Below are 48,582 nucleotides of genomic sequence, written 5' to 3' on the forward strand. Positions count from 1 at the left end.
CGGCCGCCGCGCGTGGCGGCGTCGCCGATCGGGTGACCTTCGCCGACGGTGACGCGACCGCCTGGGCGCTGGCGTCGTCGTCGGGGGCCCCGGACCTCGTGGTGGTCAACCCGCCGCGGCGCGGGCTCTCCGAGGAGCTCGCCGGACGGCTCGAGGGCTCGGGCGCGGGTCACGTCCTGTACTCCTCGTGCAACGCGACGACGCTCGCGCGGGACCTGGGGCGGATGCCGTCGCTGGCGCCCGTCGCGGCGCGACTGTTCGACATGTTCCCGCACACCGCCCACGACGAGGTCATGGTGCTGCTCGAGCGGTCCTGACGGCGTCCAGCTCGGGGCCGGTCACCCGCAGCTTCTCGGCGCCCCCGCCCCGCCCATCTCGCCGAGGCAATCGGCAACGTGCCCAGTCAACCGCCCTCGTCGACCGACTCGATGGATAGCTGACTGACTCGGCGACATGGGGGTCAGGAGAGCCAAGGGAGCCAGGGCATCTCGCCGGCCGCTCAGTCCCGGCCGAGGGCGGGGGCGACGTGCCGCACGATGCTCTCCAGAAGGGCCGCGTTGTAGTCCACGCCAAGCATGTTGGGCACGGTGACGAGCAGGGTGTCGGCCGCCTGGACCGCGGCGTCGGCGGCGAGCTCCGCGGCGACGACGTCGGGTTCGCCGGCATACGTGCGGCCGAACCGGGAGCGCACGCCCTCGAGGACGCCGACCTGGTCCTCGCTGTCCTCGCTGCGCGAGCCGAAGTAGCGGCGGTCGAGGTCGGAGACGATCGGGAACACCGAGCGGGAGACGGAGAGGCGGGGCTCCCAGTCGCGGCCCTCCTCGGCCCAGGCGTCGCGAAACACCTGGATCTGCTCGGCCTGGAGCTCGTCGAACGGCACGCCCGTGTCCTCGGTGAGCAGCGTGGAGGACATGAGGTTGTACCCCTCCTCGGCGGCCCAACGCGCGGTGGCCCGGCTGCCGGCGCCCCACCACAGGCGCCGGTCGAGGCCGTCGGACAGGGGCTGGACCGCGAGCGGCACGCTCTGCCCGGTCTGGCCGGGGTCGGACATGACGACGCCGGCGCCGCGGATCGCCTGACGCGCGATGTCGGCCTTGGTGCGGGCGACGTCGGCCATGGTCTGCCCCTCCGGCGCCCGGTAGCCGAAGGCCGCGGCGCCGTCCTGCGCGGGCTCCGGGGAGCCCCGCGAGATGCCGAGCTGGAGACGGCCGCCGGCGATGAGGTCCGTGGCCGCGGCCTCCTCCGCGAGGTAGAGCGGGTTCTCGTAGCGCATGTCGATCACGCCGGTGCCCATCTCGATGCGGGACGTGCGCGCCGCAATCGCCGCGAGCAGCGGGAACGGGGACGCGAGCTGCGGCGCGAAGTGGTGCACGCGCAGGTAGGCGCCGTCGATGCCGATCTCCTCGGCGGCCTCCGCGAGCTCGATGGTCTGCAGATGGGCGTCGGCGGCCGTGGCCACGGCGCTGCCGCCCACGTCCCGCCAGTTCCCGAAGGAGAGGAATCCGATGCGCTTCACTGCTGGGTCAACTCCGTGGCGGCGTGGTTGTTCCCGCGCTCGCGCGGCCTCCCCTGTGTCTCGTCGAGCGGGACAGGCACTGGACCTCCGACCGAACCGTTGACGACCCGGCGCACCATCCGCAACCTCCTTAGACAGTTACCGGAGGTGATGGTCATGGCGGAACGCATCCGCACGTGGGACGGGCAGTCGTGGACGTTCGACTCGGGCGCGCTGTTCCTCGACTACGTCTACACCGGCGAGTTCGGGGTCGGACAGTGGCGGGACGGCATCATCTCCACCGCCGACGAGCTCGACGGCTGGCTCGGCGAACACCTCGGGCGGCCGCTGCTGCCGCTGACCGACGAGGAGCTCGCCGCGGCCCTCGACCTGCGCGACCGCCTCACCCGGCTCGTCCGTTCGGCCGCCGGGGTCAGCAACGGCAGTGGCACGGCCTCCCCCGACGACGACCTCCCCCACCTCGCCGAGCTGGCCGCCCGGCCCGACCTGCCGCCGGTGTTCCCAGGCCACGAACCGCCCACCGACCCGGCCGCCTGCCAGGCGCTCGCGACCATCGCCCGGGACGCGCTCGTCCACCTCCGTGACGACACGGATCGCCTCCGGAACTGCGACGGCCACGGTTGCCCGATGGTCTTCCTCGACCTCTCGCGCGGCGGCCGGCGCACCTGGTGCTCGATGGCCCGCTGCGGAAACCGCGCCAAGGTCCGCGCCTTCCGAGATCGCCAGGCCATGCAGGAGATGCCCGTTCAGTGAACGTCCATGCAGGGACCGACAAGGGAGCAGGCGACATGACACGCAGAATCGTCATCACGGAGAACATCACCCTGGACGGGGTCGTCGAGAACGACGGGTCGTGGTTCGACCCGACGGACGACTCGACCCAGGGCCGGCAGCTCGCGGAGATCACGCGTGAGCACGCGGCCGCCTCGGACGGCTTCCTCGTCGGGCGCATCACGTTCGAGGAGATGCGCGGCTTCTGGCCGCAGCGGGTGGACGATACGACCGGCGTGACGAACCACCTCGACCGTGTGGAGAAGTACGTCGTCTCCGCGAGCCTCGAGAACCCGGGCTGGGACGGCACGACCGTCCTGCGCGGCGGTGACGACCTCGACTCCCAGATCAGCGAGCTGACCTCCCGCGAGGGCGCCGACATCGTGCTGACAGGCAGCATCTCGCTCGCCCAGCAGCTGCTCGCCCGCGGCACGGTCGACGAGCTGCGGCTGTTCGTCCACCCGGTCGTCGTCGGCACCGGTCGTCGCCTGTTCACCGACGCGCACGAGCTGCGTGACTTGGAGCTCGCCGAGACCCGCTCGTTCGACGCGGGCGTCGTCCTGCTCCGCTACACGCGTCGCAGCTGACCCACGGTCGCGTAGCCCTGACGACCGGAGAAGCCCGACGAGCGAGGGGCCCGAGCACGAGTGCAGGGATCCAGTCCCCTCACTCGTCGGTCGACCCCCGCACCGGTGGGGATACGTCACCCGTCCGCCCGGTCAGGCAGGGGCGAGCATCCCCGTCTCGATCAGCTCGCGCAGCTGGGGGACCAGCTCGGTCCGCAGACCGGTCGCGTCGACGTCCAGGAGCCCGGCCACGGCGTCGACGAGGACTCCGAGCGGCAGCTCCCCGTCGCACGCCCCGACGACGGCGGACAGACCGGTCGAGGCGCGCACCGTCCGCGCGTATCCCCCGCCCTGGACGAGCTCGATGACCTCGGGCTGGCCCGCGCCGGGCCGATGATGACGGACCTCGGTGACGTCTGCGGCGACGACGACTGTGGCCGCGAGCAGGGCCTCGTCGTCGGTGAGTGCGGGGCGCAGGTGGGCGACCGCGTCGAGCACGGCGGCGACGTGGTCGCCGAGCCGCCCGCTGCCCAGACCGGCGGCGTCCTCGAGGCGCCGCCACGGCGCACCGGCCGGCTCGTCCACGCCCGGGCGGCGCACGGTGACGTGCCCCATGCCGATGGCGCTCACGCCGCGGTCCTCAAGGTCACCGAGCCAGCGCGCGGCTGCCACCTCGAACTCCTCCCGGCCGGCGGCGGGGTGGGTGCCGCCGTCGCGGAGCCAGGTGTCGACGTAGGTTGCTGGGTCCGCGACGTCACGCTGGACGACCCACAGGTCGAGGTCGGTATCGACCCAGCCGCCCACCCGCTCGCGCCAGTCCTCGCCGCCCAGGTGCTCCCAGTTCGCGAGCAGCTGGGCGGTACCGCCGGGCGCGAGGTGCTCGCCGACGCCGCGGAGGAGCTCGGCGACCAGGGCGTCGCCCGCGGCCCCGCCGTCGCGGTAGGTGGTGCGCTCCACGCCGGTACGGCCGGAGACGACGAACGGCGGGTTGGAAACGATCCGGTCGAACGAGCCGCGGACGGGCTCGAACAGGGAACCCCGCCACAGGTCGACGCTCACACCACTGAGGTCGGCGCCGAGTCCGGTGAGGGCGAGCGCGCGCGGGTTGACGTCGGTGGCGACGACCCGGGCCCCTGCGGCGGCGGCCCGCAGCGCGAGATAGCCGCCGCCGGTGCCGAGGTCGAGCAGCCGGTCCCCCGGCCGGGGGCGCACCGTGAGCGCGTCGAGGGTGCGGGTGGCGGCGCCGACGCCGACGACGTGCTCCGGCCCGGGTGCGATGCCGGGGACCAGGCGGTCGGACACGGCCCAACCGGTCCGGTCCCCGAGGTCGACCGGCGCCACGGTGACGAGCGGCATCACCGATGCCCCGTCGGACTCGGCCAGGCCGAGGGCCACGAGAAGGACGACGACATCCGGTTCCCCCGTCGTCCCTGGAGCACGCGCGTCCTGCTTCCCGGCCTCGCCCGACGTCAGGTCGGTCGAGTCGACGCGCTCGCCGAGGACGAGGAGCCGCACCCAGGCGGCGAGCTCCCGGTCCGCGTCGCCGGCCGCGTCGAGCACCGCGCGCGCCGGCACGCGGTTCCCGGAGGCGAGCAGCGCCTCGGCTACCGGACCGAGAAGCCGGGCGACGCCGTCGGGGGTGAATCCGGCGTGCCGCCACGCGGCGGCGAGCGTCTCCTCGGGAAGCGACTGCACCCCTCGAGCGTAGGGCGAGCCGCTTCCCCCGGCTGCCACGTGGCGCAGGCGGGCACGAGCCGCAGGCAGTCACCAGGCGCGGGCGGTCAGGAGGCACAGGCGGTCAGGAGGCGCCGACGGCGTCGTGGCGCCGGCGGTCAGGAGATCCCGGCCTCGGCCAGCTCGCGCTCCTCGGCGCGGACCGCCCGCCTCCGGGACACGAGCACGGCACCGACGGCGACGAGCCCGGCCACGGTCGCGAGCCCGATCCGCAGCGCGTGGTTGGCGTCGGCGGGGACGGACCACTCGACGACCAACGGCGCGATGAGCAGGGCGACGAGGTTCATCACCTTGATGAGCGGGTTGATCGCGGGGCCGGCGGTGTCCTTGAACGGGTCGCCCACGGTGTCGCCGATGACCACGGCCTCGTGCTGCGCACTGCCCTTGCCGCCGTGGTGACCGTCCTCGACGATCTTCTTCGCGTTGTCCCAGCTGCCGCCGGAGTTCGCGAGGAAGACGGCCATGAGGACGCCGGTGGCGATGGTGCCGGCGAGGAAGCCCGCGAGCGGCCCGACCCCGAGACCGAAACCCACGGCGATCGGGGCGAGCGCGGCGAGCAGACCCGGGGTGGCGAGCTCACGCAGCGAGTCGCGGGTGCAGATGTCGACGACCTTGCCGTACTCGGGGCGCTGCTCCCCGGTCATGATGCCGGGCAGGTCGCGGAACTGGCGGCGCACCTCGCGCACGATCGCCCCGGCGGAGCGGGTCACGGCGTCGATCGTCAGCCCGGAGAAGAGGAAGACCGTGGCGGCACCGAGGATGACGCCGACCAGCGTGACCGGGCTGATGAGCTCGTAGCTCATCATCGCGCCGACGATGCCGCCCGCCTCGGCGCGGCCCTCCTCGGCGAGGCCGGCCACGGCGGTGGACACCACGTCGGCGTAGGAGCCGAACAGGGCGGTGGCCGCGAGGACCGCGGTGGCGATCGCGATGCCCTTGGTGATGGCCTTCGTCGTGTTCCCCACGGCGTCGAGGTCGGTGAGGATCTGGGCACCCTCCTCGTCGACCTCGCCGGACATCTCGGCGATGCCCTGAGCGTTGTCCGAGACCGGGCCGAAGGTGTCCATCGCCACGATGACACCCACCGTGGTGAGCAGGCCGCAGCCCGCGAGCGCCACGAGGAACAGGGCCAGCCACACCGATCCGCCCGCGAGGAGGAAGCACCCGCAGATCGCGGCGGCGATGACGCCGGCGGTGTAGACGGCGGACTCGAAGCCCACCCCGATGCCGGCGAGGACGACCGTGGCCGCGCCGGTGCGGGAGGTGGCGGCGACCCGCTTCGTGGGGCTCGTGCCGGTACCGGTGTAGAAGCCGGTGAGCCAGAGGATGACCCCGGCGAGCGCCACGCCGATGAGCACGGCGAGCGAGGCGACCACGCGGGGGTCGTCGATCGGGACGTCCGTGATGGTCCCGGTGGTGCCGACGGTGTCGGCGAAGGAGGCGGGCAGGTAGGCGAACGCGGCGATCGCGGCGAGGACGACGCCGGCCACGGCCGCCGTGTAGAAGCCGCGGTAGATCGCCTTGAGGCCCGACTCCGTGCCGCGCACCCGGGTGGTGAGGACGCCGAGGACGGCGACGACGGCGCCCACCGCGGTGACGAGCAGCGGCAGGATCATGCCGTGCTCGCCGAGGGCGGCGCGACCCAGGATGAGGGAGGCGACGAGCGTGACCGCGTAGGACTCGAAGAGGTCGGCCGCCATGCCGGCGCAGTCGCCCACGTTGTCGCCCACGTTGTCCGCGATCGTGGCGGCGTTGCGGGGGTCGTCCTCGGGGATGCCCTGCTCGACCTTGCCGACGAGGTCGGCGCCGACGTCCGCGGCCTTGGTGAAGATCCCGCCGCCGACCCGCATGAACATCGCGAGCAGGGCGGCGCCGAAGCCGAAGCCCTCGAGCACGACCGGTGCGTCGGTGCCGTAGACGACGACGGTGAGCGCGGCCCCGAGCAGCCCGAGGCCGACGACGCTCATGCCGACGGCGCCGCCGGTGCGGAACGCGATCCGCGCCCCCTCGGCGCGGCCGTCGGCGCGGGTCGCCGCCGCGGCCACCCGGACGTTGGCCCGCACGGCGAGCCACATGCCGAGGTACCCGATCGCCGCGGAGAACGCGGCGCCCACGAGGAACGCGACCGACCGACCGATGCGGACGTCCATGTCGCCGGGCAGCAGGAGGAGCAGCCCCGTGATGACGACGACGAACGCACCCAGGGTGCGGAACTGCCGGGCCAGGTAGGCGGAGGCGCCCTCCTGGACCGCCCGGGCGATGGAGACCATGTTCTCGCTGCCGGACCGTTCGGCGAGCACCTGCCGCCGCAGCACGACGGCGAACGCGAGCGCCCCGATCGCGAGGACGCCGACGCACACGGCGATGACGAGGGACGAGGTCGAGAGATCCTGCACGGGTCCTCCACGGTGAGGAGCGCCGCGGACGGCGCTGACGAGGGCCGGTACCGGAGGGCCGTCGGCGTCGACGTCACGGCCGCCCCCGGGGCCGGCTGATCTTCTCAGGAGGGTAACTGACGCGGCGCCGTGCGTCCTCCCAGGTGGGCGCGGCACGCCGCGGAGCCCGGGCAGCGCTCCCCCGGTGAGCGCTCCCCTCCGTCGGCGTGGTGGCCGCGCCCGCGCTGGGGCATCCTCCCGGCATGAGCACCGCTTTCGTCCCCGACGACGTCGTACCAGCGCCCCTGCCTCGCGTCACCGTCAAGCGCCGCCGGACGCTGCTCGTCGCCGCTCTCGGCGTCGGCCTGCTCGCGGGGTGCGCGGGGACCGACACCGAGCCGGGGACCGAGGGCCCGGGCACCGGAGGCGCGGAGGGCACGGGGACCGAGGGCACGGGCACGCAGGGGCCGGGCACGGGAGGCTCGAGCTTGACCGAGGATCTCCCGGCCCCCTACGGCGACGCGCTGATCTTCTCGAGCAGCGCCGAGAGCCTCTGCCACGTCCCGACGAACCAGGTCGAGGACATCTACGTGAACGGCCCCGACCCGACCGACCTCTGGCACGACCACGGCGGCGTGCGCGCGAGCGGTCCGGCCCACGCGGCGTCGGCTCATGCGGCAACTGCCCAGGCACCGACGGCCCATGCTGCGACAGCGCCCGCCCCGCGCACTCTGATCCTGCCGGACGAGGGCGTCGTCGAGGAGGTGAGCGTCGAGGTCGTCTCCGCCCCGGACGACCCGATCCTCGAGCTCGAGATCACCCTCACCGGCCCCGAGCACGAGCAGCCGTACCTGACGGACGCGGTCAGCGTCTCGTTCCTCACGCCCGGTGACGACCGTCGCTGGGTCGGCTTCTCCGCGCACGACGGGGAGCTGACCCGCACCATCCAGCTGGACGAGCCGATCGCGCCGTCCCCCGGCGGGACGAGCACGCGGGTCCAGGTGGTGCCGGTGGCATGCCCCACGGACGTCGAGGAGGACGCCGAGTTCACGGCGCAGCCCCTGGCGGACGGGACGTACACGATGACGGTCTTCGGCAGCGCACAGCTCGCCGAGGGCCCCGAGGACGACGAGCGCACCGGGCATGCGATGTGGGGACAGGAGCAGACCACCGTGACCGTCACGGACGCCGTCGTCGAGGGCATCGGCTACTCCGGCGAGAACGCCTACAGCGACTAGCACAGGAGCTCCCGATGACCGCAGCAGCACGGCACGGCCGCGCGCGAGGGCGCGTCGCCCCCACCGACCCGGCCGTTGCACCCCCCGTTCGATCTCGGTCCGTCGTCCGTGCGCTCGCGCTCGGATCGATGCTCGTGCTGGGCGCCTGCGACACGGGCCCACCGGCGGGCTCCTACCCGCCGGACCGGTCCGACCACCCGGACGGGTCCGACCACCCGGACGGGTCCGACCCGCCGTCTGCCCCCGGTGAGGTCGCGTACTCGGAACGAGCGCAGGAGGTGTGCGGGACGCTGATCGACGACGTCTACCGACCCCGGGGCGACACCAGCGCCGTCGACCACGTGGCGGTCCGCCTGCTCGACGGCTCGACGCCGGCCCGTCTCGGCCTGGAGGTCGAGCTCGGCGGACCGGGCTACACCTCCACCGACCTGTTCGCGCACACCGTCTTCGTCGTTCTCGTCGACCCCGTCAGCGACGAGGTCGTCGCCGTTCTCGCCGGGGACGACGAGACGGTCACGTACGCCGGCCTCGAGGAGCCGATCGAGATCGGCGCACCGGCCACCTCCACCACGACCGTGTTCCCCATGCCCTGCGGGGACCACGAGACGGGGGAGACGGTCGCCGTCACGCCTCTGCCCGACGGGGAGTACGAGCTGGTCATCGAGGGGCATCTCACCTCGCCGAACACGGCGTTCGAGCGGCCGATCAGCTGGGCGGCCGAGCCGATCCGCGTCGAGGTGGCGGACGGGGTGATCGCCGCGGACTGATCACGCTCCCGCCACCGCCGCCTGGGCACCACCGGTCGGTCGCCGCGCGGGGCCGGCACGCCTGCGGGCACCCTGCCCGCTACCGTGCTGGTGTGACGCTGCTCGCGGAAGACCTCACCCTGCTCCTGCTCGACGACGACTCCGGGCGCTTCACCCACCACTCCTACCTCGTCGCCGGGCTCGGCGGCGCACTGCTGGCCGAGCTCGCCCTCGGCGGCTGGGTCCAGATCGGGGAGCCGTCCGGGCTGTTCCGGCGCGCGACGGTGGAACCGACGGACGCGCCGGCCCCCGAGCACCCCGTCCTCGCCGATGCCCTGGAGGAGGTCTCGGCGAAGGACCGCACCGCGAACGAGCTCGTCACGCGGCTCGGCCGCGCCGGCAAGGAGCCGCTGCTCGAGACGCTCGCGGAGCGTGGCATCCTGCGCCGGGAGGAGGGTCGCGTGCTCGGCCTGTTCTCGAGCACCACGTGGCCGACGGACGACGCCACGCACGAGCGCGAGATGCGCGCCGCCCTGACGGCCGCGATCGCCGAGGGTCGCGGGCACGCGCGCGCCGTCGCGCTGCTCTCCGTCCTCTCGGCGATGGACATCGCCCACAGGGTCCCGCCCGTCGAGGGGCTCGGCGCTCGGGAGGTCCGCCGCCGCGTGAAGGAGATGGCCGAGGGAGACTGGGCCGCCAAGGCGGTCAGGGACTCGGTCGCGGCCGTGGACGCCGCCGTGATGTCCGCCGTCGTCACCACCACGGTCACGGGCTCGAGCTGAGGCCGGTGCGGCGCAGAATGTCCCGGTGACCTCACTCGTCGACCTCCTGCGCCGCGTGGGCGCCGAGGACGACCGGCTGGTCCACCTCGAGCACCTGCCGGCCCGTCCCGCCCGCACGGCCGACTGGCCGGCATGGGCCGACCCCGATCTCGTGGCCGGGTACCGCCGGCTGGGTGTCGCGCTGCCGTGGACCCACCAGGTCACCGCCGCGCAGGCCGTCCACGAGGGACGGCACACGGCGGTGGCGACCGGCACCGGCTCCGGCAAGTCGATGGCCGTGTGGCTGCCCGTGCTGTCCGCGGTGCGCGCGGGCGCGCTCGCCGCCGTGGGCCCCGACGCGGGGTCGATCGCGCGGCACACGCGTCGCCCGACGGCCCTGTACCTGGCGCCGACCAAGGCCCTCGCGCACGACCAGGCCACCGCGCTCGAGGGCCTGCTCGCGGCGAGCGCGCTGACCTCGGTGCGGGTGGCCACGTGCGACGGCGACACCCCGGACGCCGAGCGGGACTGGGCGCGCGAGCACGCCGACGTCGTGCTCACCAACCCGGACTTCGTCCACTACTCCGTGCTCCCGTCGCGGCGCCGGTGGGAGCGGGTCCTGCGCGGGCTGTCGGTCGTGGTGGTCGACGAGGCGCACGCGTACCGGGGCGTCCTCGGCGCCCACGTGGCGCTCGTCGTGCGGCGGCTGCTGCGGGTCGCGCGGCACCTCGGCGCCGACCCGGCGGTCGTCTGCCTGTCCGCGACCAGCGCGGAGCCCGGCGTCGCCGCCGCCCGGATCATCGGCACGTCGACCGACGAGGTCGTCGTGGTCGACGACGACGCCTCGCCGGCGGGCGACCGCTACCTCGCGCTGTGGCAGCCGGCCCCGGCCGACCGGTGGGGGGCCGGAATCGCCTCGTCCGGGTCCGCGTCCTCGGAGCCCTCGCGCGTCGGCGCCGCGCCCGCGGCGGCGGCCGCGTCCCCGGGCGGGCCGCCGGTCCCCCTCGTCGACGACGCGCCGCGCGGCGGCAGCGACGACGACCCGTGGGCACTCCCCGCGGACGCGGTGGCGGCCGAGGAGGAGGTGCTCGACCGCGCCGAGGTCGACGAGGTCGAGCGCAGGTCGGCGCTCGCGGAGTGCGCCGAGCTCGTCGCCGACCTCGTGCCCGCCGGTGCCCGGACGCTGGCGTTCGTCCGGTCCCGTCGCGGCGCGGAGGCCCTGGCCGAGTCGGCTCGCCGACACCTCGCGCTCGTCTCGCCCGCCCTCGTGGACACGGTCCGTGCCTACCGCGGGGGCTACCTCCCCGAGGAGCGTCGTGCGCTGGAGGCCCGGCTACGCTCGGGCGAGGTGCTCGCGATGGCGACGACCAACGCGCTCGAGCTGGGCATCGACGTCTCGGGGCTCGACGCCGTCCTGCTGTGCGGGTGGCCCGGATCGCGGGCCTCGATGTGGCAGCAGGCCGGACGCGCCGGGCGCGCGGGGGCGGACGGGGTGGCCGTCCTCGTGGCCTCGGCCGACCCGCTGGACTCCTTCCTCGTCCACCACCCCGAGGCCGTGCTCGGTGAGCCGGTCGAGGCCACGGTGTTCGACCCGACGAACCCGCACGTCCTCGCGCCCCACCTGTGCGCCGCGGCCGCCGAGCTGCCGCTGACGACCGAGGACCTCGCGCTGTTCGGCATCGAGGACGAGCGCGGCCGCGCCCTCCTCGACCACCTCGTCGACACGCTCGGGCTGCTCCGGCGCCGTCCGACCGGCTGGTACTGGGACGTGGCGAACACCGTGCGCGCCCAGGACCTCACCTCGCTGCGCGGCAGCACCGAGCGGCAGGTCCAGATCGTCGAATCCGCCACGGGCACGGTGCTGGGGACGGTCGACGCCGGCAACGCCGACACCACGGTCCACCCGGGCGCGGTGTACGTCCACCAGGGTCGGGTCCTGCTGGTGGAGACCCGGGTCGACGACGTCGCGATGGTCACCGACGGCGCCCACCTGCCGTACCGGACGCGCGCCCGGAGCAGCTCGAGCGTCCGGTTCCTGTCCGAGGAGGCCGTGGTCGAGCGCGGCGGCGTGCGCTGGTCGACCGGCGAGGTGGAGATCACCGGTCAGGTCGACTCGTTCGTACGCTACCGGGTGCCCGACCAGCGGCAGATCGGGGTCGAGCAGCTCGGTCTGGAGGCGCGCACGTTCCGCACGGTCGGCACGTGGTGGACCCTCGACGAGGCCGCCCTCGAGGAGGCGGGCGTCGACCCGGGCCGGCTCGGCGGGGCGCTGCACGCGGCCGAGCACGCCTCGATCGGCATGCTCCCGCTGCTCGCGACGTGCGACCGGTGGGACATCGGGGGCCTGTCGACCGAGGCCCACGACCAGACCGGCCGGCCCACCGTGGTCGTCCACGACGGCTTCCCGGGCGGCGCGGGGTTCGCACGCCGCGGCTTCGACGCGTCGGTGGAGTGGGTCCGCGCCACCCTGGAGACGGTGCGGACGTGCCCGTGCGTCGCGGGGTGCCCCCGCTGCGTGCAGTCGCCCAAGTGCGGCAACGGGAACTCGCCGCTGGACAAGCCGGGGGCGATCGCGCTGCTCACCGTCCTCGCCGAGGCCGCCGAGCGGCACCCGGACGCGGAGCCGTTCACGCCGCCGACCGGCGACCTCTGACGGGAGCCGCCGACGCCCGGTCACCGCGCGCTCACCGCTCGGGGCCGGCCCACCCATCGCCCGGTCACCGCGCACTCACCGCCCGATCACCGCACTCACCGCACGGGTCCGGCGCGGGCGTGCGCCACCGCGTCGTAGGTCCCGAACACACCGAGCTCGACGAGCACCGTCGCCGACACGACGACCTCCTCGCCCTCCACCTCGCACGACACCGTGGCGGCCTCGTTGAGGCCCACCACCCCGGTCGAGCGCGCGCACGCCTCGGCCGGTGCGGTGCCGTGCTGGAGCGCACCGGCGGCGGCCAGGGAACCGAGGTCCGCAGCGCCCTGGGCCTCCTGCCGGGCGACCTGGACGCGGGCCAGCGCGAGCACGCCGACCAGGAGGAGCAGCATGGACGCGACGACGCCGGCGACGAGGACCGTCGCCGCACCGTGCTCGCGGTCCCGGCCCACGACCCGGGCGACCTCGCGCCCCTGGTCCCTCCTCGCACGCGGCCCGGAACCCGGGGCACTCATGGTGAGCCCCCTCCGACAAGCGCCTCCTCCGGGACCGCGCTCGCGCTGGCGATGACCCGACCGCCGACGAGCGAGAGCGGACCCGGGTACGGCGCCACGACCGTGACGACGACGAGGCCGTCGTCCTGCGCGACCGAGACGTTCGCGTCCTCGGGCGCGAGGCGCTCGGCGTGGTCGACGACCACCTGGGAGCTCTCCCCGGCGGCAGCTGCCCGAGCACCGGCCTGGGCCGCGTCGGTGGCGCGGATGTGCGCGGCCCCAGTGGCGATCGCCGAGAGGACGAGCAGGAGGACGAGGGCGACGGCGGGCAGGACGGTCGCGAGCTCGGCCGTGACCATGCCGCGCTCGTCCGGTCCGGGCCGGTGGGACGCGGCGCCGGCCGACCGGTGATGCGTGGCCCTGCCCGTCCGAGGGGGCACGGCCTCGTCCGACCGAGGGAACGCGACCTCGCCCGTCCGACGTGGCGCGACCTCGCCAGTCCGACGTGGCGCGGCCGGGGGCCGGGCGTGGTGCCCGGCCCCCGGCTGTGCGTGCGTGGTCATCAGACCCCGAGCGCCCGCGTGATGAGCCCGGTCACCATCGAGATGACGGCATCGCCGTTGAGGATCCCGATGAGCGCCGCGGCGAGGCCGGCCGCGGCGACCGTGCCGATGGCGTACTCGGCGGTCGCCATCCCCGCCTCGGGATCCTCCGCCGCGCGTCCGTGCCGTGCACGAAGAGTGGTGGTGAGGCGGTGAGCCGCCTGGCTGATCGTGTGCATGTCGTCGTCCTTCCCCGGTTCGTCCCGGTGTGCGCCCGACCCGGTGCCGGGCTCGCGTGACCAGGCTGCCGAGGCGGTGCTCCGGCCCGTTCCGGGACGGTCCGGACCTGTGCATCGCGGTGCACGACGGCTGCCTGTGGAACCCGCGTCGCGTGCGGGACGCGGCACCGCTCGGTAGGCCGCATCCGGCCCTCGGCACGCCACACGTGGCGGTCGGCACCGCGCGGCACGGGGCCCTCACCGTCCGAGCAGGTCGAGCCCCGCGCCGAGGACCACGGGCAGGATCCCGAGGAGGATGAAGGCGGGCAGGAAGCACAGGCCGAGCGGGAGGACGAGGCGGACGCCGAGCCGCGCCGCGGCCTCCTCGGCGGACCGGGCCCGGTCCGCCCGCAGCGTCTCGGCCCGCATGGCCAGCAGCGGTCCGGGGTCGGCGCCGTCGTTCCAGGCGGGCTCGAGGCAGTCGGCCAGCGCCCGCGCGTGGGCGGGCGCGCCGGCCCACGCCTCCTCCCACGGCGCACCGAGCAGGAGGAGGTCTCCGGCCGCGCGCAGCGCCCGGGTGGTGCTCCCGTCGCCGATCTCGGTCAGGGCACCGCCCAGGGCGCGCAGCGCACCGGGCACGGAGCTGCCGGCCGCGAGGGCCGCCCCGCACAGGTCGAGCAGCACGGCGGGGTCGAGGGCGAGTCCGGGCAGGCTCGGCCCGCGTGGCCGTGCGGGAACGGCGACCTGGCGGACCAGCAGCCACGGGGCGACGGCCGCGACGGCGAGCAGGAGCAGGTGGACACTCATGCGTCGGCCGTCTCGGCCCGGCGCTCGTCCCGGAGCACCCAGCACCAGCCGACGACGAGGAACGCCGAGCCGACCACGAGGCACACGGTGCCGAGCCCGCCGTCGAGCAGGACCGCGACGGGGTCGGCCCCGACCGCGGCACCGAGCAGCAGCCCCAGGAGGGGGAGCCAGCCGAGCAACCTGCCGGTCGCTCGCGGCCCGGCGAGCGCGACGGTCCGCGCCCCTGCTGCGCGCGCCGACTCGGCGATGCCTGCGGCGCTGCGGTCGAGGATCTCCGCGAGCGGCGCGCCGGTGGCACGCGTGACGCGGCAGGCTGCGACGACACCCGCAAGCGCGCCGCGGGCGGAGGCCCGCTCCGCCCGGTTGCCGAGCCGGGGCCCGGCCCGGCGGCCCGCGCCCGGCCGCCGGGCGGATCGCGGACCTCCGCCGAGCCGGGCGGCCAGGTCGAGGAGCGCGACGGGGACGCCGCTCTCGTCGAGCTCGGCGCCGGCCACGACGGGTCCCGCATCACCCTGGCCCTCGGCGGTTCCGCCCTGGTGCGGCAGTCCGGACCGGCGCAGCGCGGCGGTCCAGGCCCGGCCCGGGTCCGACCCGGCGCGCAGCCGCATGGCGACCTCCGACACCAGCAGGCCGGGGTCGAGCTGCACCGGCCGGCCCCGCCGCCCGCGCCGCGCCAACGGGGCCGCGGGACCGACGGCGCGACGAGCCGGCCGCCGCACGCGCCTGGGCGGCGGTGCGAGGAGCGCGACGGCGAGCAGCACGAGCAGGCCGGCGAGCAGGACACCGGGCGTCATGCCCCGGCCCTCGTCCGTGCGCGGACGGCGCGCCGACCGGGCTCCGCGCGCGCACCGTCGGCGCCGGCCGGGTGCCGGTCAGGGCCGCCGTCCTGCACCGGGGCGGCAGCGAGGGCGGTGGCCACGACGTCGTCGCCGACCCGGTGCGCCAGCCGGTCGACCCCGGGGCCGCCCGTCACCCATCCGTCCGGCGCGACGGTCAGCGCGTCGACGCAGTCCAGCTGCGCGCCGGACCGGACGAGCACGCCGATCTGGGCGACGTGCCGGCGACCGTCGGTCCGCCGCAGGTGCACCACGGCGTCGATCCCGGACGCGGCCTGTGCGGCGAGCGTGGACTCGGTCATCCCGGCGAGCGCCGCGAGGGCGACGAGGCGGCTGGGCACGTCCTGCGCCGTGTTCGCGTGCACCGTCGCCCACCCGCCCTCGTGGCCCGTGTTGAGCGCGCCGAGGACGTCGCGGACCTCTGCGCCACGACACTCGCCGAGCACGATGCGGTCCGGCCGCATCCGCATCGCGGCGCGCACGAGGTCGGCCAGCGTGACCTCGCCGGCCATCTGGACGTTGGGCCGCCGGACCTGGAGATGGACGACGTGCGGGTGCGTGGGGCGCAGCTCGATCGAGTCCTCGAGGCAGACGATGCGCTCGCGGTGGTCGACGAGTCCGAGGAGCGCGGCGAGCATCGTGGTCTTGCCCGTGCCGGTGGCGCCGGAGAGCACGACGTTGGCCCGGCTGCGCACCAGGGCGCGCAGCACGGGTGCGACGTGCGCCGGCACCGCGCCCAGGCCGACGAGGTCCACCAGCGACAGGGTCCGGTCCCGGAAGGTGCGCAGGGAGATCGTCGTCCCGTCCGCGGCGAGCGGCGGGAGGACGGCGTGCAGCCGGGTCCCGTCCGGCAGGGTGCCGTCGACGACGGGTGCGGCGTCGTCCAGCCGCCGGCCGCACGCGGCCGCGAGCCGGGTCGCGAGCCCCCGCACGGCGCTCTCGTCGCCGAGCACCCGACGCGGGTCGGGCACCCGGACGAGCCCCTCGCCGCGGTCCGCCCACACTCCCGAGGGGCCGTTGACGAGGACGTCGGTGACGTCGGGGGCGGCCAGCAGGGGGGCGAGCAGGGTGCCCGCGCCGAGAAGCTCGGCACGCAGGTCGTGCTCGAGGCGCAGGAGCGTGCCGGACCCGAGGGCATCGACCGTGCCGGCGCCGAGCGCCTCGGTGACGTCCCGCCCGGCGGCGACCTCGGCGCGCACCCAGGAGGCACCGCCGACCGGCGCGGGCCGACCCCTCACGGGAGGAGCCCCAGCGCGCCCGCGACCTCCTCCGCGGCGGAGCGCAACGGCCCGCGCCGTGTCCCGGGGACGACCCCGTGCTCGACGCCTGCGTCGAGCGTGCGCACGTGTCGTACCACGCCACGTAGCGGCAGCCCGCAGGCCTCCGCCACGTCGGACGCGAGGACGTCCTCCCCGCTGCGTCGGCGCACGACCAGCGAGATCTCCGGTCCGCCCGCGGGCCTCGCGAGCGCTCGCGCCGCGGCTGCCGCGGCGGCGCCGCCGCGCAGCCCGGCGCTCGCCGTCAGCACGAGGTGGTCGAGGTCGTCGATCAGCGACGGGCGGGAGTCCTGAGCGCGGACGAGGACGGTGCGCGGCAGGTCGAGCACGACGACCTCGGAGGCCTGGGCGACGGCGCGCACGGCCCGGGCCACGACGGGCTCGTCGACGTCGGCTCCCCCGCGCAGATCTCCCCCGAGGAGGCGGACGTGCTCGAACGCGGGCAGGGAGGTGGCGAGCCGCTCGGGCAGAAGCGTGCCCTCCTGACGCCGGAGGTCCGCCCACCGCGTCCCCGGGTCGCGCTCGAGGCCCGTAAGGAGCTCGACGACGCCTCCGGCCGGGTCGAGGTCGACGAGCGAGACGGGGATCCCGGCGCGTACCGGCACGCTCGCGAGCGCCACCGCGAGCATCGTGGTCCCCGAGCCCCCGTGGGCACCCACGACCCCCACCCGGGTCGCCCGTGCGGGCACCGCGCCGAGCAGCAGGTCCAGCAGCCGTTCCTCGTCCCTGGGGACCTGCAGGCGGGCCCCTACCTCCGGGCCCGCGACCACCACCAGCTCGCCCGAGCCGACGTCGTCGAGGACGATCGCCGCGCAGCGCCAGTCGTCGCTCACGCGCACGCCACCCAGCTCGCCGAGCCGCCGCACCGCGTCCCGGCCGGCCGAGTCCGGCGCCCCTCCCCGCACGGCCACGACCGCCGTCGTCCCACCCATGGTCACCCTCCGTCCGCGGCACGGGATGCGCCGTCGGAACCGACGCTGCCGCACCCGACCGGGCGCTCGCCCTGGACCTGTGGACCACGACTCGTCGTCATGCCCTGTGGACCGGCGACGGGGCCCGCGGGGAACGGCGACGGCCTCCGTGGCGACCGGGGGTGGGCGCCCGCGGGGACCGCGGCGGCCCGACTACCCTGGTGCCGACTCGTCCGACCCGCGGGCGCCCGACCGGAGGCCAGAGCTCGATGTCGTCGCCGTCCGGACCCGCCCCCACGCCGGTGTCCGCGGAGACTCCCGAGGACGCCGGGGACACGGACGGTTCCGTGCCCCGCGCGAGGGCCGGGGGCACGTCGGCGGGTCGTGCCCGGCGGCGTCGGCCCTACCGGCGTCGCACGCGGCTGCCCCAGCACGCGTGGGCCGTCGTGTTCGCCGTCCTTCTCGTCCCCGGCACGCTCGGCGTCCTCGCCGTGCTGCCGTGGGCCTCGGCCCGGGTGGTGGCGACCTCCGGCACCGACGGTGCCCTCGGACCCATGGCCGCGCTGTTGGCTCTCACGCTGGCCGCCCTCGTGCTCAGCTGGCTCGTCGGCTGGGCGACCGCCGTGTTCTCGTCCCTGACGGCCTGGCTCTACGCGCTCGGCGGCTGGCTGGTCGTCTCGCTCTCGGCCGACCGTCTCGCCGAGGCGAACCCGCCCGCCGCGTTCAGGCGGGCCGCCGACGGGTTGCACGTGCTCGCCGAGCACGGGACCGCCACCGTCGCGGTCGTCCTGGTGGCCGGTGTCGCGATCGGCACCTCGATCGCGCGCCGGGCCGGCCGCTCCGACGAGCGCGCCGAGGCCACCACCGGGCACGAGCGATCCCGCCGCGGGGACCACGTCCTGGCGACCGCGCCCGCCGTGGTGCTCGGCGCCGCCGGTGCGTGGTTCGTCGCGCTCGCCTCACCCGGGCGTCCCGAGGGCGACGGCTGGGGGTCGTGGCTGCTGCTCCTCGGCGCCGTGCTCCTGGCGGCGTGCGCCGCGACGTCGGGGATCTCCTCGATCGGGGGGCAGGTCGCCGGCGGGCTCCTCGTGGTCCTGTGCCTGCTGCACACGTCGTTGCTCGGCACCGGGCCGGTCCCCGTGGACCTCGACCCCGGCCAGTCCTCGAGCGCCCTCGCCGACGGCACGCTCCTGACCCTCGGGATCGCCCTGGCGATGGGGACGTCCGGCGCACACTGGGCGCGCCGGTCGGGCAAGCGGTACGAACGCACCGAGATGGCCATCGCGCAGGTCTCCCGCACGGGCGACCCCGCCGCCCGTCGCACCCCTCGCCGCCCCGTGTGACGCGCGCAACGCGCCGGGGCGCCTCCGCGGCGCGCGCGAGATGCGGCCGTAGCGTGGCGGGAGACAGGTGGGAGGCCGTCCCGCCACGCCCACGTCATGTCGAGGAGGCAGTCACGGTGACGGACAACCCGACCACGGACGGGTCGCGCACGTCGGCCGACGAGGAGCTGGCCGCGGCGCGTCGCCGCGCGCTGCTGCCCACCTCCTCCCCCGACAGGTTCCAGCCCCGCCCGGGTCCGGAGGAGACCGGGGCGCCCGCGGCCGAGGTCGACGACGACGCCGCCACCGAGCGGGATGCCACCGAGCGGGATGCCACCGAGCGGGATGCCGCCGCCGAGCACGCGGCCGGTACCGACGGCCGCGAGCCCGAGCGGACCGAGGCCGCACCCGCGGAGCCCGACCCCGCCGACCGGGCACACGCCGACGACGTCGACACCGTCGTGGTCGCCGACGACGCAGACCCGGCAGCGCCGCACGGCGCCACCGGCAGCGGCGCACGGGCCGCCCGACCGGACGACACGTCGGTCACGGCCCCACCGCCCCCGACCGGCGAGGAGACCGCCGAGGACGAGGTCGACGCCGACTCCTGGGACGCCGCGTTCGCCTCCGGCGGCGACGGCGTGCCGACGGCGGCCGAGCACCCCGCCGACGCACCCGACACGGACCCGCAGACCGCTGACGCACGCGACGCGGACGCGCACTCCGCGGACACGGACGGCGCGCCCTCCTCCGGCACCACCACCGTCGGCGCGCCCACGACCACCACCGCACCCACCACCACCGCCGCTCCGGCGGACGACGAGGACGACGAGGCCTGGACGCCGCTGTTCGCCGCCTCGCGCGCGGCGGCCGCCCGCAGCGCCGGCTCGGCCGACGCGGCGCAGGGGCACGCGCCCGACTCCGCCGTGCCCACGACCACCACTCCTGACGCCCCGGACTCCGACGACACGGCCACGACCAGGCTCGCCGCCGGTGGAGCCGCCCGCAGCGGTCGCGGCGGCAGCACGCCCGAGTCGAGGGCGGCGGCGTCCACCGCGGGTGCGACCGCAGCGGGTACGACCGCCGCCGGCACCGCGGCGGGCTCGACGACCACCGGCCGGAAGGACCAGGGACTGCCCGACACCTGGGACGGCGACGCCCCGCAGGACGCCCCGCCGAGCCGGGGCGCGGGCACGCACGTCTGGGTCCTGCTCGTCTCCCTCGTCCTGGCCCCCGTGGCCTGGTACCTCGTCGCCGACGCCGGGGCGCGCCTCTCCAACGGCGAGAGCACCGCCTGGGTGACCGGCGACGTCGTCGCCGAGCACGTGGCCGAGCTTGGCGCCGGTGCGCTCCTCGTCCTGCTCCTCGTCCTCCTCGCCCGCGTCAGCTCGCTCGGCGCCTGGGTGTGGGGCATCGTCGGGACCGTGCTCGGCGCCGCCTGGCTCGTCGTCCCGGGTCCCCTGTCCGACCTGCTCGACCCGTTCCTCGACGGCCTGACGAACCTGTCCGGCGTCGAGTCGCTGGGCGAGAACATCGCCGCGCACCTCGTGACGGACGGGACGTCCGGGCGCCTTCTCATGTACGGGCTCGCGCTTCTCGGCGTCGCCATCGCCACCCACGGGGCTCGCCGGGCGGGCCGTGCGGAGGGCGTCTTCGTCGCGGAGGAGCGGCGCGCCACCCGCCCCCGGGGCTAGGCTCGTACCCGGACACGGAACCGGGCCCGCAGGGCCCGCAACGGCGAAGGGGCCCCGATGACGACCGACGAGACGACCGGCGGAGTGGACAACCTGCTCACCGAGACGCGCACGTTCGCACCCGACCCGGAGTTCGCCGCCCAGGCGAACGCAGGGGCCGACCTCTACGACACTGCCGCCGCCGACACCGACGCGTTCTGGCTCGACCAGGCGCGCGACCTGCTCACCTGGCGCACCGAGCCCACGCAGTCCCTCGACTGGTCGGGCGCCCCGGTGGCCCGCTGGTTCGCGGACGGCACCCTCAACGCGTGCGAGAACGCCGTCGACCGGCACGTCGCGGCCGGGCACGGCGACCGGGTGGCCATCCACTTCGAGGGCGAGCCGGGCGACCGGTACGACCTCACGTACGCCGAGCTGCTCGAGCAGGTCTCGCGCGCCGCCGGAGCGCTGGAGGCCCTCGGCGTCACGACCGGCGACCGCGTGGCGATCTACCTGCCGATGATCCCCGAGGCCGTGGTCGCGATGCTCGCCTGCGCACGCATCGGCGCCGTCCACTCCGTGGTCTTCGGCGGGTTCTCCGCCGACGCCCTCCACTCCCGGATCATCGACGGCGACGCGCGGCTCGTCGTCACCGCCGACGGCGGCTGGCGCCGCGGCAAGCAGCTCCCCCTCAAGCGGGCGGTCGACGACGCGCTCGCCAAGGGCGGCACGAACGTCGAGCACGTCCTCGTCGTGCGCCGTACCGGCCAGGAGACCGACTGGACCGAGGGTCGCGACGTCGAGTGGGCCGAGGCGCTGGCCGCGGCCCCGGCGGAGCACGAGCCCGTCGCCGTCGAGGCCGAGCACCCCCTGTTCCTCCTCTACACGTCCGGCACGACCGGGAAGCCCAAGGGCATCCTCCACACGACCGGCGGATACCTCACCCAGTCGCAGTACACGTTCCACAACGTGTTCGACCACAAGGCCGGGCAGGACGTCTTCTGGTGCACCGCCGACGTCGGGTGGGTCACCGGGCACTCCTACGTCGTCTACGGACCGCTGTCCGACGGCGTCACGCAGGTCCTGTACGAGGGCACCCCGGACACCCCGCACCAGGGCAGGTGGTGGGAGATCGTCGAGCGGTACGGCGTGACGCTCCTCTACACCTCGCCGACCGCGATCCGCACGTGCATGAAGTGGGGCGAGGACGTCCCGGGGAAGTTCGACCTGTCGAGCCTGAGGCTGCTCGGCACCGTCGGTGAGCCCATCAACCCCGAAGCGTGGATGTGGTACCGCCGCGTCATCGGCGCCGAGCGCACGCCCGTGGTCGACACGTGGTGGCAGACCGAGACCGGCGCGATCATGATCGCGCCGCTGCCGGGCGTGACCTCGACGCAGCCCGGCTCGGCCACGAAGCCCCTGCCGGGCATCTCCGCGGAGATCCTCGACGACGCCGGCAAGGCCGTCACCGACGGCCAGGGGGGCTACCTCGCGCTGACCGCGCCGTGGCCGGCGATGACCCGTGGCATCTGGGGCGACGAGCAGCGGTTCGTCGACACGTACTGGTCGCGCTTCCCGGGCAGCTACTTCGCGGGCGACGGCGCGCGCAAGGACGACGAGGGCGACATCTGGTTCCTCGGCCGCGTCGACGACGTGATGAACGTGTCCGGCCACCGCCTGTCCACCACGGAGATCGAGTCCTCCCTCGTCTCGCACCCGAAGGTCGCCGAGGCCGCCGTCGTCGGAGCGAAGGACGACACGACCGGCCAGGCCGTCGTCGCGTTCGTCATCCTGCGCGGCGACGCGCTCCAGGAGGCCGACGAGCCCGGCGAGGGGTCCGACGTCGTCGGCGAGCTGCGCGCGCACGTCGCCGCCCAGATCGGACCGATCGCCCGGCCGCGGACGCTCCACGTGGTCGCCGAGCTGCCGAAGACCCGCTCGGGGAAGATCATGCGCCGCCTGCTGCGCGACGTCGCCGAGGGCCGCGACGCCGGCGACGTGACCACGCTCGCCGACACCTCGGTGATGGACCAGATCACCCGGGGGATGCAGCAGGACTGACCGCGGGGCTACGCGACCCCGACCCGGGGGCACAGCCCGCGCAGGACGCACGACCCGCACGCCGGGGCGCCCGACGTGCACACGGCCCGGCCGTGGGCGATGAGCCGGTGGCACGCGAACGTCCAGTCCCGCTCGGGCAGCGCCTGGGCGAGGTCCTTCTCGACGGCGGGCGGCGACGTCGCCCGGCTGAGGCCGAGCCGCCGGGCGAGCCGGCCGACGTGCGTGTCCACGGTGATCGCCGGGACGTCGAAGGCGTTGCCGAGGACGACGTGCGCGGTCTTGCGGCCCACGCCCGGCAGGGCGACCAGGGCGTCACGGTCCGGCGGGACCTCGCCGGCGTGGTCGTGGACCAGCGCGGCGGCGAGCCCGACGAGCTGGGTGGCGCGGCGGGCCTGGAAGCCGAGCGTGCGGACCACCTCCCGGACCTCGTCGGGGTCCGCGCCCGCGAGGTCCTCGGGCGTGGGCCAGCGGCGGAACAGCTCGGGGGTGACGGTGTTGACCCGCTCGTCGGTGGTCTGCGCCGACAGGACGGTGGCGACGAGCAGCTCGAACGGACCGGAGTGGTCGAGCGCGCAGCGGGCGTCCGGGTAGGCGCGGGCGAGCACGGCGTCGACCTCCCGGCCGTACTCGTCGCCCTCGCCGTCGCCCCGGGGCGCCTCCCCGGCCGTCTGCGCAGATCCCCGGACCACGTCCCGATGCTACGTCGCGGCGAGGCTCGGTGCCTTGGATCACAGAGAATGGCAGGATAGGGAGGTAGTGCCCCGAGGTACTGCCCGCCGCGAGAAGAAGGAGAAGCGCCGTGGATGGTGACGTCATCGACTCGGTCCCCCTGTTCGAGGACCTCGAGGAGGCCGACCGCGCCGCCCTCTTGCAGGTCATGGGGCAGATCAAGCTGCGCCGTGGCGAGATCCTGTTCCGAGAGGGGGAGCCGGGCGACCGCCTGTACATCCTGATCGACGGCAAGGTGAAGGTGGGGCACCGTTCGGCCGACGGCCGCGAGAACCTGCTCGCCGTGCTCGGTCCGGGCGAGCTGCTCGGCGAGCTCACCCTGTTCGATCCGGGACCGAGGTCGACGACGGCGACCGCCGTCGCGCCGACCCGCATGCTGGTGCTCGAGCACCGGGACCTCATGGAGTACGTCGACACCCGCCCCGGCCTGGGCAAGCGGCTCCTGCGCTCGCTCGCGCAGCGGCTGCGCCGCACCAACACCGCGCTCGGCGACCTCGTCTTCTCCGACGTGCCCGGCCGCGTGGCCAAGGCCCTGCTCGACCTCGCCGACCGCTTCGGCGAGTCGACCTCCGAGGGCGTCCACGTCCCGCACGACCTCACTCAGGAGGAGCTCGCCCAGCTGGTCGGCGCCTCCCGCGAGACGGTCAACAAGTCGCTCGCCGACTTCGTCTCCCGCGGCTGGATCCGCCTCGAGGGCCGCGCCGTCCTGCTCCTCGACATCGAGCGTCTGCGCCGCCGCGCCCGCTGACCCCGACGACCCCGCCCCGGTCCGTGCGTCCCACGGCCCGGGGCGCCGTCGTGGGGGCGCCTGCCGACACCCGCCGAGGAGCCCACGTGAATCTGCCTGCCGACGCCATCAGCGTCGACGCCCACTATGACCTCGTCGTCCTCGGCGCCGGCTCCGGGAACTCGATCCCCTCCCCCGAGCTCGACGACCGGTCGATCGCCATCGTCGAGGAGGGACGGTTCGGGGGCACCTGCCTCAACGTCGGCTGCATCCCCACGAAGATGTACGTCTACGCCGCCGACGTCGCGTTGGAGACCGCCGGGGCCGGCCGGCTCGGCCTGGACGCCGAGGTCACCTCCGTCGACTGGCCCGGCATCGTCTCGCGCGTGTTCGAGCAGCGGATCGACCCGATCGCCGCCGGCGGCGAGGAGTACCGCCGCGGTCCGCGCACGCCGAACATCGACGTCTACGACCAGCACGCCGTCTTCGTCGGCGAGCGCACGCTGCGCACCGGGCAGGGGGCCGAGCAGAGGATCATCTCCGGCGACCAGATCGTGGTCGCCGCGGGCTCGAGGCCGGCGGTCCCCGACGCGATCGCGGCCTCGGGCGTGCACCTGCACACCAACGAGGACATCATGCGGCTGCCGGACCTGCCGCGCTCCGTCGTCATCGTCGGCGGCGGATTCATCGCCATGGAGTTCGCCCACGTCTTCGACGCCCTCGGGTCGCGGGTCACGATCGTCTCCCGCTCACCGCTCCTGCGGCACCTCGACGCCGACCTCGGTGAACGCTTCAACGACCTGGCGCGGGCCCGGTTCGACCTGCGCGAGGGGCGCACCGTCGTCGGGGCCGAGCAGTTGGCGGACGGCGTGAGCCTGCGCCTCGACGACGGCACGACGGCGGACGCGCAGGTCCTGCTCGTGGCGACCGGCCGCACGCCGAACGGCGACCGTCTCGACCTCGCGGCCGGCGGCATCGAGACGCTCGACGACGGGCGGCTCGCGGTCGACGAGTTCGGTCGGTCGACGACCGCGCCGGGCGTGTGGGCGCTCGGTGACGTCTCCTCGCCGTACATGCTCAAGCACGTGGCCAACGCCGAGGCGCGGGTGATCCACCACAACCTGCTCCACCCGGACGACCTGCGGCGCCTGCCGCACGACCACGTCCCCGCCGCCACGTTCACGCACCCGCAGATCGCCACCGTCGGCATGACCGAGGAGCAGGCGAGGGCCGCGGGGCACGACGTGACGGTCAAGGTGCAGAGCTACGGGGACGTGGCCTACGGGTGGGCCATGGAAGACACCACCGGCATCGTCAAGCTCGTGGCGGACCGCAGCACCCGCCGGCTGCTGGGGGCCCACTACATGGGCCCGCAGGCCTCGACCCTCGTCCAGCAGATGATCACGGTCCTCGCGTTCGACCTCGACCTGCGCGAGGTCGCGCGGAACCAGTACTGGATCCACCCCGCCCTGCCGGAGGTCACCGAGAACGCGCTGCTGGGCCTCGACCTGCGCTGACGCGCCCGGCGCGCGGCGGGTCGCGTCCTCGTCGGGGCCGGCCGTGCGCCGACCGGCCGGCTCAGTCCTCCTCGGGCGAGAGCTCGACGAGGAGCTCGACCTCCACCGGGACGCCGAGCGGCAGCACGGCGACGCCGACGGCCGAGCGCGCGTGCCGGCCGAGGTCCCCGAAGATCTCGCCGAGCAGCTCGGAGGCGCCGTTGACGACCTGCGGCTGGCCGGTGAAGCCCGGCGCCGAGGCGACGAAGCCGGTCACCTTGACGACGCGGGCGACCGCGTCGAGGGAGCCGGCGAGCGAGCGGACGGCGGCGAGCGCGTTGAGGGTGGCGGTCCGTGCCGCGGCGTACGCGTCCTCGGCGGAGACCTCCGCGCCGACCAGGCCGAGGTGGGTCGGCTCGCCGCCGACGACCGGCAGCTGGCCGGAGGTCTGGACGTGCGTTCCGGTGCGGACGGCGGGCACGTAGGCCGCGACCGGGGTCGCCACGGCAGGGAGCTGGATCCCGAGCTCGACGAGCCGGGCCTCCGCGCCCATCAGGCGCTCGTGGGGCGCTTGAGGTAGGCCACCGGGTTCGTGGTGCCCTCGGGGCCCGGGACGATCTGGACGAGCTCCCAGCCGTCGGCCCCCCACTGGTCGAGGATCGCCTTGGTCTGGTGGCTGATGAGCGGGATGGTCGCGTACTCCCAGGTAGTCATGCGCCGATCCTAGAGGGGTGCGTCAGGTCGTGGCACGCGCCATGAGCAGGCGCGGGGCCTCGGCCTGCCGGAGCTGGGCGATGACGGCGTCGTCCTCGCGGCGCAGCGCCTCGCTCCACGAGGTGACGGCGGGGTACCGGCGCTGCAGCGCGCGACGCTCGCGCTCGGTCAGGCCGCCCCAGACGCCCTGGACCGGGCCCGCCTCGAGGGCGTCGGCCAGGCACTCGAGTCGGACGGGACAGGCGAAGCACACGGACCGGACCTGCCGCTGTGCGGGGCCCTCAGCGAAAAGGACGTCGGGGTCCAGATCAGCGCACGCTGCCCTCATCGTCCAGCTTGCGTCACTCAACGCGTCACACCTTTCTTTGCCTCATCGTGTCGCGACGCACCGGGACGGACGTTGCCGGAACGAAACGCGACGCGCCGAAGTTAGCCCCAATTCCTGGGTTATGGGAAGACCCTCGGGCTCAGGTGAGACGAAATCGCCACGCAGACCTCGCTCGTGAGTGACCTGGCTTGCACCGCTGCCGGTGGCTCGCTGCGTACCCTGACGCCCATGAGTCGCAGCTCCTCACGATCCCGCCGCGCGCTGCGCGTGGACCAGGCGCTCGTCACGCTTCTCGCGTTCCTCCTGGTCTCGATCATGGGGGGGCTGCTCGGTGCCGCGCTCGTCATGCCCGCCGTGGCTACGACCGGCCAGGTCACGCGCGCCGGCACGGAGCTGTTCAGCGACCTGCCGGCCGAGCTCGGCATCCCCGAGCCCTCGGAGCGGTCGACGATCCTGGCTGCCGACGGCACGGTGCTGAGCACGTTCTACGCGGAGAACCGGATCATCGTCGAGTCGGAGGCCATCGACAACGACATGCGCAACGCCGTGGTCGCCATCGAGGACGAGCGGTTCTACCAGCACAACGGCGTCGACCTCCAGGGCATCATGCGCGCCACCGTCAACAACCTCACGGGTGGCGCGCTCGCCGGCGCCTCCACCCTCACGCAGCAGTACGTGAAGAACCTGCTCATCGAGCAGGGCCGGCGCTCGGGCGACGCCGAGGCGATCGAGGGCGCGACCGAGACGTCGCTGGGCCGCAAGCTCCGCGAGGCCCAGCTGGCCATCGCGCTCGAGCAGCAGCAGTCGAAGGACCAGATCCTCACCGGCTACCTCAACATCGCGCAGTTCGGTCCGTCGGTCTACGGCGTGGAGTCCGCGGCGCAGCACTACTTCAACCACTCGGCGGCGGACATGAGCGTGGCCGAGTCCGCGCTCCTCGCGGGCATCACGCAGTCCCCCGCGCGCTGGGACCCGGTCGCGCACCCGGACAACGCCCAGGTCCGCCGCGACCTCGTCCTGGACAACATGCTGCGCCTGGAGTTCATCACCGAGGAGCAGCACGCGGAGGCGATCGCCACCCCCGTGGAGGAGATGCTCGACGTCACCTACACCCAGAACGGGTGCGGGGCCGCCGGCAACGCCGCCTACTTCTGCGACTACGTCGTCAAGGACCTCCTGGCGAACGAGGAGTGGGGCGAGTCCCTCGCCGACCGTCAGGCGATGCTCTACCGCGGCGGCCTGACCATCACCACCACGCTCGACCTCGACCGGCAGGCCGCGGCCTACGAGACCGTGACGGCGAACGTCCCCGTCACCGACCCGTCCGACATCCGCATGGCGCTGACGTCGATCGAGCCCGGCACGGGTCGGATCCAGGCGATGGTCCAGAACACGAACTACGGCCCACCGACGGAGACCGACCAGGACGCCACGCTCATCAACCTCAACGTCGGCACGGACCGCGGTGGCGGCAACGGCTTCCTCACCGGCTCGTTCTTCAAGGTCTTCACGCTCACCGAGTGGGTGGACCAGGGGCACTCGATCAACGACCGGGTCAACGCCACGGACCGCGCGTTCCAGCGCTCGGAGTGGAACATCTCCTGCATGCCCGAGGTGGCCGACGACTACGAGCCCGGCAACCTCGAGAGCGGCCTGGGCGCGGCCCGCGGCCTCGTGACGGTCCACGACGCGACCGCACGGTCGATCAACACCCCGTTCATCGAGATGGGCACGCAGCTCGACCTGTGCGGCATCATCGACACCGCCGCCGCGATGGGTGTGGACGCCCAGGCCAACGGCGACCCGATGGTCCCGCGCCCCTCGATGCTGCTCGGCACGAACCAGAACACCCCGATCCAGATCGCCGAGGCCGTCGCGACGCTCGCCGCCGAGGGCGTGCACTGCGACCCGGTGGCGATCCTCGCGGTCACCGACAGCGCCGGCAACGACGTTCCCCTCCCGCCCGCGAGCTGCGAGGAGGCGCTCGCCCCCGAGGTGGCGGCCGAGGTGACGACCGCGCTCGAGTCGGTGGTGCAGCCGAACTCGACGGGCTCGAACGCCGTCCTGCCCGACGGGCGGCCGGCGGCCGGGAAGACCGGCACGGCCAACCTCGACGCCGCCGCGTGGTTCGCCGGCTACACCCCCCAGCTCGCCTCGGCGATCTGGATGGGGCACATCGACTCCAACGAGTCGATGTTCGACTCCACGATCAACGGCCAGTTCCACGAGGAGGTCTACGGCGGCCTGTACCCGGCGATGGTGTTCTCCGAGTACACCGCCCGGGCGCTCGAGGGCGAGCCCGTCCTCCAGTTCCCCGACCGGACGACGAACCGGCCCTCGAACGCCGACGACGATGACGACGACGCACCCGGCGTCAACGTGCCCGATGTCGTCGGGTACTCGGTCGACGACGCCACGACCCTGCTCGAGCGCGCCGGCTTCACCGTGAGCGTGGGCGCCGAGCGCCCCTCGGAGTGGCGCGCGGGCGGCGTGGCTGCGAGCAGCCCCGCGTCGGGCTCGTCCGCTCCGCGCGGGTCGGTCGTCAACATCTACCCCTCGTCCGGCCCGCCGAGCGAGGAGCCGGCCTCCGAGCCTCCGACCACGGAGGAGCCCTCGCCGTCCGACCCACCGTCGGACGACGAGACCGAGGCGCCGTCCGGCGGGGACGACTGATGGCGGGGGCCTGGCGAGGTGTCGCCAGGAGTGTCGGGCGCGGCGCCGCCCGGATCGGCCGGAACGCGTGGCCGTACGCGCTGGCCGCCGTGCCGGCGGGGGTGGCGACCTGGTCGGTGGCGGAGACCCGGATGTTCACGCTGCGCCACGACCGCGTGACCACGCTCGCGGCGGGCAACGAGCCGCTGCGGGTCCTGCACCTGTCCGACCTGCATCTCCTGCCCACCCAGCGCGCCAAGCTGCGCTGGCTGCGCTCCCTGAAGGACGTCGAGGTCGATCTCGTCGTGCTCACGGGCGACCTCATCGCCTCGCCGGACGCGATCGAGCCGCTGCGCCAGGCGCTCGGCGGTTTCCTCGACGTCCCCGGGTTCTTCGTCCTCGGCTCCAACGACTACACCGCGCCGAGGTGGCGCAACCCGCTGCGCTACCTCACGGGCCCCTCGTCCGAGGACGAGGCGGAGACCGACGAGACGCCGCTCCCGACCGACGAGCTGCGGGCCATGCTCACGTCGGGCTCCTGGACCGACCTGACGAACCGGCGGGACGAGGTCGAGGTGCGCGGCGTACGGGTGACCGCCGTCGGCGTCGACGACGCCCACCTCGATCGCGACCGCTTCCCCGACCGGGCCGCGGCGACCGAGGCAGAGGACCGCGTGCCGACCGTGCACCTCGGCGTGACGCACGCGCCGTACACGCGGGTGCTCGACGCGATGGCCGACGACGGGTGCGACCTCATCCTGGCCGGGCACACGCACGGCGGGCAGGTCCGCGTGCCGCTCTACGGGGCGCTCGTGACCAACTCCGACCTCGACACGGGCCGGGCGTCCGGCCTGCACGGCTGGCCCGGTGCTCGCCCCGACCGCAGGGGCGGCGAGGTCTCGACCTGGCTGCACGTCTCCGCCGGGCTCGGGACCAGCCCCTACGCGCAGGTGCGGTTCGCGTGCCGGCCCGAGGCGACCGTGCTCACGCTCGTGCAACCGCGCGGCGAGGGCTGACCGGGCCGGACGGCACGACGTTCGACCGGCGTCGCGGCCGCGCCTCCTCCGCACCCGCGCATGTGTGGCGTACCACCTGGTCGAGGAGCGGTGCGCCCCGGCCGAACGGGTAGGCTGGTCCGGTTGCCACGGGGTGTGGCGCAGCTTGGTAGCGCGCTTCGTTCGGGACGAAGAGGTCGCAGGTTCAAATCCTGTCACCCCGACCACGTGGAGGGCCGCTGACCTGCGGAGACGCAGGGAGGTGGCCCTTCGTCGTTCTCGGCCCCGTCCCGGGCCGCCCGGCGTGCCCGATCGGCCCACGCGCTCAGCCGGTCAGGACGACGAGCTGCTGGGTCGCGCGCGTCATCGCGACGTAGCGATCCACGGCCCCCTCGACGCCGTCGCCCCAGGCTGCCGGCTCGACGAGGACGACGAGGTCGAACTCGAGCCCCTTGGCACGCTCGGGGGTCAGCGACGCGACCCGCGGCCGCTCGGGGAACGTCTCGTCACCGATGACGCACGCGACGCCGTCGGTCCGGTCCGCGCTGTCCTCGAGCCACTGGTCGATCACCGCCACGAGCTCGTCGACCGTGCCGTACCGCACCGGGACGCCCGTGCTGCGCACCGACGTCGGGACGGCAGCGTCCGGGAGCACCTCCCGGATGACCGGCTCGGCCCGCGTCATCACCTCACTCGGGGTGCGGTAGTTGACGCTCAGGGTCGCGCGTCGGGCGTTCCCGATGCCGCACCGCGCGAGGCGCTCCTCCCAGGACTCGGGGAACCCGGACCGCGCCTGCGCCCGGTCGCCGACGATCGTCAGGCTCCCCGAGGGGCAGCGCGCCCGCACCATCTGCCACTCGGCGTCGGTCAGCTCCTGCGCCTCGTCGACGACGACGTGGGCGAACGGGCCGGCCAGCACGTCGACCGGCGGCGTCCGGCGGGTGATCCCCGCGTCGAGGGAGGCGCGCAGGTCCTGCCCGTGCAGCATGACGACCGGACTGTCCGGGTCGTCGATCGACTCGAGGATGCGGTCGACGGCGTGGTCGAGCTGCTCTCGCTCGACCTCGGACTCGAGCTCGGCGTAGCGGTCCCCGGCGCTGCGGCCCGGGCCCCCGATGCGACGCCGCGCGGCGTCGAGCACCGGGAGGTCCGCGGTCGTCCACGCCCACCGACCGGCACGCCCGAGCGAACGCACCTCGTCGTCGGTGAGCCACGGCGCGCAGCGCCTCAGGTAGGCCGGCACCTCCCAGAGGTCGGCGACGACGTCGCTCGGGTCCAGCCTGGGCCAGGCCCTCTCGAACGCGTCGGCGAGCTCGTCGTTGCCCAGCAGGGCACGACGCACGCGCACGGGCGTGACCTCGTCGTCCTCCTCGATCTGGTCGATCAGCCCCTCGACCAGCACGTCCCACACCTGGTCGCGCGCCTCGTTGTGCGGCAGGCCGACCTCGGGCGAGCGGAACGCGGTGGCCCAGTCCGTCGTGGAGACCACGAGGTCGGCCCACGGGGTCCCGACGACGAGCGGCTCCGTCGGGGGCTCCTCATAGATCCCGACGGCGGCGTCGACGGCCCGGACGACGTCCGCCGAGGACTTGAGCCGGGCCACCTCCGGGTCCGGCTCCTGCGCCGCGCCCGCCCCTTCCGGGATGAGGTCGCGCAGGGTGCAGGCGCGCACCCCGTCCTCGCCGAGGTTCGGGAGCACGTCGGAGACGTAGGACAGGTAGCGGTCGTTCGGACCGACGAGCAGAACGCCGCGGCGTCGGTGGCCGAGCCTGGGCTCTGAGTGCAGGAGGTAGGCCGTCCGGTGCAGCGCGACCACGGTCTTCCCGGTCCCGGGCCCGCCGTCGACCACCAGCGCCCCGTCCGCGGCGTCGCGGATGATCGCGTCCTGGTCCGCCTGGATCGTGCCGAGGACGTCGCGCATGCGTGGCGAGCGGTCGGCGCCGAGGCTGGCGAGGAAGGCGGAGTGGTCGTCGAGCGAGGCGCGGGACCCGAGCTCGCCGGAGAACACCTCGTCCCAGTAGTCGTTCACACGGCCGCGGCTCCAGCGGTAGCGGCGGCGGGCGGTCAGGCCCATCGGGTCGGCGTGCGTGGCGGCGAAGAACCGCTCGGCGGCCGGCGACCGCCAGTCGACGAGGAGCCGGCGGCCCGCCCGGTCCGTCAGCCCGGTGCGCCCGACGTAGACGGGCTCGTCGCCGTCGCCCGGGACGAGCCGGCCGAGGCACAGGTCCGCGCCGAAGCGCAGGGCCATCCGCAGCCGGGCGGTGAGCCGGTGGACCTCCTGGTCGCGTTCGAGCGCCTGCTGCCCACCCCCCGCGGGTGCGCGGCGTGCCCGCTCCAGGCGGTGGGTGAGGTGCCGGACCCGGTCCTCGAGAGCGGCGGCGACGGCAGCCAGGTGCTCCTCGTCCGGCCCGATCAGGTCGGGGTCGTCCTTGGCTGCCAGGTGGTACGGCAGGTGGAACATGCGTGGCGTGGTCATGGGGCCTCCGGGGGCGCGGGCTGGCGACGAGCCCGCGATACTGCCCCACGAGGGGGGCCTTGCGGCAAGATCCCCCACCCGCCGTACACTTGGGGCAACGGCGGAGGACGGCTCGACGACGAGCGTGACCCGCGTACACCGAGGAAGTTGACGGCGGGTCGCCGCGCCGGACGAGCGGCACGCGCGCACACCCGAGCAACGACGAGGGGCCGCAGGCTGTGTGCCTGCGGCCCCTCGTGATGTCTGCGCTGCCCCGACGAATCCCCCTGCGATCCGTCCGGACGGCGGTGGCAGATCCGTGGCACGTCCCGGCTGTCCCCCCGGATCGTCCGGGACGCGCCACGGTGTACTGCTGCGGACGCCCCCGCGCCCACAACCCATCCTGCCGCCTCGACACGTTCCCGCTCACCGTCACGAGGGTGAACTCCGGAGCGAATGTCTCCACCGCGAGGAGGAGAGAGCACTACCCACGTGCCCGGCCTGCGCGGGGCTCGCCGATGTGGTACCGCTCCTCACGGGCAGGTGGCGAGCGCCTCGTCGATCGTCGCTGCGTACCGGCCCGCGCCCGCGGTGCCGGGGTGGATGTGGTCCGGCCCGAGCAGCTCGGGATCGGCCTCGACGACGGCGGCCCAGTCGGCGACGACGACGCTCGGGTGCCGCTGCGCGGCCTCGTGGATCGCGCCGTTGGCCTCGGGGATCCAGGTGGCGCTGCCCGGTCCGGACCCGGTGACCAGCACGACGCACCGCTCCCCCGCGGCCTCGACGAGCTCGTCGATCTCGCCGGCCCGGACGATGCCGTTCGTCGCGCCGGCCACGACCAGGTGCTCGCGCAACGAGCCGGTCCGCGCCATCTGCTCGACGATGCCGATCTCGGCGAGGAACGACCGGGAGACCTCCGCATCGACCGTCACGCCAGGCAGCGCCTCTCCGAGCGCCGGGCCGGCGGCCAGCGTGACTGAGTCCCCGACGACGCTCACTGCCTCGCCCGGGGTCGGGTCGGCGCCCGGGGTCGGGTCGGCGCCCGTGCTCCCACCGGGGTTCGCCTCGACGTCGGAGGGGGTCTCGCCGCCCTGCCCGTCCGCGCCGTCCGACGAGCTCGGGGCGCCGTCGCGGTCCTGGTCCCCGTCGGGCGTGCCGGGGCCGCCGTCGGAGGGGGTCTCGCCGTCGGAAGCGCCCGGGTCGGCCGCCCCGGGGGCCGCGCCGTCGGGCTCCTCCGCCGGCCCCGGGTACGTCACGACGCCACCGGTTCCGTGGGCGGAGACGAAGAGCTCCTCGGTCGAGGTGCGGTCGGGCGCCTCGTCCACGGCCCAGGCCGTGCCCGTGAGCACGAGCGCGGACACGGCCGCCACGGGTACCGCGAGGGTGGTGACGCGGCGTCGGAGCGAGGCCGCGGCCCCGCGCAGGCCGAGACGCCGGAACGGGGTCTCGACCCAGCGGTAGCTCGCCTCCGCCGCGAGGAGCGTCGCCGCGAGCACCCCGAGCGCGACGAGGCGCGGGTCGGCGTACGGCCAACGGGCCTGGGCGAGGACCAGCAGCGGCCAGTGCCACAGGTAGATCGAGTACGAGCGCTCCCCGAGCCACACCACGGGCGGGAGCTCGAGCGCTCTGGCGAGGGAGCGGCCGGGCGACCGGGAGAGGACGGCCGGCGTCATCGCCTGGACCACGAGCGCGGCGAGGACCGAGGCGGCCAGGAGCAGCCACGGGGTGGCGAGGTCGCTCGCCGCCGTCCCGAGGACCGCCAGGCCGACCAGCCCCGCGAGCGCTGCCCACCCGGCGAGGCCGCGGATCGCACCCAGGGCCGGCTCCGTGCCCCTCGGGGCGGCGCCACGGGCGGGGTGGCCGGCGGGGTACCAGAGTCCGTCGCCGGCTCGCGCAGGGGCCGGGGCCAGCGCGAGGGCGAGCGCGGCGCCGAGCATGAGGCCGTAGAGGTGGGTGTCCGTGCCCAGGTAGGCGCGCGAGCCGCCGAGGCCGGCGGCCAGCGCCACGGACCCGGCGCCGATCCCGAGGGCCAGGTGGGGCCGGACGCTGCGCGGGGCTCGCCAGATCACGAGGAGCGCGAGCGGCCACAGGAGGTAGAACTGCTGCTCGACGCCGAGGGACCACGCGTGTGTGAGAAGTGCCGGCGTCTGCTGGTCGAAGTAGCTCTGGCCGTCGGCGACCTGGACCCAGTTCGCGGTGAAGGTCAGCGTCCCGGCGAGCTGGCGGCCGATCCGGACCAGCACGTCGCCGCCGACGAGCCCCGCGAGCGCCGTGACGACGAGCGCGCACACGGCCACGGCGGGGGCGAGCCGGCGGAACCGACGCACGACGAACCCGACGACGTCGACCGACCCGGTGCGGCCGATCTCGCGCACGAGCAGCGAGGTGATGAGGAAGCCGGAGACGACGAAGAAGACGTCGACGCCGATGTTGCCGGCCGGGGCGAGCCCGGGCAGCAGGTGGTAGACGAGGACAAGCGCGCAGCCGAGCGCGCGCAGGCCGTCCAGACCCCTGATGCGTCCACCCACCGACATGCGGCGCGCTCCCTCCCCTTGGTGGCCGCCCGGTCAGGACGGCGGCACCATGGAACACCACAAGCCACTCGAGTCACAGAAGACACGCGGGTCACAGCCGTCACGCACCGGCGCGGTGGACGCACCGGCGCGGTGGACGCAGCTGTACGGCGGACGCGCGCGGCCGGGGCCGCGGTACGGGCGCGCAGGACATCCGCAGAGGTTCGTGCGGGCACGGAACGACCGCGGGGCCCGCGGACCCACAGGTCCACGGGCCCCGCGCGGGCGTCCCGGAGGTCAGCCGGCCAGCTCGGCCGCGAGCAGCTCCCCGATCTGGACGGTGTTGAGGGCGGCACCCTTGCGCAGGTTGTCGCCGACGACGAACATCGCGATCCCGCGACCGTCCGGGGCGGCGCCGTCGGCGCGGACACGGCCCACGAGCGTCTCGTCCCGGCCCGTTCCCTTGAGCGGGGTCGGCAGGTCGTCGAGGGCCACACCGGGGGCCGTGGCGAGCACCTCGAGGGCCTGCTCGGGGCCGATCTCCCGCTCGAACTCGGCGTTGACCGACATGCCGTGGCCCGTGAAGGTCGGGACGCGCACGCACGTGCCGGACACGCGCAGCTCCGGCAGCTCGAGGATCTTGCGGGACTCGTTGCGCAGCTTCTGCTCCTCGTCGGTCTCCCGCGAGCCGTCGTCCACGATGCTCCCCGCGAGGGCGACGACGTTGAAGGCGATCGGCTCGGCGTAGACCTCGGGGGCGGGCAGGTCGACGGCACCGCCGTCCAGGGCGAGTGCCTCGATGTCCTGCGTGACGCCCGCACGGACCTGGCCGGCGAGCTCGCGCACGCCGGCGAGACCGGAGCCGGAGACCGCCTGGTAGCTCGTCACGGTGAGGCGGACCAGCCCGGCGGCCTCGTGCAGGGCCTTGAGGGCCGGCATCGCGGCCATCGTCGTGCAGTTGGGGTTGGCGACGATCCCCTTGGGGCGGGCGGCCACCGCGTGCGGGTTGACCTCGGAGACGACGAGCGGGACCTCGGGGTCCTTGCGGAACGCGGAGGAGTTGTCGACGACGACCGCACCGGCCTCGGCGAACCGCGGCGCCCACTCCCGCGAGGTGCCGCCTCCCGCGGAGAACAGCGCGACGTCGATGCCCGCGAGGTCGGCGGTCTCGATGTCCTCGACCACGATCTCCTCGCCCCGGAACGGCAGGCGCGTGCCGGCCGAACGGGCGGTGGCGACGAAGCGCACGTCCGCCGGGGAGAGCTCGCGCTGCGCGAGGAGCTCGCGCATCACGCGTCCGACCTGTCCGGTCGCACCGACGACCGCGACCTTGAGTCCCTTCATCGCCCGGTCCCTCCGTACACGACGGCCTCGGTGTCCTGCGCGTCGAGGTCGAAGGCGGTGTGGACCGCGCGCACCGCGGCCGTCAGGTCCTCGCCCCGCGTGACGACGGAGATGCGGATCTCCGACGTCGAGATCATCTCGATGTTGATGCCCGCGTTGTACAGGGCGTCGAAGAGGCGCGCGGAGACGCCCGGGTTCGAGCGCATGCCGGCGCCCACGAGCGAGAGGAGGCCGACCTCCTCGTCCGCGCGCAGCTCGCCGTACCCGATCTCCTCCCGGGCGGCCTCGAGCGCGCGCCGCGCGGCGGCGACCTGCGTGGTGGGGAGCGTGAAGGAGATGTCGGTCGTCCCCGTCGCCTTGGCGGAGACGTTCTGGACGATCATGTCGATGTTCGCCTCGGCGGCGGCCACGACCCGGAAGAGCCGCGAGGCGGAGCCGGGGATGTCCGGCACGTCGACCACGGTGATCTTCGACTGGCTCTCGTCGTGGGCGATGCCCGAGATGATCGGTTCTTCCATGTCGGCTCCCTCGTAGGTGTCCTCGGAGGTGACCAGGGTCCCCTCCAGGTTCGAGAACGACGAGCGCACGTGCAGCGGCACGCCGTAGCGGCGGGCGAACTCGACGGCCCGCAGGTGGAGGATCTTCGCCCCGTGGGAGGCGAGCTCGAGCGTCTCCTCGAACGAGATCCGTTCGATCTTCCGGGCCTTGGGCACGATGCGCGGGTCGGCGGTGAACAGGCCGTCGACGTCGGAGAAGATCTCGCAGACGTCGGCGTCCAGCGACGCGGCGAGCGCGACGGCGGTCGTGTCGGAGCCGCCGCGGCCCAGCGTGGTGACGTCGTTGCGCTCGTTGACGCCCTGGAAGCCGGCGACGATGGCCACCTGGTCGTCCTGCAGCGTCTGCAGGATCCGCTCGGGCGCCATCTTGACGATGGACGCGCGCCCGTAGTTGATGTCGGTGACGAGGCCGGCCTGCTGACCGGTGTAGGACCGGGCGCGTACACCCTCACCCGTCAGCGCCATCGCGAGCAGCGACATCGAGATGCGCTCGCCGGCGGTCAGGAGGATGTCGAGCTCGCGGGCCGGCGGGTCGTCGGGCATCACCTGGGCGGCGAGGTCGAGGAGGTCGTCCGTCGTGTCACCCATCGCGGAGACGACGACCACGACCTCGTGGCCGGCCTTCTTCGTCGCGGCGATCCGGCGCGCGACCCGCCGCAGCGCCTCGGCGTCACTGACGGAGGACCCGCCGAACTTCTGCACGACACGTGCCACTGCGGTGCCTCCCGCTGGTCGATGGTGTGCCGACGGATCAGGCCACCGCCGACGTCGTCGTGCCGACAAGGATAGGGCGGCCGCCCGAGGGCCGGACAGGTGGTCCCGATCCGCGGACCCGAGTGACGCCTCACACGGGGTCCCGTCGTAGCGGGGGCCACCGTCGCGGGGCCCGGTCACCACCAGCCGAGCTCGTCACCCATCTGCCAGCCCAGCCGCACGACGAGGACCGAGACGACGACGACGAACACCACGCGCACGAACCCGGACCCGCGGGCGACCGCCGTGCGGGCCCCCAGGTAGCCGCCGGCGAGGTTGCCGACGCCGACGGCGAGGCCCGCCGCCCAGACCACGTGGCCCGCGGTGACGAAGAAGAGCAGCGCGCCGAGGTTGGTCGCGAGGTTGACGATCTTGGCGATGCCGGAGGCCTGGAGGAACGCGTACCCGAGCAGGCCGACGAGGCTGATGACGAGGAAGGATCCGGTGCCGGGGCCGAGCACGCCGTCGTACATGCCGATGACGGCGCCGATCGCGCAGGCCGCGGCGAGGTGCCGCCGGCCGGTGAGCCGCAGCGCGTTGTCGCGGCCGACGCTGGGCCGGGCCACCGTGTAGACGAGGACCGCCACGCAGGCGCCGAGGATGATCGGGGTGAACGCCTGCTCGGGGATCGAGGAGGCGATCGCCGCGCCGCCGACCGCCGCGAGCAGCGCGGCGCCCGCCATCGGGAGCGCGGTGCGCAGGTCGACGTGCACGCGCCGGTAGTAGGTGATCGAGCTGACGGTCGTGCCCATGATCGAGCCGACCTTGTTGGTGGCCACGGCCGCGAGCGGGCTCATCCCGGGGACGAGGAGGAGGGCGGGGAGCTGGATGAGGCCGCCGCCGCCCACGACGGCGTCGACCCAGCCGGCGGCCAGCCCCGCGAGGGCGAGCAGCAGGAGGACCGTGAGGTCGATCTCGGGCACGGCCGGGGCTCAGGACGAGATGCGCGTGCGGCCCTCGAACGACCGGCCGAGGGTGACCTCGTCGGCGTAGTCGAGGTCGCCGCCGGCGGGGAGCCCGACGGCGAGGCGCGAGACCGGGATCTCGAGCTGTCCGAGCAGGCGGGTGAGGTAGGTGGCCGTGGCCTCGCCCTCGATGTTGGGGTCCATGGCGAGGATGACCTCCTCGACCGGGTGCTTGCCGATGCGGGTGAGCAGGTCGGCGATCCGCAGGTCGTTCGGGCCGACCCCCCGGAGCGGATCGATGACTCCCCCGAGCACGTGGTACCGGCCGCGGAACTCGCGCGTGCGCTCGATGGCGACGACGTCCTTGGGCTCCTCGACGACGCACAGCAGCGCGTAGGTGCGGCGCTCGTCGGCGCATATCCGGCACAGCTCGGCCTCGGCCACGTTCCCGCACTCGTCGCAGAACCGGACCTTGGCCTTGACCTCGACGAGGGCCGTGGCGAGGCGGGCCACGTCCTCCGGGTCGGCGGCGAGCACGTGGAACGCGATGCGCTGGGCAGACTTCGGCCCGATCCCGGGCAGCTGCCCGAGCTCGTCGATCAGGTCCTGAACCGCGCCGTCGTACACGCGGGAAGCCTACGTCCCCGGGGGGACATCGGCGCCCGGTGACCGTTTCTCGAGGATCCGCGCGCCGAACGCGGAGATCAGCAGGTCGACCCCCATGAGGCCGGACTGGTCCGCGTCCTCGTCGTCCGGGGAGGGCTGGTCGTCGGCCGGGTCGACCCGGGGCCGGGCCGGGCGGTCCTGACCGGTGCCACCCGGTCCGGTGCCGGCGCCCCGCCCGGCGTTCCCCGCAGGCTCCTCGCCGCCGTCGAGGGGTCGCTGCCCGGGCAGCACGACGGGCGGCGGCTCCGGACCGTCGTCCTCGGGTGCGTAGCGCTCGTCCGGGGGCGGGTGGTCGCCGTACACGCCCCGGTCCGCGGTGTATGCGCCGGCGCCGTCGCGCCCGGCGCCGGGCCCGTACGCCTCGGAGCCGGCCGCGTCAGGACCCTCCGTGTCGGAACCGTCCACGTCGGGACCGGCCGCGTCCTGGTCCGGGCCGACGACGGAGCTCTCGTCGACGGCCTCGCCCACCGGGCCGCGCGGCCCGGCCGGGGCGGACCAGCCGTCCTCGTCCGCGACCTCGGGCCCGGGCAGGTCGGCGAGATCGTCCTCGTCGGGACTCGCGGTCACGCCCGGCCCCGCGCCCGGACCGCCGGGTGAGCCGGGCGACGTCGCTGCGCCGGGCGAGGTCGACGACGTCGGAGCGGCCGGCGACGTCGACGACATCGGTGTGGTGGGTACGGGTGCCACGGACGCCGGAGCCACGGAAGCGGCCCGTTCCGAGGCCTCGTCCCCGGCCGCGGCCTCTCGCAGGGCTCGGCCGGGCACGGCCACGGCCGGCCAGCCGTCCGGACCCACCGGCGGCGGGGCGGGCGTGCGGGACTCCGTCGCCTCTGCGCCCACCGGCGGCGGGGCGGGCGTGCGTGACTCCGTCGCCTCGTGGTCGACGGAGGCACCCGACGCAGGCTGGCCGTCGGCGGGCGGGCCCGGGTCGGTCTCCGGCTCCGCGTGGGCGTGCGAGGACGGCCCGCCGTCCGGGTCGACGGCAGGCTCGCCCTCGGGCGTCAGGGGGACGCCGGGCGTCGGCGCGCCCTGCTCCGGCGGGTGGGCTCCGACCTCGCTGCCGTCCCCGGTGGCCGCGCCGGGCTTCTGGGCATGCGGCGGTGCGTCGAACGGGTCCGCGGGGGGCTCGGGCTCGGGGGCTCGATGACCTGGGTCGTCGTCGGAGCCGCTGCCGCGCGCGCCCGCGGGTCGTCCCGGGCGGGGCGAGCGTCCCCGCGACCCGGACGTCTGGGCGTCCGCACCGCCGCCGGGGGGAGCGCCCGCCACGGCCGACGTCGTGCGGAGCCGCACACCGAACGTGCGGCGCAGCGCCTCCTCGACCGGCTCCGCGTGCCCGCCGTTGCGGAAGGCGTCGGCGAGTCCGGCACTCGGGAAGTCGAGGCGCACCTCGTCCGAGGAGACGTCGCCGACGACGGCGTTCTGCGACACGAGCGCCCAGGTGGCGCGGCGCAGCCCGGCCAGCACCTCGACGACCTCGCTCCAGCGCTTCGAGACCGCCTCCGGGCCGATGCCGTCCGCCGTCCCGTCGGCCGCGCTCGGGCCAGCGGTGCCGTCCGCGGGCATGTCACCCGCGCCGATGTCGCCCTGCGATGCGCCTCCCTGGCCCTCCGGGCGGTGCGGCCCCGCTGGCGTCGGGGCGTCGTCCCGCGCCTGTGCGGTGCCCGACGGCGGTGGCACCTGCCGGTCGGCCGCCGGCTCTGCGGACGGGGCCGGCGGCGGTGCCGCTGCCGCGTCCGCGGCGACTCCGTCCGGGGCCGTGCCCGCGGTCGACGGGCTCGTGGTCGAGCGGCTCACGGCACCCGGACGGTCCGCCGACCCTGCCGGCGACGCGCCCCCGTCGGACGACCCGCCGGACGACGGCGCCACGGGGGGCGAGAGCATGTCGCGCCAGTCCGGCGCGACCACGGGCTCCGGCGGCACCTGCGCGGGCTCGCTCCCCGACCCGGCGGGCGCGGCCCCCGCGTCCGACACCTGCCCGCCCGCGGACGAAACGCCCGGGCCGGGGTCGACCTCCGTGCGGGCATCCCCTGCATGGCGGCCTGCGGCGAGCGGACCGGCACCCTCGATCTCCCGACCGACGTCGCCGCCGGTCGTCGCGCGCCCGGGTGCACTCCCTCGGGCGGGCGGCGCCTGCGGTGCCGACGCGCCGCCGTCGTGGGCGATCGCCCCGCCCGAGGCGAGGGCCTGCTCGACCGTCTCGACGCGCGCGAGGATGCCGGCCTCCGCGTCCCCGACGCCGGGCAGCAGGATCCGCGCGCACAGCAGCTCGAGGTGCAGGCGCGGGCTCGTGGCCCCGGTCATCTCCGACAGGGCGGCGTTCGTCAGGTCGGCGGCCCTGCTCAGGCGGGCGGAGCCCATGCGCTGGGCCTGGTCCTGCATGCGCGTCAGCTGGTCCTGCGGGACCCCGCGGAGCACGGAGTCGGCCTGCTCCCCGGCGACCGAGATGACGACGAGGTCGCGGAGCCGCTCGAGGAGGTCCTCGACGAACCGTCGGGGGTCGTGGCCGGTCGCCACGATGTCGTCGACGACGTCGAACAGCGCTGCGCCGTCCCGGTCGACGAGCGCGTCGACGACCGAGTCGAGCAGCGCAGAGTCGGTGAACCCCAGCAGCGCGGAGGCGCGGTCGAGTGCAAGCGTGCCGCCGGCCGAGCCCGCCACGAGCTGGTCGAGGACCGACAGCGAGTCACGGACGGACCCGCCGCCCGCCCGCACGACCATCGGCAGGACGCCCTCGGCGACCTGCACCCCCTCGGCCTCGGCGAGCGAGCCCAGGTAGCCGGTGAGGACCCGGGGCCCCACCAGCCGGAAGGGGTAGTGGTGCGTGCGCGAGCGGATCGTGCCGATGACCTTCTCGGGCTCCGTCGTCGCGAAGACGAACTTCACGTGCTCCGGGGGCTCCTCGACGAGCTTGAGCAGGGCGTTGAAGCCCTGGGGCGTGACCATGTGCGCCTCGTCGAGGATGAACACCTTGTACCGGTCGCGCACGGGGGCGTAGGACGCGCGCTCGCGCAGCTCGCGGGCGTCGTCGACGCCGTTGTGGCTGGCCGCGTCGATCTCGACGACGTCGAGCGAGCCACTTCCCCCGCGCGCGAGCTCGACGCACGAGTCGCACGTCCCGCACGGGGTGTCGGTGGGGCCCTGGGTGCAGTTGAGGCAGCGCGCGAGGATCCGGGCCGACGTGGTCTTGCCGCAGCCGCGCGGACCGGAGAAGAGGTAGGCGTGCGTGATGCGGCCGGTGCGCAGCGCGGCCATGAGCGGCTCGGTGACGTGCTCCTGGCCCACGACCTCCTGGAAGGTGTCCGGGCGGTACCGGCGATACAGGGCTGTCGTCACGGGGTCGACCCTAACCGGGCGAGGGGACACGGTGCGTCGCGTCCCCACAGGGCATGAAGGGACCCCCCGCGCACCCGGTAGAGCCCGCCTACCCTTGCTGCCTTCCGGCCCTGGGGGGGTTCAGCGAGATGCCGCCGCACGGGGGGTCTGGTGACAAGTCTACAAGTCGTGGGGACCGGCGCCGAGGACTGTGGCCCGTCACTCGCCGTCGGGGCGTGAGGCGCCCGGCCGACTCGGGTAGGATCGATCCCCGGTACCGCGCGCCCCGGCACGCGGCCCAGGAGGATTCGCCTAGTGGCCTATGGCGCACGCTTGGAAAGCGTGTTGGGTGCAAGCCCTCGAGGGTTCGAATCCCTCATCCTCCGCAGGGAGAAGCCCCGGATCCGCAAGGGTCCGGGGTTTTTCGTTGCCACGCCGTCGTTTCCATCCACCGCCCGGCGAGATCCGTCGACGGCACGGGGCGTTCCCGGGGCGCGGCGGCCGGGGCGCCGACGCCGCGCGCCATTACCCTGGTGCGATGGACGCAACGAGGCGGGGACGTCGACGGGCTCGCACGACGGCGCTGGTGGCGGCCTCGAGCCTCCTGGTTCTCGCCGGCTGCGGCGGCGACGCACCGTTGACGGCGGACGACGCCGTCGAGCGCGTCGCCACGGCGATGCGCGAGGCACCGACCTTCTCCTTCGAGTGGACCTCCGACATCCCGGACGCCGGCACGACCACGGACGGGGTGGTGCGATACGACGACGAGGGGGAGGTGGATCTCCTCTCGCTCACCAGTCGGGACCACGACGGCTGGGTGACCCTCGAGGTGCGGCTGATCGACGGGACGATGTACGAGCGCACCGGCGGTGCCGGTGAGTACGTGGTCCTCGACGACGAGGCCCGTGCGAACCACATCGAGGGCTGGGACTGGGCGGGCGCCACCGAGGCGTGGGGGGATCCGGAGTCCATGGAGGAGGTCGGCGAGGCCGACGTCGAGGGCACCACGACGGTCGAGTACGAGGTCGACCTCGGCGACCAGGTCCACCGGTGGTGGGTCGACGACGAGGACCGGCTCCTTCGCATCGACACCGGGCCGGACGGTGCGGACGGGATCCTGCGCGACTGGGGCGAGCCCGTCGATGTCCAGGTGCCGGACGGCGTCGAGAGCTCCTGACTCCCGTCCTGCCGACGCCGGCCACGCGCGTCCGCACTGCTGTTGCCCGCCCCACCCGGCGGGCCCGTCCGCGGTGAGAACACCCACTTCCCGCGGGGTCATTAGTTGATAGATTGATTGCGTATTGGTCCGCGAATCGCCCGTCGTCGTCGAGGGGAGGCGAAGTGACCACACAACCCTCGCAGGCACCCGTCCTCATGCCGATCCCGACCATCCCGTCGCCCTCCGGTACGGACGCAGCCACCGGTACCGGTTCCGGCACCCCGCTGCCCACCGACGCCCGCGGCCTGCCCGACCGCTTCGGCCGCCGCGCCACCGACCTTCGGGTCTCGCTGACTGACCGCTGCAACCTGCGCTGCACCTACTGCATGCCGGCCGAGGGCCTCGACTGGCTCCCCACGCCGGACGTGCTGACGGACGACGAGGTCGTCCGCCTCGTCGCCATCGCCGTGCGGGACCTCGGGGTGCGCACGGTCCGGTTCACCGGCGGCGAGCCGCTGCTGCGCCGGGGCCTCGAGCACATCATCGCCGGCACGGCCGCGCTCCGGGACACCGACGGGAACAAGCCGGACATCGCGCTGACCACCAACGCCCTCGGCCTCGACAAGCGCATCGACTCCCTCGTCGAGGCCGGCCTGGACCGGGTGAACATCTCGATCGACTCCCTGGACCGCGAGCGGTACGCCGCGGCCGCTCGCCGGGACCGGCTCCACGACGCGCTGCGCTCGCTCGACGCCGTCGACCGGGTCGGGATCCGCCCGGTCAAGATCAACGCCGTCCCGATCGCCGCCTCCTACCGCGAGGACGCGCCCGAGCTCCTGCGCTTCTGCCTCGAACGCGGCTACCAGCTGCGGTTCATCGAGTACATGCCGATCGGGCCGCGCGAGTCCTGGAAGCGCGGCGAGGTCGTCACCGCCCAGGACCTCCGCGACGCACTGACCGACGCCGGGTTCACCCTCACCCAGCGCCCCGGCCCCCGTGGGTCCGCGCCCGCCGAGGTCGAGGACGTCACCGCTCCCGGCCTGCCCGACGGCAGCGTCGGCCTCGTGGCCTCGGTGAGCGAGCCGTTCTGCGCGGCCTGCACCCGGACCCGCATCACCGCCGACGGACAGGTGCGCTCGTGCCTGTTCGCCACCTCGGAGACCGACCTGCGCGGCCTGCTGCGCGACGGCGCGGACGACGCCGCGCTCGCCCGCCGCTGGCAGGAAGCCATGTGGGGCAAGCCCCGGGCCCACGGCTTCGGCACCGACGACTCCTTCGCCGCCCCTTCCCGCACGATGTCCGCCATTGGAGGCTGACGTGACCACAGAGGCCACGCCCACGACGACGACCACCACGCCCGGCCCGACCGCTGCCGGTACGAGCACCACGGCCGGCACGACCACCGTCACCGTCCGGTTCTTCGCCGGCGCCGCCGAGGCGGCCGGCACCGGCGTCAGGACGGTCGAGGTCCCCGCGGGCGCGACCGTCGGCACGGTCGTCGCCGCGCTGCGCGAGGACGCCGACGAGCGCCTGACGAAGGTCCTCGACGTCGCGACCTGGCTCCTCGACGGGCGCCGCACGCAGGACTCCGCCCCGGTTCCGGCCGGAGCCACGGTCGACTGCCTCCCGCCCTTCGCGGGCGGCTGAGCATGGCCCGACGCGTCGCCGCGGACGTCCTGGAGACCCCTCTGGACCCGGCGGCCCTCACCGAGGCGTGCGCCGACGACCGGTGCGGCGCCGTCGCCACGTTCTCCGGGGTCGTGCGCGACCACGACGATGGCCGCGGCGTCACCGGCATCACCTACAGCTCCCACCCCGACGCCGCGCGGTTCCTCGCGGAGGTCGTCGACGAGTTCACCGACCGGCCCGGCGTGCACGCGGTCGGCGCCCAGCACCGGGTCGGCGACCTGGCGATCGGGGACCACGCGCTCATCGCCGCCGTGGCGGGCGAGCACCGCGCGGAGACCTTCGCGGCGTTGTCCGAGCTGATCGAGCAGATCAAGTCCCGCGTGCCGATCTGGAAGCACCAGGCCTTCACCGACGGATCCACCGAATGGAGCGCCCTCCCGTGAGCCCCGCACCCGCCCCCCTGCCCTCGCTCGAGATCCCGCTCGGCCGGCCGCTCGAGCCGCTGCCGCCGGGCGCCTACGACCGGCACCGCCGGTCGCTCCTCGTCGAGGGCTACGGGGAGCGCGGGCAGCAGCGCCTCGCGGCGGCGCGGATCCTCGTCGTCGGCACCGGCGGGCTCGGCTCGCCCGTGCTCTTCTACCTGGCCGCCATGGGCGTGGGCACGATCTACGTCTCCGACGCCGACGAGGTCGAGCTCAACAACCTCCAGCGGCAGTTCATCCACACCGAGGCCACCGTCGGCACGCTCAAGGCCGACTCCGCCGCCCAGGCGCTGCGTGCCCTGAACTCCGAGATCGAGATCGTGCCGATGGGCCCCGCCACGCCTCAGTCCCTCGACGCGCTGCGCGACGACATCGACCTCGTGATGGAGTGCTCCGACGTCTTCGCCACGAAGTACCTCGTCGGCGACTGGTGCGCCGCGAACGGGAAGCCGCTGGTGTGGGCGAGCGTCATGGCGATGATCTGGCAGGCCTCCGTGTTCTGGACGAGCCCGCCGGCGCCCTGGCGCCCCCTCGCGCTGCGGGACCTCCACGCGGATCCCCCCGCGCCCGGCGCCGTGCAGACCTCTCACGAGATCGGCGTGCTCGGCCCCGTCGTCGGGCAGGTCGCCTCCACCCAGGCCGTCGAGGCCGTCAAGCTCATCGTGGGCACCGGTTCCCCGCTGTTCGGCCGGGTGCTCGTCGGAGACGCACGGACCCAGCAGATGGACCAGCTCGAGTACTCGACCCCCAGGGACGACGCATGAGCCGACTGGTCGACGTCGAGACCCACCTCGGTCGCATCCTGGCCGCGGCCCGCGACGTCGTGGCCGCCGAGCCGGAGCGCACCGTCGAGCGGGTCCCCCTCGGCGCCGCCCGCGGCCGCGTGCTCGCCGCGGACGTCGAGGCGCGCGCCGACGTCCCGCCGTTCACGAACTCCGCGATGGACGGGTTCGCCGTGCGGGCCGCCGACCTCGCGGGCCTGCCCGACGACGCGATCGAGCTTCCCGTGTCCGGCGACGTCGCGGCCGGCGCCGTCCCCGAGCCCCTCGCGAGCGGGACGGCGCAGCGCATCATGACCGGCGCGCCGCTGCCGGACGGCGCCGACGCGATCATCCCCGTGGAGGACACCGACCACTCCCCCGGCCCCGGCCCCGCGCCCGCACGGGTGCGGATCGCCAGGCGTGCCGAGCCCGGCGCGTGCGTCCGGTACCGGGGCGAGGACGTCGCCGTGGGCGACACCGTCCTCACCGCCGGCACCGTCCTCGGCCCGGCACAGGTCGCGGCCGCGGCGTCCGTCGGCCACGGCAGCCTCACGGTCGCCCGCATGCCCCGGGTGCTCGTCGTCACCACCGGGGACGAGCTGGTCGAGCCGGGCGACGCGGCCGCCGTCGGCCTGATCCCCGACTCCAACTCGACGCTCCTCGCGGGCCTGGTCGCCGAGGCCGGCGGCACGCCGGTGCACGGCCGCAGCCGCGACGACGTCGACGCCTTCCGCGCGCGGCTGGACGAGTCGCTGCCCGAGGTCGACCTGGTGGTCACCGCCGGCGGGGTCTCTGCCGGCGCCCACGAGGTCGTGCGCCAGAGCCTCGAGGGCCGCGGCGTCGAGTTCCTGGGGGTCGCGATGCAGCCGGGCAAGCCCCAGGGCTTCGGCACGCTCGACGACGGCACCGGACGGCGCGTGCCGGTGGTCGCGCTGCCCGGCAACCCGGTGAGCGTGTTCGTCGCGTTCCACGTGCTCGTGCGTCCGCTGCTCGCGGTGCTCACCGGCGCGGACCCGGACCGTCCGACGTTCGAGGTCGTGGCCGGCCGCGACTGGCCGACCCCGCCGGGGCGCCGCCAGTACGCGCCCGTGGTCGTCCGGCGCGAGGACGGGGCGCTCGTGGCCGAGCCGCCGCACGCGAGCGGGGCGAAGTCGCACTTCGCGGCCACCCTCGGGCTCGCGGACGCGCTCGCGATCGTGCCGGCCGACGCCGACCGCGTGGCGGCCGGGGACCGCCTCGAGGCCTTCGGTGTCCGAGGATGGGGCGCATGAGCGAGCTCACCCACCTGCGGTCCGACGGCACCGCCTACATGGTCGACGTCACCGCGAAGACCCCCACCGTGCGCGAGGCGACGGCGAGCGCCGCCGTCACGTGCGCGCCGGACACGATGGCGGCCCTGCGCGAGCGGAACGTCCCCAAGGGCGACGTCCTCGCGGTCGCGCGGATCGCCGGCATCCAGGCGGCCAAACGGACGCCGGAGCTGCTGCCGCTGGCCCACGTCATCGGCGTGCACGGGGCGAGCGTCGACCTCGAGCTCCTCGAGGACCGCGTGTCGGTGCGGGCGACCGTGCGGACCGCCGACCGCACGGGGGTCGAGATGGAGGCGCTGACGGCGGTCACCGTCGCCGCCCTGGCGGTGGTCGACATGCTCAAGGGCATCGACCGGACGGTCGCGATCCGCGACGCGATGATCGTCGCGAAGTCCGGCGGGCGGTCCGGGGACTGGGTGCGGCCGGCCGACTGAGGTTGCGGTCGGCCGAGAGGGTCAGCCGGCTGACGAGGCGGTCCGTCGCACGTCCACTGGACCGGCGCGGTCGCTCAGCTGTGTGTGGTCGGGCGTGGGGGGGGGGGGGGGGGGGGGGAGAGAAAAGGAGGGGAAGAGGGCAACCGACAAAAGAAGAGGA

Annotated in this window: 41 protein-coding genes, 2 tRNA genes, 1 other RNA gene and 1 pseudogene; 23 read left to right on the top strand and 22 right to left on the bottom strand. The window is 74.8% G+C overall.

What is annotated here, in order from left to right:
- Positions 1-317: pseudogene (locus tag ACZLKG_RS15540) on the top strand (23S rRNA (uracil(747)-C(5))-methyltransferase); the annotation flags it as partial.
- Between the two features lie 182 nt (positions 318-499).
- On the opposite strand, the gene ACZLKG_RS15545 reads toward ACZLKG_RS15540, so the two are convergent.
- The gene (locus ACZLKG_RS15545; protein ID WP_463649236.1) at positions 500-1,516 is read right to left on the bottom strand and encodes an LLM class flavin-dependent oxidoreductase; all 1,017 of its coding nucleotides are present in this window, start codon (positions 1,514-1,516) and stop codon (positions 500-502) included.
- Between the two features lie 156 nt (positions 1,517-1,672).
- Here ACZLKG_RS15545 and ACZLKG_RS15550 point away from each other — a divergent pair, with 156 nt between their 5' ends.
- Together ACZLKG_RS15550 and ACZLKG_RS15555 are read left to right on the top strand one after the other, a co-directional pair.
- The gene (locus tag ACZLKG_RS15550; protein WP_463649237.1) at positions 1,673-2,269 is read left to right on the top strand and encodes a CGNR zinc finger domain-containing protein; all 597 of its coding nucleotides are present in this window, start codon (positions 1,673-1,675) and stop codon (positions 2,267-2,269) included.
- Positions 2,270-2,304: 35 nt separating this feature from the next.
- Positions 2,305-2,874: a dihydrofolate reductase family protein gene (locus tag ACZLKG_RS15555; protein ID WP_463649238.1), complete on the top strand. Its 570-nt coding sequence runs from the start codon at positions 2,305-2,307 to the stop codon at positions 2,872-2,874.
- 132 nt (positions 2,875-3,006) lie between these two features.
- Here ACZLKG_RS15555 and ACZLKG_RS15560 read toward each other — a convergent pair whose 3' ends face one another.
- Positions 3,007-4,548, bottom strand: coding sequence for a methyltransferase (locus ACZLKG_RS15560; protein ID WP_463649239.1), 1,542 nt, complete (start codon positions 4,546-4,548; stop codon positions 3,007-3,009).
- Between the two features lie 137 nt (positions 4,549-4,685).
- Positions 4,686-6,983, bottom strand: a complete 2,298-nt coding sequence (locus ACZLKG_RS15565; protein ID WP_463649240.1) for a sodium-translocating pyrophosphatase — start codon at positions 6,981-6,983, stop codon at positions 4,686-4,688.
- A gap of 242 nt (positions 6,984-7,225) precedes the next feature.
- Here ACZLKG_RS15565 and ACZLKG_RS15570 point away from each other — a divergent pair, with 242 nt between their 5' ends.
- The 4 genes from ACZLKG_RS15570 to ACZLKG_RS15585 all read left to right on the top strand — a co-directional run bounded on the left by ACZLKG_RS15570 (position 7,226) and on the right by ACZLKG_RS15585 (position 12,360).
- Positions 7,226-8,200: a hypothetical protein gene (locus tag ACZLKG_RS15570; RefSeq protein WP_463649241.1), complete on the top strand. Its 975-nt coding sequence runs from the start codon at positions 7,226-7,228 to the stop codon at positions 8,198-8,200.
- 14 nt (positions 8,201-8,214) lie between these two features.
- Entirely contained in the window at positions 8,215-8,967 is a 753-nt protein-coding gene (locus ACZLKG_RS15575; protein ID WP_463649242.1) for a hypothetical protein, read from the top strand.
- Positions 8,968-9,059: 92 nt separating this feature from the next.
- Positions 9,060-9,728 carry a GOLPH3/VPS74 family protein gene (locus ACZLKG_RS15580; protein WP_463649243.1) on the top strand — a complete coding sequence of 223 codons (669 nt, stop codon included), beginning with the start codon at positions 9,060-9,062 and terminating at the stop codon, positions 9,726-9,728.
- 25 nt (positions 9,729-9,753) lie between these two features.
- Entirely contained in the window at positions 9,754-12,360 is a 2,607-nt protein-coding gene (locus ACZLKG_RS15585) for a DEAD/DEAH box helicase (protein WP_463649244.1), read from the top strand.
- A gap of 95 nt (positions 12,361-12,455) precedes the next feature.
- On the opposite strand, the gene ACZLKG_RS15590 is transcribed toward ACZLKG_RS15585, so the two are convergent.
- The 7 genes from ACZLKG_RS15590 to ACZLKG_RS15620 all read right to left on the bottom strand — a co-directional run bounded on the left by ACZLKG_RS15590 (position 12,456) and on the right by ACZLKG_RS15620 (position 17,466).
- Positions 12,456-12,875, bottom strand: coding sequence for an Rv3654c family TadE-like protein (locus ACZLKG_RS15590; RefSeq protein ID WP_463649245.1), 420 nt, complete (start codon positions 12,873-12,875; stop codon positions 12,456-12,458).
- The gene (locus ACZLKG_RS15595) at positions 12,872-13,213 is read right to left on the bottom strand and encodes a TadE family type IV pilus minor pilin (protein ID WP_463649246.1); all 342 of its coding nucleotides are present in this window, start codon (positions 13,211-13,213) and stop codon (positions 12,872-12,874) included. The genes ACZLKG_RS15590 and ACZLKG_RS15595 overlap by 4 nt, the downstream gene beginning before the upstream one ends.
- Positions 13,214-13,416: 203 nt before the next feature.
- Positions 13,417-13,635, bottom strand: a complete 219-nt coding sequence (locus ACZLKG_RS15600; protein ID WP_463649247.1) for a DUF4244 domain-containing protein — start codon at positions 13,633-13,635, stop codon at positions 13,417-13,419.
- A gap of 237 nt (positions 13,636-13,872) precedes the next feature.
- Positions 13,873-14,421, bottom strand: coding sequence for a type II secretion system F family protein (locus ACZLKG_RS15605; RefSeq protein ID WP_463649248.1), 549 nt, complete (start codon positions 14,419-14,421; stop codon positions 13,873-13,875).
- Positions 14,418-15,215 (bottom strand): type II secretion system F family protein, encoded by a 798-nt coding sequence (locus tag ACZLKG_RS15610; RefSeq protein ID WP_463649249.1) that lies wholly within the window; start codon positions 15,213-15,215, stop codon positions 14,418-14,420. Before ACZLKG_RS15610 ends, ACZLKG_RS15605 begins: the two co-directional genes overlap by 4 nt.
- Complete coding sequence (locus tag ACZLKG_RS15615) at positions 15,212-16,495, bottom strand: TadA family conjugal transfer-associated ATPase (RefSeq protein WP_463649250.1); 1,284 nt, start codon at positions 16,493-16,495, stop codon at positions 15,212-15,214. Before ACZLKG_RS15615 ends, ACZLKG_RS15610 begins: the two co-directional genes overlap by 4 nt.
- On the bottom strand, positions 16,492-17,466 hold the full coding sequence (locus ACZLKG_RS15620; RefSeq protein WP_463649251.1) for a CpaE-like family protein: 975 nt from the start codon (positions 17,464-17,466) through the stop codon (positions 16,492-16,494). Before ACZLKG_RS15620 ends, ACZLKG_RS15615 begins: the two co-directional genes overlap by 4 nt.
- A gap of 326 nt (positions 17,467-17,792) precedes the next feature.
- Here ACZLKG_RS15620 and ACZLKG_RS15625 point away from each other — a divergent pair, with 326 nt between their 5' ends.
- The 3 genes from ACZLKG_RS15625 to acs all read left to right on the top strand — a co-directional run bounded on the left by ACZLKG_RS15625 (position 17,793) and on the right by acs (position 22,501).
- Positions 17,793-18,788, top strand: coding sequence for a hypothetical protein (locus ACZLKG_RS15625; RefSeq protein WP_463649252.1), 996 nt, complete (start codon positions 17,793-17,795; stop codon positions 18,786-18,788).
- 116 nt (positions 18,789-18,904) lie between these two features.
- Positions 18,905-20,461, top strand: coding sequence for a hypothetical protein (locus ACZLKG_RS15630; protein ID WP_463649253.1), 1,557 nt, complete (start codon positions 18,905-18,907; stop codon positions 20,459-20,461).
- 57 nt (positions 20,462-20,518) lie between these two features.
- Positions 20,519-22,501 carry an acetate--CoA ligase gene (acs, locus tag ACZLKG_RS15635; protein ID WP_425708019.1) on the top strand — a complete coding sequence of 661 codons (1,983 nt, stop codon included), beginning with the start codon at positions 20,519-20,521 and terminating at the stop codon, positions 22,499-22,501.
- Between the two features lie 8 nt (positions 22,502-22,509).
- Here the strand turns inward: acs and nth are convergent, their stop codons facing one another.
- Entirely contained in the window at positions 22,510-23,190 is a 681-nt protein-coding gene (gene nth, locus ACZLKG_RS15640; RefSeq protein ID WP_463649254.1) for an endonuclease III, read from the bottom strand.
- A gap of 110 nt (positions 23,191-23,300) precedes the next feature.
- Between nth and ACZLKG_RS15645 the strand changes: the two genes are divergently transcribed.
- Entirely contained in the window at positions 23,301-23,978 is a 678-nt protein-coding gene (locus tag ACZLKG_RS15645; RefSeq protein WP_425708017.1) for a Crp/Fnr family transcriptional regulator, read from the top strand.
- Between the two features lie 86 nt (positions 23,979-24,064).
- Positions 24,065-25,474 carry a mycothione reductase gene (gene mtr, locus ACZLKG_RS15650; RefSeq protein WP_463649255.1) on the top strand — a complete coding sequence of 470 codons (1,410 nt, stop codon included), beginning with the start codon at positions 24,065-24,067 and terminating at the stop codon, positions 25,472-25,474.
- A gap of 61 nt (positions 25,475-25,535) precedes the next feature.
- On the opposite strand, the gene ACZLKG_RS15655 is transcribed toward mtr, so the two are convergent.
- The 3 genes from ACZLKG_RS15655 to ACZLKG_RS15665 are packed head-to-tail and all read right to left on the bottom strand — an operon-like array spanning position 25,536 to position 26,495.
- Positions 25,536-26,006 carry a RidA family protein gene (locus ACZLKG_RS15655; protein ID WP_425708015.1) on the bottom strand — a complete coding sequence of 157 codons (471 nt, stop codon included), beginning with the start codon at positions 26,004-26,006 and terminating at the stop codon, positions 25,536-25,538.
- Positions 26,006-26,167, bottom strand: a complete 162-nt coding sequence (locus ACZLKG_RS15660; protein WP_425708014.1) for a DUF4177 domain-containing protein — start codon at positions 26,165-26,167, stop codon at positions 26,006-26,008. The genes ACZLKG_RS15655 and ACZLKG_RS15660 overlap by 1 nt, the downstream gene beginning before the upstream one ends.
- 22 nt (positions 26,168-26,189) lie before the next feature.
- Complete coding sequence (locus tag ACZLKG_RS15665) at positions 26,190-26,495, bottom strand: WhiB family transcriptional regulator (protein ID WP_463649265.1); 306 nt, start codon at positions 26,493-26,495, stop codon at positions 26,190-26,192.
- A gap of 228 nt (positions 26,496-26,723) precedes the next feature.
- Here ACZLKG_RS15665 and ACZLKG_RS15670 point away from each other — a divergent pair, with 228 nt between their 5' ends.
- The 3 genes from ACZLKG_RS15670 to ACZLKG_RS15680 all read left to right on the top strand — a co-directional run bounded on the left by ACZLKG_RS15670 (position 26,724) and on the right by ACZLKG_RS15680 (position 30,369).
- Complete coding sequence (locus ACZLKG_RS15670; protein ID WP_463649256.1) at positions 26,724-29,168, top strand: penicillin-binding protein; 2,445 nt, start codon at positions 26,724-26,726, stop codon at positions 29,166-29,168.
- On the top strand, positions 29,168-30,163 hold the full coding sequence (locus ACZLKG_RS15675) for a metallophosphoesterase (RefSeq protein WP_463649257.1): 996 nt from the start codon (positions 29,168-29,170) through the stop codon (positions 30,161-30,163). The genes ACZLKG_RS15670 and ACZLKG_RS15675 overlap by 1 nt, the downstream gene beginning before the upstream one ends.
- A gap of 129 nt (positions 30,164-30,292) precedes the next feature.
- A tRNA-Pro gene (locus ACZLKG_RS15680) sits at positions 30,293-30,369 on the top strand.
- Between the two features lie 98 nt (positions 30,370-30,467).
- On the opposite strand, the gene helR is transcribed toward ACZLKG_RS15680, so the two are convergent.
- From helR to ffs, 8 genes are all read right to left on the bottom strand, one after another.
- Positions 30,468-32,618, bottom strand: coding sequence for an RNA polymerase recycling motor ATPase HelR (helR, locus tag ACZLKG_RS15685; RefSeq protein ID WP_463649258.1), 2,151 nt, complete (start codon positions 32,616-32,618; stop codon positions 30,468-30,470).
- 512 nt (positions 32,619-33,130) lie between these two features.
- On the bottom strand, positions 33,131-35,131 hold the full coding sequence (locus ACZLKG_RS15690) for an acyltransferase family protein (RefSeq protein WP_463649259.1): 2,001 nt from the start codon (positions 35,129-35,131) through the stop codon (positions 33,131-33,133).
- A 276-nt stretch (positions 35,132-35,407) separates the two neighbouring features.
- Positions 35,408-36,454, bottom strand: a complete 1,047-nt coding sequence (locus tag ACZLKG_RS15695) for an aspartate-semialdehyde dehydrogenase (RefSeq protein ID WP_425708008.1) — start codon at positions 36,452-36,454, stop codon at positions 35,408-35,410.
- Positions 36,451-37,725: an aspartate kinase gene (locus ACZLKG_RS15700; protein ID WP_425708007.1), complete on the bottom strand. Its 1,275-nt coding sequence runs from the start codon at positions 37,723-37,725 to the stop codon at positions 36,451-36,453. Before ACZLKG_RS15700 ends, ACZLKG_RS15695 begins: the two co-directional genes overlap by 4 nt.
- A gap of 176 nt (positions 37,726-37,901) precedes the next feature.
- A complete protein-coding gene (locus tag ACZLKG_RS15705) occupies positions 37,902-38,687 on the bottom strand; it encodes a TSUP family transporter (RefSeq protein WP_463649260.1) in 786 nt (261 codons plus the stop codon).
- Between the two features lie 9 nt (positions 38,688-38,696).
- Positions 38,697-39,296 (bottom strand): recombination mediator RecR, encoded by a 600-nt coding sequence (gene recR, locus ACZLKG_RS15710; RefSeq protein ID WP_425708005.1) that lies wholly within the window; start codon positions 39,294-39,296, stop codon positions 38,697-38,699.
- A gap of 9 nt (positions 39,297-39,305) precedes the next feature.
- On the bottom strand, positions 39,306-42,668 hold the full coding sequence (locus ACZLKG_RS15715) for a DNA polymerase III subunit gamma and tau (RefSeq protein WP_463649261.1): 3,363 nt from the start codon (positions 42,666-42,668) through the stop codon (positions 39,306-39,308).
- Positions 42,669-42,722: 54 nt separating this feature from the next.
- Positions 42,723-42,819, bottom strand: an RNA gene (gene ffs / locus ACZLKG_RS15720) — signal recognition particle sRNA small type.
- Between the two features lie 129 nt (positions 42,820-42,948).
- On the opposite strand from ffs, the gene ACZLKG_RS15725 reads away from it, so the two are divergent.
- From ACZLKG_RS15725 to moaC, 8 genes are all read left to right on the top strand, one after another.
- Positions 42,949-43,033 (top strand) — tRNA-Ser (locus ACZLKG_RS15725).
- 152 nt (positions 43,034-43,185) lie between these two features.
- A complete protein-coding gene (locus ACZLKG_RS15730) occupies positions 43,186-43,824 on the top strand; it encodes a hypothetical protein (RefSeq protein WP_463649262.1) in 639 nt (212 codons plus the stop codon).
- A gap of 197 nt (positions 43,825-44,021) precedes the next feature.
- Positions 44,022-45,122 (top strand): GTP 3',8-cyclase MoaA, encoded by a 1,101-nt coding sequence (gene moaA, locus ACZLKG_RS15735; RefSeq protein ID WP_463649266.1) that lies wholly within the window; start codon positions 44,022-44,024, stop codon positions 45,120-45,122.
- 1 nt (position 45,123) lies between these two features.
- The gene (locus ACZLKG_RS15740; protein WP_425707983.1) at positions 45,124-45,453 is read left to right on the top strand and encodes a MoaD/ThiS family protein; all 330 of its coding nucleotides are present in this window, start codon (positions 45,124-45,126) and stop codon (positions 45,451-45,453) included.
- 2 nt (positions 45,454-45,455) lie between these two features.
- Entirely contained in the window at positions 45,456-45,878 is a 423-nt protein-coding gene (locus ACZLKG_RS15745; protein ID WP_463649263.1) for a molybdenum cofactor biosynthesis protein MoaE, read from the top strand.
- The gene (locus ACZLKG_RS15750) at positions 45,875-46,681 is read left to right on the top strand and encodes a HesA/MoeB/ThiF family protein (RefSeq protein WP_425707981.1); all 807 of its coding nucleotides are present in this window, start codon (positions 45,875-45,877) and stop codon (positions 46,679-46,681) included. Before ACZLKG_RS15745 ends, ACZLKG_RS15750 begins: the two co-directional genes overlap by 4 nt.
- Positions 46,678-47,949 (top strand): molybdopterin molybdotransferase MoeA, encoded by a 1,272-nt coding sequence (locus ACZLKG_RS15755; protein WP_463649264.1) that lies wholly within the window; start codon positions 46,678-46,680, stop codon positions 47,947-47,949. The genes ACZLKG_RS15750 and ACZLKG_RS15755 overlap by 4 nt, the downstream gene beginning before the upstream one ends.
- Entirely contained in the window at positions 47,946-48,422 is a 477-nt protein-coding gene (gene moaC, locus ACZLKG_RS15760) for a cyclic pyranopterin monophosphate synthase MoaC (protein WP_425707979.1), read from the top strand. Before ACZLKG_RS15755 ends, moaC begins: the two co-directional genes overlap by 4 nt.
- Positions 48,423-48,582 lie beyond the last annotated feature (160 nt).

The organism is Georgenia sp. Z2081 (assembly GCF_055326445.1).

Excerpts from the sequence above, each read along its gene's own strand:
- ACZLKG_RS15550 (WP_463649237.1), top strand. The coding sequence starts at position 1,673 with ATGGCGGAACGCATCCGCACGTGGGACGGGCAGTCGTGGACGTTCGAC.
- ACZLKG_RS15555 (WP_463649238.1), top strand. The coding sequence starts at position 2,305 with ATGACACGCAGAATCGTCATCACGGAGAACATCACCCTGGACGGGGTC.
- ACZLKG_RS15570 (WP_463649241.1), top strand. The coding sequence starts at position 7,226 with ATGAGCACCGCTTTCGTCCCCGACGACGTCGTACCAGCGCCCCTGCCT.
- ACZLKG_RS15575 (WP_463649242.1), top strand. The coding sequence starts at position 8,215 with ATGACCGCAGCAGCACGGCACGGCCGCGCGCGAGGGCGCGTCGCCCCC.
- ACZLKG_RS15590 (WP_463649245.1), bottom strand. The coding sequence starts at position 12,875 with ATGAGTGCCCCGGGTTCCGGGCCGCGTGCGAGGAGGGACCAGGGGCGC.
- ACZLKG_RS15595 (WP_463649246.1), bottom strand. The coding sequence starts at position 13,213 with ATGGTCACGGCCGAGCTCGCGACCGTCCTGCCCGCCGTCGCCCTCGTC.
- ACZLKG_RS15600 (WP_463649247.1), bottom strand. The coding sequence starts at position 13,635 with ATGCACACGATCAGCCAGGCGGCTCACCGCCTCACCACCACTCTTCGT.
- ACZLKG_RS15605 (WP_463649248.1), bottom strand. The coding sequence starts at position 14,421 with ATGAGTGTCCACCTGCTCCTGCTCGCCGTCGCGGCCGTCGCCCCGTGG.
- ACZLKG_RS15610 (WP_463649249.1), bottom strand. The coding sequence starts at position 15,215 with ATGACGCCCGGTGTCCTGCTCGCCGGCCTGCTCGTGCTGCTCGCCGTC.
- ACZLKG_RS15620 (WP_463649251.1), bottom strand. The coding sequence starts at position 17,466 with ATGGGTGGGACGACGGCGGTCGTGGCCGTGCGGGGAGGGGCGCCGGAC.
- acs (WP_425708019.1), top strand. The coding sequence starts at position 20,519 with ATGACGACCGACGAGACGACCGGCGGAGTGGACAACCTGCTCACCGAG.
- ACZLKG_RS15655 (WP_425708015.1), bottom strand. The coding sequence starts at position 26,006 with ATGGGCGCGGAGGCCCGGCTCGTCGAGCTCGGGATCCAGCTCCCTGCC.
- ACZLKG_RS15660 (WP_425708014.1), bottom strand. The coding sequence starts at position 26,167 with ATGACTACCTGGGAGTACGCGACCATCCCGCTCATCAGCCACCAGACC.
- ACZLKG_RS15665 (WP_463649265.1), bottom strand. The coding sequence starts at position 26,495 with ATGAGGGCAGCGTGCGCTGATCTGGACCCCGACGTCCTTTTCGCTGAG.
- ACZLKG_RS15670 (WP_463649256.1), top strand. The coding sequence starts at position 26,724 with ATGAGTCGCAGCTCCTCACGATCCCGCCGCGCGCTGCGCGTGGACCAG.
- ACZLKG_RS15675 (WP_463649257.1), top strand. The coding sequence starts at position 29,168 with ATGGCGGGGGCCTGGCGAGGTGTCGCCAGGAGTGTCGGGCGCGGCGCC.
- helR (WP_463649258.1), bottom strand. The coding sequence starts at position 32,618 with ATGACCACGCCACGCATGTTCCACCTGCCGTACCACCTGGCAGCCAAG.
- ACZLKG_RS15690 (WP_463649259.1), bottom strand. The coding sequence starts at position 35,131 with ATGTCGGTGGGTGGACGCATCAGGGGTCTGGACGGCCTGCGCGCGCTC.
- ACZLKG_RS15695 (WP_425708008.1), bottom strand. The coding sequence starts at position 36,454 with ATGAAGGGACTCAAGGTCGCGGTCGTCGGTGCGACCGGACAGGTCGGA.
- ACZLKG_RS15730 (WP_463649262.1), top strand. The coding sequence starts at position 43,186 with ATGGACGCAACGAGGCGGGGACGTCGACGGGCTCGCACGACGGCGCTG.
- moaA (WP_463649266.1), top strand. The coding sequence starts at position 44,022 with ATGCCGATCCCGACCATCCCGTCGCCCTCCGGTACGGACGCAGCCACC.
- ACZLKG_RS15745 (WP_463649263.1), top strand. The coding sequence starts at position 45,456 with ATGGCCCGACGCGTCGCCGCGGACGTCCTGGAGACCCCTCTGGACCCG.
- ACZLKG_RS15755 (WP_463649264.1), top strand. The coding sequence starts at position 46,678 with ATGAGCCGACTGGTCGACGTCGAGACCCACCTCGGTCGCATCCTGGCC.
- moaC (WP_425707979.1), top strand. The coding sequence starts at position 47,946 with ATGAGCGAGCTCACCCACCTGCGGTCCGACGGCACCGCCTACATGGTC.